Source organism: Bacillus cereus (assembly GCF_015071065.1).
Lineage (GTDB): Bacteria > Bacillota > Bacilli > Bacillales > Bacillaceae_G > Bacillus_A > Bacillus_A cereus_BA.
Genome location: NZ_VOVA01000001.1, coordinates 115,344 through 173,014 on the forward strand (window position 1 = coordinate 115,344; position 57,671 = coordinate 173,014).

Sequence of the window (57,671 nt, forward strand, 5' to 3'; positions counted from 1 at the left end):
ATCCAAAAATTCACAAAATTAAGCACACGAAAAATAAAATAGTTTTTATCTTCATTTTCTTTTACATTTAAATTTCCAACACTGGCAGTAATAGAATAAAATAAATAACCCAACAAAGTATTCAGCGTATTTAAAATCAATAGATAATTCGAATAAATACCAACCCAAGTAATCCCAATAAATTTAGAGATAACAATATTGTCAGTTCCATTAATTACTACACCGCTAATTTTGTACAACAATAGAGCATACAAATTTTCAAAGAAAAGCTTTCTGTCTTCTTTAGATAATTTTGCATTATTTTCCCCTTGTAGATACGGATATAGTTTATTTGCTTTATTTGCAATATATACATTTTCAATTACTCTTAATGCCAGTTGAACCATTAATACTACAATATAATTTCCGATAATTATTAATAAAATAATTTGTAAAGAGTGAGACATAATTGTGAATATACTGTGTATTTTAGAAATAATGTGATTACGCTGATCAGCAATAATAATAGATTGTTTATACACAAAATAATATGATGAAACCGAACTCAGTAAAAATAGCAGATAGATAATATTAATATTACTAATTGTCGTCTCGCCATTCATTAAGTGAGGAAGAAATGGTAATAACGATAATCCTATCAATAAAACGATTAACCCTATTAATCTATATGCCTTTTGATATAAGTTCATTAATGCCTGTATTTTACAACTATCATTCTCAGCTAAGGGCTTATATAAACTGTAAATTATAGCCGTATCAAAACCTAAATTAGCTAATGACAACATAGTTAATATACTTGTAAAAAGTCCATCCACACCTAGGTATTCTATACCTAGTGTATAAATAAAAACGGTTCTAACAATGAAACCCATACCAATACTAATTATTTGGCCCGACAAACCGAATAATATATTTTTCAGGGAATTTTGTATTCTCATAATAATACCTTCTATTTCTAATTGTTTTGTGCAAACATTCTACTTAATTTAGTACTAATCTTCCTCTTCAAAATAGGAAAGAACTTTATTACTCTATATTTAAGTAATGCTTTTCTTCGCTGTGCTTTGAAATCATAATCTAAAAACCAATCTAGTAAATCTTTATATAATATATTATTGTAATTTTCCTTCATTCGAATTTGGATTATATCCCAATAAATAACAATGAATGTATCTGTAAAAAACTTCACCTCATTATCCAAAGAAGTTTTAAGGTACTGGAAAAGATTATTTGGAATATTAAAGCCATAACCACAAGGATCTTGACCTTCAGCGATAATTCCCATAATAGTTCTTAAGCATTTTTCACATTTACAACAATTTTCTTCATTTTTAAAACATACTCTGATATTAACCAATTCCTTAATGGCCGAATAATGATCAACAACTACCTTAACCTTATCTTGCCTGTTGAGTTCATATCCATCGTGAAAAACCTCACCTGATGCATACCTTATTTCATTGTCCACTGTGGGATCAGATGCACAAGTAACTTCATATAAAGGAGAATTAGAGCTTGCAATGTATATACATTTTATCTTAAGTTTGAAAGCTATAGGGATAGCTGCAGATATTATTGCTAAGCCATGGTGTAATCCATGCCACCATGTATCCTCCAATTTATTCCTAAAGTCATGATCAATGTTTCCTGCACTTATAAAAGTACCATAATTAGATTGTATAAGGATGTTTTCTAATCCGTGACATTTTGCAAAATTTATAGCGTTTTCTTTGTCTGCCTCCCACACATCACTATCCTCTATATTGTCTTCATGCCATCCATATTCAGTAATTAATAATGGTTTTTTATCCTTTATTCTTATAAATGTAGTAAGTGCATCAAGACCTCCACTAAATAAAGATGCTGCTTCGAGTTCAGGAGTATAGGTATTATCAATAATTTTATCTACAACAATAGAACCCTTAAACCTGACACTAGGAAACATATTTTGATATGCAGTTTTTATATTATTGAGACATTCATAAAAAGATTCATCTAATTCATTTATCAATATTGTTGAATCAGTAATCCACACAAGAGGAATCACATTTGAAACAAATGGAATAGCTAAAATACTATTTGGAATATCAGATATATCATAGTTGTATTCGAGGAACATATGATTATTTATTTTAAAATATTTTTGTAAATTCCCTTTAATGCTAAAAAAGTAATCAACCCTGTTATTTTTTACAACGATTTTATCAAGAATTATAGTATTCATTTTAGCCTCCTAATAAGTTACCTTTCAAATTCTTGAGTATTCATTAACTTGAGAATTGTTTTAACCATTGATCTACCACTTCAAAATTCACCTTAACATTTGTTATAATTTTTGAGTTAATCATTTTTTCAAGATTATCAAAATCGGCTCTTTCGATTAAATTTAGATTATATGTCTCACTCATTCCTCTAGCTCTTTCGTCTATAGAGATAATGATTGTACGCTTTTTATGTCGCATTGCAAATATCCCACCGTGTAATCTTGTTCCAATATAATCAACATCTGTATTGAGCACTTTTTCATAAGCTTCTATATTAGGTGGAACAACTTTTATATTTTCTGTATTACTTAAATTTTCAAAATACAAAAAATCACTCGCATCCTGTATCCAAAAATAAATATTTTTATAATTTTTTCTCAGTACATCTATTAATAATTGATCTTTTACTAGATCTTTCGAATGATGAGTAAGTGTAAAAATAACTGAATCTGATTTTTTAGTTGGAATCTCTTTACAGAATTCAGGTGTAAGAGACCACAATGTTGCACAACCTGTATTTAAAGCCTTAAACCCCATTTCTTCTAAAAATTTTTTTGTTCTTTCGTCTCTAACACTATGTATATATTCATGTGATAAAACTTTTTTATATAACATTTTTGTATATGCGTTTATCTTATTACCTTTCCCTGCACCTACACCAACTAGAATACTACCTTTCAAAGGACCGTAATTGAACATATTAATATTCCACTGTGGGAAATGAGTAAGCATGTCCATTGTTAGTAAATTTGAACCACCTACAAATTTATATTTAGCATCACTATAAAGTTTTACCCTATGTGATCCTCTTGCTACTTGATACCAATGAAATGGTGAAACCTGAGTCGGTAGTGTTAAAATATATGCATTTTTAGTTATATCAGACAACTGATACCTTACACACTTCATTATTATGTCATCCCCCTTGTTAAGGGAACCGACCGACGTATCTAACACTAGAACATTATCCATGAAAACAATACCTCCAAGTATATTTTATGAACCAATAAAAGATTTTTAGTTTTATAACTTAAACTATTATCACTCAATTAGCCTATATATCTTTTCCACTTCTGCTTCATTACCATAATTCCGTTGACTAGCATTATTAACAATTTTATTTCTGAAATCGACATCATCAACCAGTTTTTTTATACCTCCGATAATCCCATCAATACCTGTTGGACAAATATACCCATCTACTCCATCCTCTAGCTGACTTTTAGCAGTTGGAAAATTAGTTATAAGTACAGGTTTCCCAAGAATTTGCGCCTCCCGAACTGTCACAGCCTTTCCTTCATACCTAGATGGTTGTACATATATATCACACGCTTTTATATAGGGATAAGGATTAGTCTTTTTGCCCAGTAGAAAGAATCTATCCTGAAGTTTTAGTTTATTTATCAATATATTAAGCTCAGTCTCTTGAGGACCATATCCTACAATATACCACTCAATATCGTATCCCTGATCCAATAATTTTCGAAAGGCATATATAGCATCATCAATCCCTTTAGCGTGTGAAAGTCTACCTACAGTTACAAGCTTTATCCGATTAGGAGTTAATGGCATTACATGCGTAACATCTTGATTAGATTGTTCACGTACAAACTCAGGAGATATAATATTTTCGATAATCTCTACTTTTTTATTAACATAAGGAAAGATACTAAGAAATGAATCCCTACAACTTTCAGAAACCGCTACGATATTATCCATTTCTCTCCACATTTGATACTCCATACGTTTATTCAGCGGTATGTTTAAGTAGTCTGTATGAATCCAACCAATCTTCCTTTTCGCTCGGACCTTATTTCCTATGAAATAATGAGGCCACAAAAAACTAATTGCAGCGTCATATTCTTCCTCTAATCTCGGAAGATATGACAGGGACATTTTCCATCCGTATTGAATAACTAAGTATCCAGGTTCTTCACTCTTTATACACTTACCATGTAAAGTACCCATCACTCTCGCTATCAATCTGATGATCCCAATAGATGTATTACCCTCTTGCAGTATTTGTCCAATAGATTTTCTAAAAGTAGTGTATTGAGGTATTTCCGGTAATAAATTTGGTTCTTTTGGTAATAAAGAGAAAAATTCTCCCTCGTGTTTAAATAACATTAAATCTACGTCATATCTGTTGTAATCAATTTTATTTAGTAATCCAATTAGACTTCGTTCTACACCACCGATTGCCATGTCAAAAGAAGTGATTAATATTTTTTTCTTTTTCATCATCAAATACCTCACAAAATCAATTGTCAACTTCTATCATCCCTTATGATAGCCCCCTATTTTCCCTTGCAAATATAATCAGGATTGGTTTATGCAAAATGGTGATGAAACAAAATTATCTTATATATTCCTTACACTCTATTCCATATAACGATAACCAATCAGGAATATTACTATTAATATCAAAACCTAATTTTGATATATTGTTAATTATCTTTGATCTTTCAGGTTTTTCTTTTAATAAAGCTTTATTAATTTCTCCGGACCATACCTCAAGCTTTTCGTCTAAACTAATAAATGACATTATTCCTAAGCCCATATCAGTATTTCTAGGTATCGTATCTGCAACAATACAAGGTGTACCTGAACATTGTGCTTCTAACGTTACAATACCGAAACCCTCGAATAAAGAAGGAAATAAGAAAACATCGAACGCTTTCAACAGTCTTGGTATATCCTTCCTCACGCCTAAAAATCTTATATTGTTGTTAATACCCAGTTCTTTTGCCTTCAATTCAATAGAGCTTTTTAACGGACCATCACCCACTAAAACAGCGATAAAATTTACATCTCTCTTTAAAATTTCTTTTAGAACTTGTAGGATAAAAATATGATTCTTTGATTCTGAAAAACGACCAATATGACCTATTATTTTCGCCTCATCTGGTATATTAAGCTCTTTTCTCACACTGGCAACATCCCTCATGTCCACATCAGTAAATTGGTTAATATCTATTCCATTTTTGATCAATTCTAGCCTATTATCGTTAATTATTCTTTTACCAAATAAAAAACGTGCAGCTTCAATACTGCACGCACAATAATCTGTTCCAGCATATTTAATAATAGATCGCAAAACCTTTAGAGTAATTTTCGCTTTAATTCCAACTCCTTGAGGCCAATTATTACTGTGAGAATGACAAACCCTTTTTTTTATACCTGCCATTTTCGCAGCCACCGCAGCAAAGCCACCTTGATAATCGGTATGTGCATGTACGGCTACATATCGATTATCAGACATTATCTTTGTAAGTTCTTTAATATACGCTAAAGGCCCTACTTGCCCTAGACTTGGAATTCTATAGACTTTACCACCTAATACTGCAATTTCTTCATCATAATCACACTTTTCAGTTCTGTGTGAAACAAAATCAAATTGAACTTGTGATTTGTCTATATTTCTATATATATTCATTAGTAGCGTTTCAGCACCACCTCGATTCATAGCACTGACAATGTGCAAAACTCTTGTGGTCTTTTTAGCCTTAACCATTGAAACCTACCCCAATCTTATAATCAATTCCATATATTGAACCTTTATTATCCCAAAAAGTGACTCTTATAAATAATCCGCAAAGTAATGACATGCTCATATACAAAGTAAACAAAGTAACATACTAAAATTGCATAATAGACAAACTTCTGATCCTTTTCAGTAAACAGCTTTACAACCCAAGAAATTAATATTAATTGGTATAATCCAAAATAAATAGCAAACCTTGCAAAAATCCAGTTTTGTGTTGAAATAAGCATAAAAACTGCACCCAGTAATGCCATATTTACAATATAATCACTCTTTGGAAACAATTCTCTAAGTCTTTCTCTACCAAAGAACGCAAGTATGAGTGGTGCACCCTCAACAGCAACCCTAAGTATATTGGCACCTCCTTCATGAAAATCTTTGTAATGACCATATTGAGTATCCCCTATCGCTGCAAAGAAAACCTCAGAAAATTGATTAAACCCTATAACGATAAGCACTGCTAAAAACAGAAGGATAAACGTTGTTGTTGACCAAGCTTTTCTGCGAATTAGAAAATATATTGGTATGAGAACAAGCGCACTCTGATGAAATGTTGATGCAAGCAGAACAATGAAAATGTATTTTTTCCAGTTACCATCAAGAATATATTTGGTCGCAGCAAAAACAATAGCAGCAGCTAAATATTGCCTAATCCCATTCATTGATGTTAAGTACATCCCAGACGTGATATAGACATATAAACTTAAGTCAATTAACCTTGAATACTTATATAGAATGAATACGATTAGTACATTTGTTATCAATGCTGTAATAAAAACCATGACCTGAGGATCCTCGGTATACTTTTGTAAAATCATTTGCAAAATATTAAATCCTATGTCTTTATTGTTTTTAATATATTCCCAAGTGAAATCAGTAACAGTATATCCATGCATATAAAAGTATGTATCTCCAATATTGTTTCGAAGGCCCGATACCAATACAAGAGATAGAACGGCCACCAAAGTCAAAAACTGATTCGGCTTTATCCATGCTGGCCCCGTGGTCAAAGGCATAGCAAAATATCTTGCCAAAAAAGAGAGCATAAATACTATAGCAAGATTCATCCAAAGTATAGTCATTTGTTATTTCCTTTCAACTTAATACTAAAATCCTATGTTACTTCTGATACTCTTGTTTTTGTTGTGATGTAACAATACAGCATAATCCCAAGTGGGATAGCAAAAAGTGTAAGAGTTTTACATGGTGTCTCACTCATGAACCTTCTATTTTTTGATATAAGACTGCTAGATACATAGTGGATAGCCTGTCTATATTTAAACGATTGGCTTACAAATGGCAATTTCATAAGCTCCTTCCGATAAAAAGCAAAACCTTTCGGGTTTCTACGATATTGATTTAGCATGTTCATTGATGAGCCATCAGGTAGATATTCAACACAGCAAAGGACTTCATTTATCAATAACATCTCATATTGCCAATCAAGCATATAATACTTATATGCCAAACCTACATACTTTTCATTTTTAAAAACTGGGTATGGATACTTCTTCGTCAATTCTGTACGATATACAAGCTTCTTATCACCAGTTACACCATGCGTATTATAGAGAGCAAACAGTGTAGACCGTTTTATATTCTCCGGTAACTTCGAGCCAATGATCTGTCCAGCTGTGTCCGAATCAAGTCCAATTATGCCACTGACTTCATCATTTCCATATTTCATCCAAAAAGAAAGGATTTTTTCTACAGCATCATCTGGCATATAATCATCAGAATCAATACAAACATTTAACTCCGTATCAATCATTTCATATGCTGTATTATGAGCACCATGCATACCTTGATTGTTTTGCCAATGATACCTAATTGTTATACATTCTTCATCAATCCAGCTATCCACCAATTCTTTTGTGTTATCACTAGATCCATCATCTATTATTAACCATACAAAATTCTTACATGTTTGACGTTTTAAACTCTCATAACAATTCGCAAGACAATACGCTCTATTATAGGTAGGGGTGAAAATCGTTAAATTCTCCAAATTACTCACCTCGAAAGTACGGAATAATAGTCTTGAGTTAATTCTGCCGTATGTTTTATATCGTATCCTTTCTCTAAAAATACTTGAACTGGTATTTCCCTCGAAAAATTACTAATTTCTATATTTTTCATTTTTTCTATCCAAGCCATTTTATCTGTTAGAGGAACATGTTCAACTAGATTCATTCCCAAATCCACTTCTTTCGTAATAGCATCCGATATAATACAAGGCAAACCAACTCCTTGCGCCTCTATGAGAGTAAGTGGCAATCCCTCATGTATGGATGGAAAAACAAATACATCAAATGCTTGAAGTATCCTTTCTATATCGGCTCGTATCCCAAGAAACCTTATATGCTTCTCCAAATTTAATTCCCTTACTTGATTTTCAATTTCCATACGAAGCGGCCCTTCGCCAGCTAATAATAGAATTGCATTCGGCCTAAATCGAGTTAACTGCACGAATAATTCTATAAGGTAAGTATGATTTTTTTGATGAGCAAATCTTCCAACATGGCCAATAACAAGAGCGTCTTGCCCAAGTTTTAATTCTTCTCTTACTTGTTTTCTCATTTCTGGACAGAACAAAAATCTATCACAATCAATTCCATTTTTTAAGATTTTGGCTACATCAGCTTTACCCGCAAATAGCCACCTGGCAGCTGCATTTGAACATGCTAGCAAATGTGTTGCACATGCGGCTATAGATTTTCCTGCATACCATTTATAGATTTTAGCCGCAGTACCACCTTCACTACTAGTATTATGACTATGCGCAATCCTAACTGGCACCCTTGCTTTTTCAGCTGAACGAAGGACAAATCCACTCATTTTGTCCATATGTGAATGAACGATTTTATATTGCGGATGAGAGCTAAAGAAGGTATCTAGCGCCTTTATATAGCCTCTATGACCAACGTCTGTAACATATGGAATTCTATGAATTTCCCCGCCTAACTTTACTATTTCTTCATCAAACACTCCTTCTTTACAAGTTAAAAAATCAAATTGTACTTTTGAGCGGTCTATATTACGATACAGATTCATAATTAAAGTTTCGGCTCCGCCTCTATTCATATTTACGACTACATGTAATACTCTCAATGGAGTGCCCAATTTAAATCCTCCATTTCATCCATATATGTTGTATAAATTTCTTGTTTCTCTTTCAACACTTCATTAACTGAATATTCACTTGTAATAATAGTACGTCCACACTGTCCAAACTGAGCTTTTAATTTAGTATTTTTAGAAATAGAATTTATTCTTTCAGACATCGTCTTTATATCATCACGATCTATAATCCAACCATTTTTATTACTAATAATTAACTCCCTATGTCCCCGATTGTCAGTAGCTACAACCGGAAGTCCACAAGCCATAGCTTCCATAATATTGACTGGTAACCCTTCCCGGTAACTCGATGCAACAGCTAAGTCACACATCTGCAACAAAGAGGCTATATCATTTCTATAACCAAGAAAGTGAACCATATTACTCACGCCTAGTTGAGTCGCTATTTTTTTGCACTCTTCCATTAACGGTCCTTCGCCAGCAAGCAACAGCTTTGCATGCGGAATTTCATTTTTCAACTGCGCCAATGATTGAATTAAGAAGCTTTGGTTTTTGTTCTTATTAAATTCGGCAGCATAAAACATTAAAAAATCTTTTGTCTTATAACCATTTTTAAGCCTTAATTGCTCTTTTCCACTTTCAGTAACAGGAACATATCGTTCTATATCTACCCCTACACCATGAACGAGTTTAATATCTTTCGCCTGAAACCGATGTCTTACCGCTAAATTGTAATCTTCTTGGTTAATTGTTATTAGGCAGTCCGTATTAATTGCTAAACTTCTTTCAATTGGATAATATAGAAGCCAATTTATGAATGGTGCTCCTTTACAAAAATGAAATCCATGTGCTGTATATACGACTTTCGTTCCTTGCTGCCTTACTTTTCGAGCAGCTAAACGAGCAATTACTCCTCCCATAGGCGTATGACAATGAATGATTTTATATTTATTTTGATGAATAATTGATTTTAGTTTTTTATATGCATGAAGGTTTTGTATGCTAAGAGGTGATCTTTGAATAGGAATATTATATTTTTGAGTTACATATGGAAGATGTATATCCCCATTCGCTGCAACATGTACTTCCCATCCTTGTTCTGAAAACCATTGCAAATACGGTAAATGAAAAGCCTTAAAATGATAATCCACAGTTGCACAAAACAGAACTTTTTTAGACACCATCCCACGCACCCGTCTTATATTAAATTTTTTCTATTAACCTGATACCGGTATTAATAGCTTTAAAGTTTTACGCTTATTCACTAAGTTTAACAATCGCTTTCTTAATTCTACTTCGTTTAAATCTGTATAATTTGAAATAAACTCTTCTATTTCTTCTATTCGAACATTCATTTCTTGTCCTACATAAATTCTTGGGTGAACTTGCTTCTCATTCATTTCATCTTCTTTTAGTAATTCTTCAAAAAGTTTCTCTCCTGGGCGTATACCAGTAAATTCTATTCCTATTTCATCCACAGAATTTCCGGATAATCGAATGAGATTTTTAGCGAGATCGACTATTTTTACTGGTTCTCCCATGTCCAGCACAAAAATTTCCCCACCTTCAGCTAACGCACCAGCTTGCACTACAAGTCTAGATGACTCTGGAATTGTCATAAAATACCTAATCATATCCGGATGAGTAACTGTAACTGGTCCACCGTTTTGAATTTGCTTCTTAAATAAAGGAATAACACTGCCTCTACTTCCTAAGACATTCCCAAATCGTACAGTAACAAACTTTGTATGACTTATTTTATCTTTATGTTGAATTACCATCTCAGCTAATTTCTTTGTTGCTCCCATAACACTCGTCGGGTTCACCGCTTTATCAGATGAAATCATAACAAACGTTCCTACTCCAGTTTCTCTCGCTGCCTCTGCTACATTCATAGTTCCAATCAAATTATTTTTAACAGCCTCTTCAGGATTATTCTCCATTAGTGGTACATGTTTATGTGCAGCTGCATGATATACAACATTCGGAAGATGTTTACTCATAATTAAATGCATCTTCTTAGCATCTTGTATATCTGCGATTTCAGGAATAAACGTGCCTTTCATATCTCCATACTTTTCGTTCAATTCCATTTCTATAGAATAAATACTGTTCTCCCCATGCCCTAGTAAAATCAACTTTTTCGGCTTGAATTTTGCAACTTGCCTACAAATTTCCGAACCAATTGAACCTCCTGCACCAGTAACTAAAATGACTTTGGCAGTTATATAATCTGAAATAATATCCATATTAAGTTCTACAGGATCACGCCCTAATAAATCTTCTACTTGAACATCCCTGAATTCATTCACCGAAACTTTACCTGTTACTAAGTCTTCTAACATCGGAAGAATTTGAGTTTTTATCTGTGTTTTCAAACATTCTTTTAAAATAATATTTCGATTCCCTTTGCTTAGTGAAGGAATTGCCAGAATAATAGTTTCAATATTCAGTTTTTTGACAACGTACTCAATTTGATTAATACCGCCAATTACTGGAATCCCCCAAATATCAAGATTATGTTTTTTTACATTATCATCAATAAATGCGACTGGCATTAATTCGGCATTACTATTCTTTAACAACTGCCTTGCAACCATTGTCCCCGCTGAACCAGCACCAACAATTAAGGTTCTTTTTTTATCACCCTTTTTTACATAATAAGCATCTCTATACATTCTCCAAATAAAACGTGAACCGCCAATTAATAAAATATGAATCATCCAAGTTACAACTAACAACCGAAAATACATTTTTGGCATTATTATTTGTTGCACAACTGCTGTAGTAATGATAGAAAATGTAACAACTTTGCATATAATGAGCAATTCTCCTATACTTGCATATTCCCAATCTTTTTTATACAACTTATAAAGAAAAGCAAACAAATGATGACTTACTAATAAGGTGATAGAACTAATAACTGATGATAAAGTGATAACACTGAAGCTAGCATTTACAAAGAAATAACTAAAAAAAATTGCACCTAATACAATCAGTGAATCCATTAAAAGCAATAGCGATATCCTCCGTCGATACGTCATATTACTTCCCCCTTTAATCAATTCCTTACATAACTCTTCCCAATTTATTTCAAAACTAAAGTTTGTAGCTATATTCTCTTTACTAAAAACACATAGCTACAAACTTTAATAAAAATGGGCATCTAACCCTCCCTCACATTACACTCTTGATGACTCGCATCTAAGGTTGTTTTCACAACCCACAGCATAATCGAGTGCCTCCATTGATAGCGGTAAGGAGACATCACCACATCACAGCTCTATTGAACTTTCTTTATAACGAACATTTCTATATACAAATCTTAAATTTATTTTTCTAAAGCTTATTTATATTGTTCATACCTTTCCATTCAAAACTGCACCCAATATCCTACTTTTTGTAAAGCTTAACGTCCTTTTCGTTTCAAGCGCATCTTCGTTCACAGTACGATTATAACGTATCACCAATAATACACCTTCACACTTATCAGCTAATACACTTGTATCTGTTACTTCCAGTACAGGAGAAGAATCAAATAATATGATGTCATACTGCTCCATCGCCTTTTGAACTAACATATCCATTGCATCTGAACTAAGTACTTCAGATGGATTGAATGGTACTGGTCCACTAGTTAATACATCAAGGCTTCTCATCTCTGTTTTTTTCACTGCGCCTTCTAAAGTTGTTTTTCCGTTCAGTATATCAGTTAACCCGATTGTATTTTCCACTCCAAACATTTCATGAATGATTGGTGTTCGTAAATTTGCATCTATTACCAATACTTTTTCACCTTTTTGTGCTATCGAAGCTGCTAAATTAACTGTAATGGTTGATTTCCCTTCACCATACCTCGGAGAAGTAATAACTATAGTTCTGCTTTTATGAATAGACGAAGATAATTGAAGGTTCGTTCGAATCGAACGATACTGCTCCGAAATTTTTGATCTTGGAGCGGTATAGGCAATTATACTTTCTCCTTTAACTTTATTTGTTTTTCGTCTATTTTTGTACTCCACTCCGTTTCCTCCCTCAATAACACAGTATTCTTTTCACCATATTTGTCTTTCTTATTTTTCTTATTCATTTTAGAAATTCCACCTAAAACAGGGATATCTAATAATTGCTCAATGCGTCGTTCCGTTTTGATTGTCTCATCAAGAGAATCCAATAAAAAAATAAAACCGATACTTAGTACCATACCTATAAAGAATGCAATTAGTATCGTCTTAAAGTGATTTACATTAATAGGCATAGAATATTTTTTAACTGGGTCATCTGGTAATATACTCACATTGTTAAAATTCAATATATTAGCTACTTCTTTCTTATAGACAGATGCAGTAGTATTTGCGATTTTATGCGCAAGTACGGGATCAGTATCTACCACATTAATCCTCATTATTTGGGATCCTTGTACACTTTCTGTACTTATTTGTCCACTTAATGCACTTGCGGATCTATTAATATTCAATTCAGCGACCACTTTTTCTAATACAACAGGTTCATTAACCATCGCTTTCAATGTATTCATGGTTTCAGCATTAGCTTGGATAATAACTCTTGCTGAGGATGCATACAATGGAGTTTTTAAATATATACTATACATCGCTCCTGCTACTGTTGTGAGAGTTGTAAATAATAGAAGTATCCAAATTCTTTTCCTTATAATAGTAAATAGATTTTTCAAATTTATTTCCTTATCCATAACTTTCCTCCTCATTTAAAATCAATGAGCTTGAAATTGACATTAAAAACTCAAGTAAAAACAATATTTTCATTCTTTTAAATATATAAACATTTCTAGTTAATGCCATTTTAGTTCTTTATACAGAACGAGTCAACACAAATTATTTTTACTAAATTACTTCTTGCTAACATTCCAAAATTTACGACAGCATTCGCGATATTTTGCTGTAGATAAATGACGAAAAAGCCCTGATACCGTAGTATCAAGGCTTTTTTCTCTCTTAGTATAGAGACATATATTGATCGCGTTCCCATTGGTGAACTTGTGTTCTGAAGATATCCCACTCAATCTCTTTCGCTTCGATAAAGTGCTCAAGTAAATGATCTCCTAGTGCACCACATACGATTTCATTAGATTGTAATGTAACTAATGCTTGCGCTAATGTTGCTGGTAAATCAACGATACCTGCTTCTTCGCGCTCTTCTTTTGTCATTACATAGATGTTACGGTCTACTGCAGCTGGTGGAGTTAATTTGTTTTTAATTCCATCAAGACCTGCTGCTAATAATGTTGCCATTACTAAATATGGATTTGCAGCTGGGTCCACACTACGTACTTCTACGCGTGTACTAATACCACGAGATGCAGGGATACGTACTAACGGACTACGGTTTTGTGCAGACCATGCTACGTAACATGGAGCTTCATATCCAGGTACTAAACGTTTGTACGAGTTTACAGTTGGGTTTGCTACCGCTGTAAATGCTGGTGCGTGTTTTAAAATACCTGCGATGAAGTGACGAGCATCATCACTTAATTGTAAATCACCGTTTTGATCAAAGAATACGTTCTCACCATTTTTAAATAATGATAAGTTACAGTGCATACCTGAACCGTTCACACCGTATAATGGTTTCGGCATAAATGTTGCATGTAAACCATGTTTACGAGCAATCGTTCTTACAACAAGCTTGAATGTTTGAATGTCATCACATGAGCGAATTGCATTTGCATATTTAAAGTCAATTTCATGTTGACCTGGTGCAACCTCATGGTGAGATGCTTCAATTTCAAAGCCCATTTCTTCAAGTTCAAGAACGATATCACGACGACAATTTTCCCCTAGATCCATCGGCGCAAGGTCGAAGTATCCACCGTTATCGTTTAATTCTAATGTTGGATTTCCTTTTTCATCAACTTTAAATAGGAAGAATTCTGGCTCAGGTCCAAGATTGAAATCTGAGAATCCTAATGCTTCCATTTCTTTTAACACACGCTTTAAGTTGTTACGTGGGTCGCCATCAAATGGAGTACCATCAGCATTGTAAATATCACAGATTAAACGAGCTACTTTACCTTTTTCAGCTGTCCAAGGGAAAATTACCCAAGTATCTAAATCCGGATATAAATACATATCAGATTCTTCAATACGTACGAAACCTTCAATAGAAGATCCATCAAACATCATTTTGTTATCAAGAGCTTTTGTTAATTGGCTCACTGGAATTTCTACGTTTTTAATTACCCCTAAAAGGTCCGTAAATTGCAGACGGATATACTTTACATTCTCTTCTTTCGCCAAACGGAAAATATCTTCTTTTGTGTACCTTGCCATTATAAATTCCTCCTTAGTCCCTCTAAACACCTTCAGAATCAGTTATCTTTAGTGAAAAAATCTTGAAATATCACCTTGTCGCAATGAAGTTCGATTAAATCTACCTGTATGTTGTAGTTCATCTCGAAGTATTTTGCGAAGCTCGGATTTTGAAATTTCTTTCGTTTCTTCTTTTACTTTCACTGCTTCTGTTTGATTTTCTTTCATTTGCAATACTTGTTTAATTCCGGCCATATTTAAGCCTTGATCTAACAAATCTTTAATCTCTAACAACTTATCTACATCGTTAAATGAAAATAATCTACGATTCCCTTTTGTACGGGTTGGAAAAATAAGATTATGCTCTTCATAGTAGCGAATTTGACGTGCAGATAATTGTGTTAAATCCATTACAATACCAATTGGAAACAGCGGAGCAGAACGTCTATCTTCTTTCATCACTTCAGTTCCTCCTTCGCCTTAACTGTCTCTCATTTTATATTATGTTATGTTTAGTGTCAATAGATGTTAGCTTTTCTTACATGATTTTTTTATTCTTTTTTCTAATAGCACAAATCATTACTTTCACATGAAAAAAGCTGTCGAAATCGACAGCTTCCCTTTAAGAAATTGTTAATAGATTTTTTTCAATTAACGCATCAATCGCAGAACAAATCGCAATCTTTACATGCGAATAAGTTAATCCACCTTGTACATAAGCGACATAAGGTGGACGAATTGGGCCATCAGCTGACAATTCAATACTTGCACCTTGAATAAACGTCCCCGCAGCCATAATTACATCATCTTCATAACCCGGCATATAGTTTGCATACGGAGTGAAATGAGAATTAATTGGAGATGCATATTGAATCGCTTGACAGAACGCAATCATACGATCTTTATCATCAAATTGAACAGATTGAATTAAGTCTGTTCTTGGCGCATTCCACGCCGGTGACGTGTTCATTCCTAACTTTTCTAAAAATGCCGCTGTAAAAATCGCACCTTTTAGCGCTTGCCCCGCAACATGCGGTGCCAAGAAGAAACCTTGATACATTTCTTGTAAACTATATAAGGATGCTCCCGCTTCTGCCCCAATCCCTGGAGATGTTAAACGATATGCACACGCTTCAACATACTGTTCTTTACCGACAATGTAACCACCCGTTTTAACAATTCCCCCGCCAGGATTCTTAATAAGAGAACCTGCCATTAAGTCCGCACCAACATGACATGGCTCTTTTTCTTCAATAAATTCGCCATAGCAATTATCTACGAATACAACAACATCCGGTTTAATCTCTTTCACAAACGCAATCATCTCTTTAATTTGTGAAACAGTAAACGACGGACGAGTAGCATATCCTTTTGAACGTTGAATACCAATCATCTTCGTGTTACTACGGATCGCAGCTGCAACAGCTTCAAAGTCCACAAATCCCTCTTCAGTTAACGGAACTGCATTATAACCAATATTATATTCTTTAAATGAACCTACACCTTTTCCGCGCACACCAACGATTTCTTCTAACGTATCATACGGTTTCCCCGTTATGTATAGTAACTCATCTCCCGGACGTAAAATACCGAATAAAGCTGTTGAAATTGCGTGAGTACCTGAAATAATTTGCGGACGAACAAGACCCGCTTCTGCCCCAAATACATCAGCATACACTTTCTCTAACGTGTCACGACCAATATCATCATAGCCATAACCTGTCGTCGGAATAAAATGCGAATCGCTAATTTTATGTTTACGAAAGCTTTCTAGCACACGAAATTGATTACTCTCAATCACTTCATCCACACGTTTATGTACTTCTGTAATTTGACTTTCCACTTCTTTTACGATCGGAGCCATTTTTTCTCCATTTTTCAAACGATCAAACATTATTATTTTCTCCTTCTTCCACTAAAAATCTCTTTAATTGTCCATTAAGCGATGAATGAGCAAATATATACCCTGTACAATCATATACAAATTCATCTTCTAAAAACTCCATTTTCATTAATAGCGTTTCTGTCTTCAAAAGTGTTAACAATCTACCTTCACTAGGAGGAATCATCACTTTATAAACTTCCATTTCTTCCTTCATCTTCGTTTCTATCGCTTCTTTTATACGTAATAGATCACTTTCTTCAAACGCACTAGTCATTAAGAAATCACTTTTCGGAAACGGAATAAAATTTTGATGCAATTTATCTTTTTTATTATATAACGTAATAATAGGAATATGATTAATTTCAAGGTCCGACAATAATTGTTTTACTGTCTGCTCATGCCCTACATAATTAGAATCTGCCGAATCAACAACATGTAAAATAACATCCGCTTCACCAGCTTCTTCTAACGTTGAACGAAAAGCAGCGATTAGTGACGTAGGTAAATCTTGTATAAAACCAACCGTATCAGTCAAAAGCACTGTATAACTAGAAGGTAATGGCATCTTCCTTGTTGTCGGATCTAACGTTGCAAACAATAGGTTTTCTTCAAACGTATCCGCTTCCGTTAATCTATTAAACAATGTAGATTTCCCTGCATTTGTATACCCAATTAACGAAACTTGAAATACTTTATTATCTTTCCTTCTCTCACGATATCTTTTTCGATGTTCCACAACAACCGCAAGCTGTCTCTTTATTTCATCAATACGAGATCGAATATGACGACGATCTGTCTCAAGCTTCGTCTCTCCTGGTCCCCTTGTACCAATTCCACCACCAAGACGTGATAAAGCAAGACCTTGTCCCATAAGGCGTGGCATTGTATATTGCAACTGAGCTAATTCTACTTGAAGCTTACCCTCTCTCGATTTCGCACGTTGCGCAAAAATATCTAGTATTAACTGCGTTCGGTCAATAACTCTCGCATCTAATACTGAAGATAAATTCCGAATTTGGCTTGGTGTTAACTCATTATTAAAAACAATAACAGCCGGTTCTAATTCTTCCGTCAACGCTGCAAGCTCTTCTAGTTTACCTTTTCCTATATAGGTCGCCGGATGAAACTTCGGGCGCTTTTGCGTCGTCGATACTAACACTTCCGCTCGCGCAGTCTTCGCTAGCGATGCAAGCTCTTTCATGGAATGCATAAATTTTTCATCATCATCTTGCGATAATTGACAGCCAACTAATATGACTTTTTCTTTTTCTTCCATCAAATATGTTCACTCATCCTTTTCGAAATTTAAACCTTCTAATATAATAGCAGAGGAAGCACATTTCATCTAGTTAGCGGGGGAGAAAATTCATGGCATGGGAGATTTTTAGCATCATCGGCACAATCGCTTTCGCACTTAGCGGAGCCATCGTTGCAATGGAAGAAGATTATGATATTTTCGGGGTATATATTTTAGGAATGGCAACCGCATTTGGGGGAGGTGCCCTTCGTAATTTATTAATCGGTTATCCAATCGTCGCATTTTGGCAACAAGACATGTTATTCCAAATCGCACTATTATCAATGACGATTATTTTTCTTTTTCCAAATAAATTAATTAGACATTGGAAAAAGTGGGAAAACATCACAGATGCCATCGGTTTATCAGCATTCGCTGTACAAGGAGCACTATATGCTCAAAAACTAGATTTACCAATTAGCGCTACAATCGTAGCTGCTGTTTTAACAGGCATCGGCGGCGGTATTATTCGTGATCTTTTAGCACGTAGAAAACCTCTCGTCCTTCGAGCTGATGTATATGCGTTTTGGACGATTTTAGCCGGTTTTTTGATTGGTGCTAAAATCATCGTTAGCGATTGGGCTCTATACACCTTATTCATTTTAATTGTTTGCTTCCGCATGGTTTCTATTCATTACAAATGGCATTTACCGCATAGACGTATCGATACAAAAGAGCGTTCAATGCATAAATAGCAATCTAACCTCTTTACATATCGTAAAGAGGTTTTTCTTTTCTAACGAGTTTTTCTTTACATAATGTTTATACTAATTTTTAAAGCGAGGTGAATACAAATGACAAACCATGTTAATAAAGGTGCTCAAAAAAGTTCAGTAGACCAAATTACACACGATCCTAATTCAGCACACGAAAAAAGCGCTAAAATGGAACGCTTCCATAAATCTTACCAAGAAAAAGCGAAAAAAGAGTAACGTACTTATACATCAAAAAAACAGACGCACAGTTTACGTACTGTGCGTCTCCTCTTCAAGCATCAAATCCATACTTGATATCCCAATTAAATCATATTTATCATACGTATCCTCTTGTAACAATCGCATAGCTTGTGTACGAATCGATTTTTCAACAATATTCCGTACGTATCGTCCATTACTAAACGATGTAATTTGCGACGAATACTTTGCCGCATGTAAATGATCTCTAAATTTCCATTCTGCTTCTTTCGATAACTGATATTCGCGCTCTTCATACATTCTCTTTCCAATTTCCAATAACTGATTTACCGAGTAATCCGCAAATTCAATAATAAACGGAAAACGAGATTGCAACCCTGGATTTAATGAAAGAAAATGATTCATCTCTCTTGAGTATCCAGCCAAAATTAATACAAAACCGTGTTGCTTATCTTCCATATGCTTCACAAGTGTATCAATTGCTTCCTTCCCAAAATCCTTCTCTCCACCTCGCGCTAATGAATACGCCTCATCAATAAACAAAATACCTCCCATAGCCTTCTTTATTAAATCTCTTGTCTTTTGCGCTGTATGACCAATATACTCTCCTACAAGATCAGCACGTTCAGCTTCGACTAAATGCCCTTTTGATAAAATATTCATCTCAAACAACAATTTCCCTATCATTCTAGCAACGGTTGTCTTCCCTGTACCAGGATTTCCTTTAAATAACATATGAAGCACTTGCTTCTCAGACTTCAACCCCATTTCCTGTCTTTTTTTATTCACATAAATCCAGGCATAAATTTCTTTTATTATCTTTTTTATTTCATCCATTCCAACAAGCTTTCCCATTTCCTCTTCAATTCTCAGCAACATCTCATGTTTAGTAGTGGTTTCACTTGAAATTACCGTTTTATTTTCTGATGCCGGTAACGAAATTTTCTTTCGATGATTTAACACAATATTAATTTGATTGTTATTTTTCTTACGCATTGATTGTTCCATACAATCACCTCATTTTATCCACTCACCAAATATTATTATTCCCGTCCCCCTTGCAAATGCCTATTTCCAGAAAAATTTGCTATAATATAAGAAATAATTAAGGTGGTGGGACTATGGAAACAAAGGAATTCCATGATACAATACAAGCCTTTTCTATTTTTTTATTAAATAAAGGCCGAAAGTCTTCAACTATTAAACGTTATGTTTATGACATTGAAGATTTCGGACATTGGTTAGAAAAAAACAAAAAGCTCCCTTCCAGTAATATATGGGCTACACTTTGTACAAAAGACTACGAAGATTACTTTTCCGACTTAAAAAAGAATCGACACTACTCAGAGAAAACGATGCATCGTATATTTATTGTACTAAATAGAATGTATCATTTTCTTAATATTCCTAATCCATTAAAGGCTATGGAGATTGTCATCCAACCAGACCGTACATTACGCAATGAAGATTTCATTTCCTCCGATGAGGAAAAAAGATTAAAGCATATAGTTACTTCATTAGAAGGACTCTCAGAAAAACAGCTTCCTGTTCGGCCATTATTAATGGATCGTAATATCGCTATTTTGCACCTACTGATTGACTACGGATTATCTTTACAAGAACTTACATCATTAACAATGAATCACGTTCACTTCGAAAATAATACATTATCTATTCCGGCAACCGCAGGAATACAAAGAACAATAACATTAACAAATGAAGATAAGAAACAACTGTACACGTATTATAAAAGCATCCCAGAACCAGTTCGTCCAAAATATCATAGCAATGATCCATTGTTTGTTGCATTTGATTTTAACCGAGGAACATACAGATGGGTTTATGAAAATGATGCACCAAAAGCATTAACAGAAATCGCCGTCCAAAAAATGATCCGACTTGAAGTAGCAAGAGCAAATTTACGTAAAGGCATTTCTGGACAACATTTCCGAAACACCTTTATTTTACGCCTAATAAAAAAACAAATCCCAGAGCCAGAAATCATAAAATTAATTGGCTTCAAATCAAAAATTTCACTAAAACGATATTACAAATATGTAGAAAATAGAAAAAACGCCTTATAATAAGGCGTTTTTTCTATTTTTTTCTCGAAACAATCAATTTTACTATGACCATTTAACTATTCTCTGCATCTACTATGATGAGTTTCGTTCACATTCTTATTAGAAAGGAGAGATTTAATGTCTCGCTTTAACGACAATCAAAATAAATACTCCAATCCATGCTTTCCAACTAGCGCTGGACGAATTCCAACTACCCCAACGATTCCAATTACTAAAGCGCAAATTAGAACATTCCGCGCAATCATTAACGATTTAATAAAAATAATCCCTAAACTTTTCGCCAATCCATCTCCCAAAAACATAGAGGATCTAATAGATACATTGCACCTACTAAGCAAATTCATCTGTTCACTAGACACTACTTCCGCTCTGAAAGCACAAGGATTAGCCATCATTAAAAACTTAATAACTATATTAAAAAATCCGACCTTCGTAGCAAGCGCTGTATTTGTTGAACTTCAAAGCTTAATTAATTATTTACTGTACATTACAAAACTATTCCGAATTGATCACTGTACACTCCAAGAGCTTCTTAAACTAATAGCAGAATTGCAATGCACCTTAGTTAATTCGGCTTCATTCGGCAGAGGACCTACTGGACCTACTGGACCTACTGGACCTCAGGGACCTCAAGGGAATACTGGCGCTCAAGGACCAGCAGGCGCTACTGGATCTCAGGGACCTCAAGGGAATACTGGTGCTCAAGGACCAGCAGGCGCTACTGGATCTCAGGGACCTCAGGGGAATACTGGTGCTCAAGGACCATCAGGTGCTACTGGATCTCAAGGACCTCAAGGGAATACTGGTGCTCAGGGACCAGCGGGTGCTACTGGGGCTCAAGGACCAGCGGGTGCTACTGGATCTCAAGGACCATCAGGTGCTACTGGGGCTCAAGGACCAGCGGGTGCTACTGGATCTCAAGGACCTCAAGGGAATACTGGGGCTCAAGGACCATCAGGTGCTACTGGATCTCAAGGACCTCAAGGGAATACTGGGGCTCAAGGACCTCAGGGTGCTACTGGATCTCAAGGACCTCAAGGGAATACTGGGGCTCAGGGACCAGCGGGTGCTACTGGATCTCAAGGACCTCAAGGGAATACTGGTGCTCAAGGACCATCAGGTGCTACTGGGGCTCAAGGACCATCAGGTGCTACTGGGGCTCAAGGACCATCAGGTGCTACTGGATCTCAAGGGAATACTGGTGCTCAGGGACCTCAAGGGAATACTGGCGCTCAAGGACCAGCAGGCGCTACTGGATCTCAAGGGCCATCAGGTGCTACTGGGGCTCAAGGACCATCAGGTGCTACTGGATCTCAAGGATCTCAAGGGAATACTGGTGCTCAGGGACCTCAAGGGAATACTGGCGCTCAAGGACCTCAGGGTGCTACTGGATCTCAAGGACCATCAGGGGCTCAAGGACCTCAGGGTGCTACTGGATCTCAAGGACCATCAGGTGCTACTGGGGCTCAAGGACCATCAGGCGCTACTGGATCTCAAGGGAATACTGGTGCTCAAGGACCAGCGGGTACTACTGGATCTCAAGGACCATCAGGTGCTACTGGGGCTCAAGGACCATCAGGTGCTACTGGCGCTCAAGGACCATCAGGTGCCACTGGATCTCAAGGACCTCAAGGGAATACTGGCGCTCAAGGACCAGCGGGTGCTACTGGATCTCAAGGACCATCAGGTGCTACTGGGGCTCAAGGACCAGCGGGTGCTACTGGCGCTCAAGGACCAGCAGGCGCTACTGGGGCTCAAGGACCTCAAGGGAATACTGGCGCTCAAGGACCAGCGGGTACTACTGGATCTCAAGGACCATCAGGTGCTACTGGGGCTCAAGGACCAGCGGGTACTACTGGATCTCAAGGACCATCAGGTGCCACTGGATCTCAAGGACCTCAAGGGAATACTGGCGCTCAAGGACCAGCGGGTGCTACTGGATCTCAAGGACCTCAAGGGAATACTGGATCTCAAGGGCCATCAGGTGCTACTGGTGCTCAAGGACCAGCAGGTGCTACTGGTGCTCAAGGACCAGCAGGTGCTACTGGATCTCAAGGACCTCAAGGGAATACTGGCGCTCAAGGACCAGCAGGCGCTACTGGATCTCAAGGACCTCAAGGGAATACTGGCGCTCAGGGACCTCAAGGGAATACTGGCGCTCAAGGACCAGCAGGCGCTACTGGATCTCAAGGACCTCAAGGGAATACTGGTGCTCAAGGACCATCAGGTGCTACTGGCGCTCAAGGACCATCAGGTGCCACTGGATCTCAAGGACCTCAAGGGAATACTGGCGCTCAAGGACCATCAGGTGCTACTGGATCTCAAGGACCTCAAGGGAATACTGGTGCTCAAGGACCATCAGGTGCTACTGGATCTCAGGGACCTCAAGGGAATACTGGTGCTCAAGGACCAGCAGGTGCTACTGGATCTCAAGGACCTCAAGGAAATACTGGTGCTCAAGGACCAGCAGGCGCTACTGGATCTCAAGGACCTCAAGGGAATACTGGATCTCAAGGACCAGCAGGTGCTACTGGATCTCAGGGATCTCAAGGAAATACTGGTGCTCAAGGACCAGCAGGCGCTACTGGATCTCAGGGACCTCAAGGGAATACTGGCGCTCAAGGACCTCAAGGGAATACTGGCGCTCAAGGACCAGCAGGCGCTACTGGATCTCAAGGACCTCAAGGGAATACCGGGGCTCAAGGACCTACAGGCATCGGGGTTACTGGACCTACAGGACCGGCGGGTGGTGCCACAGGTGCTACTGGACCTACAGGGCCGGCGGGTGGTGCCACAGGTGCTACTGGACCTCAAGGGAATACTGGTGCCCAAGGACCTCAGGGTGCTACTGGATCTCAAGGGAATACTGGTGCTCAAGGACCAGCAGGCGCTACTGGATCTCAGGGACCTCAAGGGAATACCGGGGCTCAAGGGAATACCGGGGCTCAAGGACCAGCGGGCGCTACTGGCGCTCAAGGACCAACCGGGGCTACAGGCATTGGCGTTACAGGACCAACTGGACCTACTGGAATTGGCTTCCCAGTAGCAACAATTGTTGTAACAAACAACATTCAACAAACTGTACTCCAATTTAACAACTTCATTTTTAATACAGTATTTAACGCAAACAATATTATCTTCAACGGCACAGATACAGTTACTGTTATCAACGCTGGTATTTATGTAATTGGCGTATCCATCTCTACAACTGCACCAGGATGCGCTCCGCTCGGAGTAGGAATTTCACTAAATGGAGCAGTAGCAACTGACAACTTCTCTTCAAATCTAATAGGCGACTCACTTTCATTTACTACAATTGAAACGTTAGCAGCTAGCACAAATATTTCTGTCAAATCTACCCTTAGTGAAATTACAATTCCCGAAACAGGCAACACTAACATCCGACTTACTGTATTTAGAATCGCTTAAATTTCACTATTTATTGTTTATGACAAATAAAAAAAGAGCGAGAAACTCGCTCTTTTTTTGTTATGTACAATAATTCATTACTACTCTAATTCAATTGAAACATTTTTTTGTGGTACAAATGTAGAAATTGCATGTTTATAAATAAGCTGTTGCTTACCTTCTGTTTCCAGCAGGACTGTAAAATTATCAAATCCTTTAATTAATCCACGAAGCTGGAAACCATTTAATAAGTACAGCGTAACGAACGTATTCTCTTTACGGAGTTGATTTAAAAACTGATCTTGAATATTGATTGATTGCTTCATGTCGAATCCTCCTCTTTTTCTCTACTTACTACTATTCGACTTTAGTTGTAGCTTTCCTTCTATGTATCGTAAAATTTCTGACGTTTTTTCACCATCAGTAACATCGAACCACGCGACATCCATCTTATTACGGAACCACGTTAATTGACGTTTTGCATAACGGCGTGAATTCGTCTTTAATTGTGATACCGCTTCTTCTAAAGATACACGATTCTCAAAATAATCATATATCTCTTTATAACCAATCGCTTGAATAGATTGACAATCTCGCACTCCTCTTTCATGTAGACCTTTTACTTCTTCTAATAAACCTTGTTCAATCATTAGGTTAACACGTAAGTTAATGCGATCGTATAGCATTTCTCGATCCATTGTCAACCCAATTAATGAAACATCGTACAGTAACTCATTTTCTTGTTTTTCGAGCTGGTTACTCATTTTTTCACCCGTCGTGTGAAAAATTTCTAACGCCCGAATAACACGCCTTACATTATTGGCATGAATACGCTCCGCACTTTCTGGATCTACTTCTTGCAACTTTTTATGTACATATTCCACACCGCGTTCTAACGCTAACTTTTCCATCTGTTCTCGGTATGTAGCGTCCCCAGCCTCATCTGTAAACTGGTAATCGAATAGAACAGATTGTATATAGAGACCGGTTCCACCAACAATAATTGGTAACTTCCCGCGCTCTGTAATTTCTCGAATGCACTTACGGACACGTTCTTGAAATTCCGCCACAGAAAATGAATCTTCCGGATCTTTTATATTAATCATATAATGCGGAATTCCGTCCATCTCATCTGTCGTCACCTTTGCAGTCCCGATATCCATCGTACGATAAATTTGCATGGAATCACCACTAATAATCTCACCATTCAACGCTTTTGCAAGATCGATACTTAATTTCGTCTTTCCGACAGCAGTTGGCCCAATGATGACAGCAACTTTTTCACGTTGCACTTCTCCCATATCATTCAACTCTCTTTATGTAATATACTCCATCTATTGATTATACCCAATCTTACCAATTTTAACGGCATGATTGCAAGTTCTTTGAATCCAGTACATGAAATTACACATAAAAAAGAGCATAGCTTGTCCAATTCTGCATATACATGATAAAAAATAGCTCAGAGAGGGTGCAATGACTATGAAACAAGCGACTATCGATTTTCCCTTATTAATAAAAGACCTTATTTTAGCTACTGCTACAAAAGAACAAAATTGTTCACAAGAAGAATTATACTTCGCACTAAATTGTTTACTACGTTCCTTTCATTCTACTCTTCAAGAAACAGCGTTACATCCAGAAAATAAAAATACAGAGTATATGCAAACTCAATTTTGCACCGCATATAAAATTATTACAGGTAAAACAATTTACCCTTTTCAATAATTCTTATATAAAAAAAGCGGCCGCTTAGACATTTTCAAGCAGCCGTTTTTATTTTAATAAATTATTTTATAACTTTCACTTTAACGGATTTACGACCCCAACTATCAGCAGTGCCATCTGAACCAACTAAAACATCAATACGGTTTCCTTTAATCGCACCACCAGTATCTCCAGCAATTGCTTCTCCATATCCTTCCACCCACACTTTTGATCCGAGAGGAATTACTTTCGGATCAACAGCAATAACTTTCATGTTTGGATTCGCTGTTAAATCATGACCCATTGCAGTTAACACTCGACCACCATATGTGCCATTTTCACCCGGATTAGCTGTGTAAGCTGTCGCTTCTACTGTTATTTCACGACCACCAGAAGGTTCACTTGTTTCAGTAGATTTCGCCACTGGCTTCGCTTGCGCTACTGGTTTACTTGATGCTCCACTTTTAACTGATTCTTTTCCGTTAACTGCCGTATCATTTTTAGCCGGAGTTTTCTTCTTAACTGATGTATCATTTTTAACCGCCGTTTTCACCTTAGTTGGCGCTTCATCTTGAGCTTGAACTTCTTTTCTTTCAATAACAGGTGCTGTACCTGTTAAAAATGGTACGTGAACATACGCCGCTTTCCCACCATATTCGAATTGTAACCATTCGTTTTGTACTTGATTTGTCGTTTCAATCAAGTCATCTTTTTTAAGCGTGCCAAGAATTTCTGAATCAGTATTCGCTCCAGCACGAATGTTTAATACGTTTGCTGTTACATAATAAGAATTTTTCGTAAACTCAGCACTTACAAACGCTTCTTTGCCATCTAATTTAATTTTGGACCATCCGTTTTCTGTATTTATAACATCTAATTTATTTCCACTTAACATTTTACCTACAAGCTTTGATTCTACAGTTGGGTTTTCTCTAACGTTTAATACATCTGTTGTTACAATCGTTTCCGCTTTAGCAGAACCTGCAAAAATCCCAAGACCAAAAACTGCTGCTGTTGCTATACCTAATAATTTTTTCATGAATAGCCTCCATTTGCTTTGTTTTCGTGTTCTCATTATAGCAACAGTTTTTTGCAGAATTTCGAAAATCACACAATTACAAAGCATTCGTAATAAACGATTAATGATTTGTAACATAAATTTCCATATTGAAGAATTGTATTTCCACCAAAATTAGCAATAGTTTTCATATATTTCTCACACATTGGTATAAGAATTTTTTTCCAAAAAAAATTACAGTATTACTTTTTTGTTACAAAAAAATCACTTTTCATTACATCTTTTACCAAAATCCATCATAATTCCATTATTAAATTACTTTTTGTAATGAAAAAGGAACAACTCCTATTAGCTGTCCCTTTTTATCTTTTATTTAACTTTCTTCTTCCAAACCCCTATCATAATAGCTGAAACAATCGTCCCAATTAATATAGAGACAATATATAGCAACGGTTTATTCACTAATGCGATAACAAACAATCCACCATGCGGTGCCGGCAATGTAATTTGGAATAACATAGATAAGGCACCCGCGATGCTTGAGCCAACAACACAACTTACAATTACACGTACCGGATCGGCAACGGCAAATGGAATAGCACCTTCTGTAATAAACGACGCTCCCATAATATAATTTGTTAAACCAGATTTACGTTCCGCTTCTGTAAATTTTGTTTTAAAGAATGTAGTTGCTAATGCAATCGCAAGTGGCGGTACCATACCACCAGCCATAACAGCTGAGTGCACACCAAAGTTCCCTGCTGAAATTGCAGCGATACCAAATGTAAATGCTGCTTTATTAATTGGACCACCCATATCAATTGCCATCATACCACCTAAAATTAAACCTAATAGTATAGCATTTGTGCCACCTAAACTATTTAACCAACTCGTTAACATTTCATTTAACGCAACTACAGGTGGATTAACTACTTTTAACATGATAACACCTGTAATTAATAACCCCAATACCGGATAAAGCAAGACCGGTTTAATCCCTTCTAACTGCGCCGGTAAACTAGAAAATAACTTTTTCAAACCAACAACAACATATCCTGCTAAGAATCCAGCAATTAATCCACCTAAAAATCCAGCATTCGCTTGTGCCGCTAAAAATCCTCCGACAACACCAGGCATAAAACCAGGTCGATCAGCAATAGAACTTGCAATAAATCCAGCTAGAATTGGTACAAGGAATAAGAAGGCTCCTTTTTCTCCACCGCCAATAGCCATTAATATTTCAGCAATAGGACCTTCCGCCTTAATTCCACCGAACATAAATGCTAACGCGATTAAAATTCCACCACCAACAACGAATGGAAGCATATTACTTACACCGCTCATTAAATGCTTATAAATTCCCAATCCTTTTTCTTTCTCTACACTTTCTGCCTTCCCATCCTCTTTTACACCTTTAAAGATTGGTGCATCTTGTTTTACAGCTCGATTAAGAAGGATTTCAGTTTTTCTAATCCCATCAGCGACTGGCACTTGAATGACATGTTTTCCAGCAAAACGGTTCATTTCTACTTGTTTATCTGCAGCTACAATAATTGCTGTTGCGCGTTCAATATCTTCTTGCGTTAAACCGTTCTTTACACCTGTTGATCCATTCGTTTCAACTTTAATCGCAATCCCTAACTCTGCCGCTTTCGCTTTCAAACTATCAGCAGCCATATATGTGTGAGCGATTCCAGTTGGACAAGCTGTAACAGCCAATACGTATGGTTCATCCCCTTCTGGCTTCGCTACTTCAACTTCTTCTTCTTTTTCATTCTCTTTTTCATCAAATAAACGAAGAAGTTCATCTTCATCCTTTGCTTCTAATAATTGCTTGCGAAACCCTTCATCCATTAATAATGTAGATAGACGAGACAACGTTTCTAAATGAGTATTATTCGCCCCTTCACTCGCAGCAATCATAAAGAATAAATGTGCAGGCTGTCCATCAAGTGATTCATAGTTGATACCGCTTACACTTCTACCAAAACAAATCGATGGTCGTTTAACAGCCTTCGTCTTCGCATGAGGTATAGCAATCCCTTCACCAATTCCAGTTGTACTTTGCGACTCCCGCTTTAAAATAGCTTCTTTAAATTCAGCTTTACTATTTAAACGATTTGCCCCGCTTAACTTCTCAACTAATTCATCTATGACAGCTTCTTTATTTAAAGCTGTCAAGTTCATAATGACTGTATCCCTTTTTAATAGTTCTGTAATTTTCATATGTTGCTTCCCCCTATCGCTTAACTACAATTACTTGCGACAATAATTCTTCTATTTCTTCCTTCTTACATAAATCTGCTGAAAATGCTGTTGCACTCCCTGTTGCAACGCCATATTGAAATGCCTTTTCAATATCTTTCGTCCGTTCATATATACCTACAAACCCTGCAACAAGAGAATCTCCAGCCCCAACCGAATTAATTACAACACCTTTTGGAACAGTTGCTTCATATATACCTTCTGCCGTAAATAATAAAGCTCCATCTCCTGCCATTGATACGATAACGTGCCCTACACCTTGTTCGATTAATTGTCTTCCGTACGGTAAAATGTCTTCTACTGTTGAAAGCTTCACTCCAAACAACTCACCAAGTTCATGATGATTTGGCTTAATTAAAAATGGCTTATTTTTAGTTACATGCTGCAGTGCACTTCCACTTGCATCTACTACTACACGAATACCTTTTTCGGCTCCAAACGCTGCGATTGATTCATAAAAGGTAGTTGGAATAGAAGAAGGTACACTTCCAGCTAGTACAACACAATCTCCAGATTGCATACTTTCGATTTTTTTCATCAATTGTTCAAATTGCTCATTTGTCACAATAGGACCTTGTCCATTTAGCTCTGTTTCTTCTTGCCCTTTTATTTTCACATTAATTCGAGAATCTCCATCTACTTGGACAAAGTTTGTTGTTACACCTTCGTCATGTAATACATCTTTAATAAATTGACCAGTAAATCCACCAGTAAATCCAAGTGCTACATTTTCAACACCTAAACGATGAAGAACACGAGAAACATTAATTCCTTTCCCTCCAGGAAACTTCATATCTTTCTCTGCTCGGTTTACTGTTCCTAAATCGAAAGAATTAACTTGTACTACATAATCAATAGATGGGTTTAAAGTAACTGTATAGATCATTGTTTATCAGCCTCAATTACATTGGTTTGTCTTTTATATTTTTCTAAATCAATTTCTAAATGGTTTGTAATAATATTTGCATCTTCAACATTTGCAATTTTCGCAAACGCAACTTCTGAAAACTTACTTTCATCAGTTAAGAAATATCCTTCGTTCGCTAATGTTAGTGCCATTTGTTTTAAGAGTGCCTCTTCTGGGTCTGGCGTTGTAAAACCAAGCTGTTCATGTACACCATTCGCTCCTAAAAAACATTTATCAAAGCGATATTTCTGCATACTTTCTTGCGCCATTGCACCAATTAAAGCTTTCGTCCTACTCTTCATCATCCCGCCTAGTAAATACGCACGAATATTATTTTCAACTAAAGCTTCAATATGCATAAGACCGTTCGTAACGACAGTAACATCTTTATTTATTAAAAATGGAATCATTTCAAATGTTGTACTTCCTGCATCTAAATAAACGCAATCCCCTTGTTCAACAATACTAGCCGCATACTTAGCAATTTGTTGTTTTATTTGAATGTTTTTGGATGATTTTTCAACCATCGTTGGCTCCTGTCCTTTTCCTGTTAAAACAGAGGCTCCGCCATGAACTCTTTTTAATAACCTTTGTTTTTCCAATTGTGCTAAATCACGACGTATTGTTGATTCAGAGCTTTCTGTTCTTTCAACTAATTGCTGTAATTTAACAACTTTCTGTTCTTTTACAAGTTGCAATATCATTTGATGACGTTCAGGAGTTAACATTTTATTCACCTCTCCTTTGATTACAGTATAATGAAAACGATCACAAAAATCAATCATAATCAGTCAAAAATAATCATTAACGATCATAATCGGTTATAAAAAAACAAAAAAGAAACCTATTTGATACAACAATCAAATAGGTTTCTTCTCTCGCTTCACTTATAAAGAAGCTTTATAAATTGCAAGAACATCATCTTTATTTAATTTTTTAAAGTTACCGAATTCACCATAAGCCATCGCTTTATCCGCCATTAAGTCAATTTCACTTTCTCTAATAGCGTAATCAGCTAATGTTACTGGCGCTTCAATCGAAGTCCAAAATTGACGTAACGCCTCAATTCCCTCTAATGCAACCTCTTTATCGGTCTTCCCATCTGTTTCTACATCGAATACACGAATAGCGAACTGTTTAAAACGACTTACATTTTCATCTACAACACACTTCATCCAGTTCGGGAATAAAATCGCAAGGCCACCCCCATGTGGTATATCATGAACAGCAGAAACTGCATGCTCAATATTATGAGTTGCCCAATCTCCTCTTACTCCCATTGCTAAAATACCGTTTAAAGCCATCGTTCCGCAATATAAAATTGTTTCCCTGTGCTCATAATTTTCTAAATCACTTAAAAGCTTAGGAGCTGTTTCAATTACTGTTTTTAAAACAGATTCACAATAACGATCTTGTAATTCTGTATTCATGCCGTGATGGAAATATTGCTCTAATACGTGCGACATAATATCTACCATACCATAAATTGTTTGATCTTTCGGTACAGACGCAGTATGAACTGGGTCTAAAATTGAAAACTGTGGGAAAGTAACTGGACTACCCCATCCGTACTTTTCATTCGTTTCCCAATTTGTAATTACAGACCCTGCATTCATTTCAGAACCTGTTGCTGCAAGAGTAAGTACAGTACCAAATGGTAACGCCTCGCTAGCAAATGCTTTTTTCGTTACAATATCCCATACATCACCATCATATTTACTACCTGCAGCAATTGCTTTCGTACAGTCGATTACACTTCCTCCGCCAACCGCTAAAATAAATTCGACTCCATTGTCTTTACAAATTTGAATCCCTTTCTTTACTGTTGATAAACGAGGATTCGGTTCAACACCTGTCAACTCAAACACTTCCGCATTTATATCCTTTAAAATAGAAATTACATTATCATAAATACCGTTTCTTTTAATACTTCCTCCACCATATACGAGAAGAACTTTTTTACCGAACTGTGGAATTTCAGTTTTTAACTGCTCTAATTGTCCTTTACCAAAAATAAGTTTTGTTGGATTACGAAATACAAAATTTTGCATATACCTTTACCATCCCTTCCATATGAAAAGCAACTATACCTTTGTATACCACACTTTTTAAATTTCACAAACAAATTTGCTTAACAAAAAATCTCAGCCTTAAAGGCTGAGATTTTTTATTGATAATAAGGCGAGATCATTAAGTAAACAATAACACCAGATAAACTTACATATAACCAAATCGGCATCGTCCAACGTACAATTTTACGGTGACGTGTTAATTGATTCGTAAAACCAAATACTAGTGCGAACAATGCAAGTGGTACAATAATCGCCGCAAGGATAATATGTGTAATTAAAATGATGAAATACACATATTTAATGAATCCTTCCCCGCCGAAATGTGTTGCCGGTGCCAAGTAATGGTACGATAAATATGACACACAAAATAATAAAGTCGTTGTAAATGCTGCAAGAATAAAACCACGGTGCATCTTTACATTCTTTTTAATAATAGAGAATAAAGCTGCTAATAAAAATACAAACGTAAAACTATTAAAAATTGCGTTTAACATTGGTAAGATAGTTACATCAAAATGTACTTCTCCTTCATAGCCAACAGGTCCAAAGAACAAAAACAAAATAATCGCATTTACAATTACAGAAAGCGTTATCACAATAGGAGCATAGCTTTTCTGATTTGTTGATTGATCCACCAATATGGTCACTCCCTCTTCCTTCAAATATGTATACATAACCTCACTATTTTAACATATTATTCACAGTGTAAATGTGACAATAGTTTGACACAGTAAGACGGAGCAAAGAAAAAAATCCTTCTTAATAAAACTTCTTAAGAAGGATTTTATCGCTTTATTATTTAAATAGCAATGCGATTAGTTTTTATTAAAAAACGTATTGCTATACGCTTGATATATTTCAGACACTTGATATCCCATTAATGAAATTGCTGTTAATGAAAAGAAACCAATCATAAGAAATCGAAACCACATATAAATCTCCTCCTTGTATTTAGCTTAAAAAACGTTAGCTATATTACAAGTTGAGTGGCACTCTTCTTCATCACTTGCTTTCTTCTTTACAATTGCTGTTATAAATCGAATCATAAAGAATATAACAAAAGGAAATTGTTCGTAATTCACCTTGGCATAGTTCAGCAACGGCTCGCGCTGCACATCGAACGGGGATGAGAAGGAATAGAACACACCTTGCTCTTCCATATATACGATTACAATTTTCATACAAAATACTATCCCAAGAAACGAAACAATATCTTGCCATTCTGTCGTATATAACAGATTATACAGTTCTAATACGTACTCTTCCATCGTCATCCCCCCTTCCTTTTTTATCATTTTGCTCTCCTTCATATAAAAAGTCAAGAAAAAAGTTTATTTTCACTATGCTAATAGTAATTACTTGTTTCTTTACTTATATATGAATCTTTCCTAGCAATGATTGGATGTGATTTTCTTTGTAAACAAGAGATTCGAATCAAAATGATTCTCCCTTCCTATTTCAAAAATCCTAACTGTATTATTTTTCTTTCTATTCTAATTACTATTTTTCTTCAATAAAAAAACTGAAAGTTCAGGTACACTCCAAAACCTGACAGGCATTCGAGTCGTTCCAATACCCCGATTTACATATAAATGTAATGGCTTACTCTTTCCATCTAATTCATACATTCCTTCAACATACTTCTCTGCTAATTTTGTGGTAATTAAAGGGCCTACAAAAGGAATCTGAACTTGTCCTCCGTGACTATGTCCCGAGATTTGAAAATCAACTGGATAACAAGCTACTTTGTCTACAACATCCGGCTCATGTACTAATAGCATATTGAAATCTTGTTGTCTTAAGTTTTTTAAAGTCGAATCTATTTGTGGTTTCCCTAATAAAAAATCATCCAAACCTGATATTGTAATATACTTGCCATTTTCCACTTTAATTTTCTGCACGTCATTTACTAAAACAGAAAAACCCGCGTCCTCCATGTACCTTTTATAGAATAAACTACCGCCCCCGCCTCTATCATGATTCCCAAACACAGCATACTTTCCGAGAGGAGCATGAATTTTTCTCAAAATTTCTTTTGCCTCTTCTCTTTCCTCATTATAAGATCCGAACTTATCTATTAAATCCCCTGTAAAAACTACTATATCTGGACGTAACTCATTCATTTTCTCCACCAAATTATCTAGTTGTTTCAGTGTAAACTCTGGCCCTAAATGTACATCTGAGAATTGCAATATTTTTTTATTGTTAAACTCTTTAGGAATCGTAGAAGCTTCTATTTCATTCCACGTGACCGATACTAATCTTCGTTCTATTTCTGTTGCATAGAAATACAAAATTATCGGAATTATTAATATAATTATTAAACTAATAATAAATTTCTTTAAGATTGATTTTTTTTTTTGCTCTCTTTTTACATGATGCGTATTCATATTTTCACCTCTAGAAGTACTTTAAAACTCTTTTGTTACACTGATGTGACAATATGAAAAAATGATACGAATTTCAATTTTTTTGTAAATATATCTGCGTACACTTGTTCTCTGAACTTTTATACGTTATAATAACAACTTAAATAGCATTATTTACATATGAGGTGAAAACATGAATAAAACAGAATTAATCAAAAACGTAGCGCAATCAGCTGAAATTTCTCAAAAAGAAGCTACTGTAGTTTTACAAACTGTAGTAGAATCAATCACTAACTCTTTAGCTGCTGGCGAAAAAGTACAACTTATCGGATTCGGTACATTTGAAGTTCGCGAAAGAGCTGCTCGTACAGGCCGTAACCCACAAACGGGTGAAGAAATGCAAATCGCAGCTTCTAAAGTACCTGCTTTTAAAGCTGGTAAAGAACTAAAAGAAGCTGTAAAATAATGAAAAATAGCCTTCTCATTTATGAGAAGGCTATTTTTTTCATTATATAATTAATAAAAATCTGACCATTATGCTGCTTATTTTGTTCCTTTATGCAAATATAACCTTTACTTTCAAAGAAAGGTTTTGCTGTAATACTTGCCTCTGTATATATATCCCTATGCTGCAAGTTCACTGCTTCTTGTTCTAACTTCTGTAGTATGTACGAAGCTATCCTTTTTCCTTGATAATCTTTATGCGTAAATAAGCGATCTATGTAATGATCATCATTATAATCCCCAAATCCCACTATCACACCTTTGCAATCAGCAACGTAACAAATATTCTTTTCTATAGACTGTAGCCATCTCTCTCTATCTAGTCGCTCTGGAGCCCACGCCTGTAGCTGTAACTCGTTATAATCTTTTGCATTAACCGTATGAACCGTTTCATAGAACAATTGTAATACTTGCTCTAAGTCCTCTTTCTGAAATGTTCTAATTTTAATATCTTTAAACATATGTAGAACTCCTTATCAAACTACCGCTTCTATTTCTGCTATATTATGTCTTTTTTCTTTCTATACGAACAAAAAACAATACTTATTCAAAGTATTGTTTTTTGTCTAAAAGCATATTCAATTATTCTATAAATTAAAAATTTTATTATTTTAATTTAACTCTTTGCAATCGTAATGCATTTAATACGACTGATACAGAGCTAAACGCCATCGCTGCACCTGCAACCCAAGGAGCTAGGAAACCAAGCGCCGCAATTGGAATTCCTAGGCCGTTATAAGCTAACGCCCAGAATAGATTTTGCTTAATATTTCTAATCGTCATTTTACTCATAAAGATCGCATCGGCAATACTATTTAAGTCACCACGGATTAACGTAATATCCGCTGCTTCCATTGCTACATCTGTTCCTGTTCCAATTGCCATTCCAATGTCTGCTGTAGCAAGAGCAGGAGCATCATTAATTCCATCTCCAACCATAGCCACTCTCTTACCGCTAGCTTGAAGTTTTTTCACTTCTTCTGCCTTTCCTTCTGGTAATACTTCTGCAATTACGTGATCAATACCAACTTGCTTAGCAATTGCCTGAGCAGTTTGTGTATTATCACCTGTAATCATAACGACATCGAGGCCCATTTTCTTAAGCCTTGCGATAGCTGCTTTTGAAGTATCTTTTACTGTATCTGCAACGGCCACTATACCCGCATATTCTTTATCGATCGCAATAAGCATTGCTGTTTTTCCTTCTCGTTCTAGTTCTTCCATCGATTTAGAAACTTCTGCAATATCAATATTGAATTTTTTCATTAATCGGCGTGTACCAATTAATAATTGTTTTCCTTCTACAACCGACTCAATACCAAATCCAGGAATTGCTTCAAACGTTTCTGAACTTGGGATATCAATTCCCTTTTCTTTAATTCCTTCTACAATCGCTTCTGCAAGCGGATGTTCAGAATTTCTTTCTGCTGCACCAACTAATTGTAATATTTCCTTCTCATCAAATCCATCTGCTACAATTACATCTGTTAATACCGGTTTTCCATTTGTTACTGTGCCCGTTTTATCCAGAATAACCGTATCTAATCGATGCGTCGCCTCTAAGTGCTCTCCACCTTTAAATAAAATACCATATTCAGCCGATCTTCCTGATCCGGCCATAATAGATGTAGGTGTTGCAAGACCTAACGCACATGGACATGCAATAACAAGTACTGCTATCATTTTCTCAAGTGCTCCTCCAAAATCACCAGGTGTAACAAATAACATCCACACAACAAATGTAATAATCGCAATTCCAACTACAACTGGTACGAAAATACCGGAAATTTGATCCGCTACCCTTTGAATAGGCGCTTTGGATCCTTGAGCTTCTTCTACTACTTTAATAATTTGAGCTAATGCAGTGTCTCTACCAACCTTAGTTGCTTTAACTTTTAAAAATCCATTTTTATTCATTGTAGAACCGATGACTACATCTCCAATTGTTTTATCAACTGGAATACTTTCACCAGTTAACATCGATTCATCAATCGCTGATTTTCCCTCTACAATTTCTCCATCAACTGGTATCTTTTCACCAGGTTTTACATAGACGATATCACCAGCTACCACTTCTTCGATTAATATCTTTATTTCTGTTCCATCTCGCATAACCGTAGCAGTTTTCGCTTGTAATCCCATCAACTTTTTAATAGCTTCTGATGATCGTCCTTTTGCTTTTGCTTCAAATAATTTCCCTAAAATAATTAATGTAATTAGGACCGCACTCGTTTCAAAATATAAATCTGTCATATGTTCTGATGAACCAATAGACTGAATACTTAAATATACACTATAGAAATAAGCTGCGGACGTTCCAAGTGCCACGAGAACATCCATATTCGCACTTTTATTGCGTAATGCTTTATAAGCTCCAATATAAAACTGGCCTCCAATGATAAACTGTACTGGAGTTGCAAGTGCTAGTTGTACCCATGGGTTCATAAGCATATCTGGTAAATAAATAAAAGATGTAAATGAGAAATGGCTCACCATTGCCCACAATAATGGGAATGATAAAATAAACGAAATAATAAACTTCTTCTTTTGTCGTTCAATTTCTTGTAAGCGATGATCTGTTGATCCATCTTGTTCATCTGATTTTACTTCTAATTTATACCCTAACTTTGTAATTGTACTCTTCATTTCACTTACATTAATTTCATCCGGATTAAAGTCTACCGTTGCCGACTCTAAAGCGAAGTTAACCGTCGCTTTGTTCACACCATCTAGCTTATTTAAACGCTTTTCCACTCTATTCGCACATGCTGCACATGTCATTCCTGACACAGTAAACTCAGCTTTATCACTTACAATGCCATATCCTAACGATTCAACTTTTTCTTTAAATTTTTGTGGATTCGTTTTCGCTGGATCGTACATGATTTTTGTTTTTTCAAGCGCAAAATTTACATTTGCCTCATGAACACCTTCTACTTTTTTTAGACCTTTTTCAATTCTATTTGCACATGCCGCACAAGTCATTCCTGATATTTGAAGACTGGCCTCTTTTTGTTCATTCATTCCTCTCACCTCTATATACCCTCATGAGGTATAATTATTAGCAAAATAAATCGCACTCCATATAAAGTACGATTTACTTCTATATTTTAAAATTATTATTGGACATCGTATCCTTGATCTTCGATTGCAACAACAATGTCTTTTAAAGTGACGATTGATGGATTAATAGTAACTTCAACAATTCCTTCTGCTAATTGAACTTTCACTTGTTCAACACCGTTTAATTCTTTTACACTTCCTTCAATAGAATTTACACAATGTCCACAAGACATACCCTCAACCTTTAATGTTAACTGTTCCATTTAAAATCCTCCTCTTGTTCATTCATTGTTCGTTAATCACAACCCTATTTTACCATACCCCCCTAAGGTAATCAATGGTTTTATATAATGATTTTTATATTTTTTTATAAATTCCTTGTTTTCTCTTATCCCACACAGCATTCTTTGAAATAAATCCATTCATTCTACGACAAAACATACACATACCCCTTATAGGTATATGATAGAAGTTTAATCAATCGAACTATTACGTACACTCTTAAATTCCCTAGCCTTCTTGCTGTCGCTAAGCTTTAAGATAAAGTTCTTAAATAAACAAAAGCCAAGCTAGTCAAATGCTAGCTTGGCTTTTACGCTTTTGAAAAACGTTCAAATACGGTCATTAATTCTTCAATCGCTTCGTCACCATTCCCGTCTTTAATAGCACCTGAAACACAATGACTTGTATGATTTTTTAGAACACCCATTCCTACTTTTTTCATTGCTGCATTGATCGCTGAAATTTGCACTAAAATATCAACACAATAACGATCATTTTCGATCATATTTTGAATACCACGGACTTGTCCTTCAATTCGCTTTAATCTATTTATAATTTGCTCTTTTTCCTTTTCTGATCTATGTGTAGTTGCTTCATGCTCTTTATGATCCATATTATCACCTTCTTAAAGTTTCTCTTCAACCAATAAAAATAAATATCTTTTTGAGTATATCAATTATAGCATTAAATATCTATGTATTGATACCCCATATGAGTATCTTATCTTTATATGATTATTCTTAACAAATACTTAGCTTCTCAATCCCAATTATCATTATACCCTGTCCCTTTTCCAAAAAACATTTAAGTGAAACTTTAATCAACGAAGTTTTTGTTCATCTCCCACTCATTATTCACCCGCAAATAGCTGGATAAATAAAAGCCTCAATCTTCACATATTTGAATTGAGGCTTTTTTCTTCCTATTATATATAAAGTTATTGTTGATCACATACTTTTGTGTCATTCACTACTGAAGTTCCTTCAACAGTTACCGTATGAAAACAGTCATTTACTCGAACAGTAACAACGTTATCTTGTCGATCAATAATATGATATTCATTAAATTCTTTATTTAGAGCACTACGAATTTGTTCTCCTTCATAAATTGGAATACCGTGTGATAAAACCCAAATAAGCCCAGCGATAGCAAGAATAGTTTTCATACGACCTACCTCCTTGAGAATAAAGTGAACTTTTAATCAGTGGTGTTTTCAGCCCTACTGACTATTTGTTGAATCAATCGGGCTATTATGCGGGATAAGTTCATTTCGTTTATAGTATGTTTATGCTAATTGTGACGGAATTGTGACAACTTTTTGTCTCTTTAGACGAAAAGTTGAAACAAAACTTTCAAAAAGGACAATTCTATTTACGTAAAACGAAGAGGCTATGGAGAAAATTCTCCATAGCCTCTTCGTTTCGATTTATTAAACAACCATTTCACTATGCTTACTCTTAAGAGTTTCAATTTGAATTGTATTATGTTCAATATAAAAATCATATTTTAACATATTAATAATATTTTAAAGCAATTCTTGATCATCCTGATTTTTATCAATCATTACATGGCAGCTTAAAGCATCTAATCCTGAGGTAATTGTCCAAATATGGAGATCGTGTATATCACGTACACCCTCTATTCCTTTAATAGCTTGCTTAACTGGTTCTATTTCAATTAAAACAGGTGTACCCTCCATAAGTATATGCATGGAATGTTTTGTTACTGCCCATGCACTAATTAAATTTGCTAATAAATCTTAATCCTTTACTTAAAGAAGTCGGTACAACCGATGCATGATTCTCCCCTTCAGCTTCATAAAACTTAAACCTAAACTTCTCATGTTTGAATTGAAGAAGACGCTCTGATAATGCATTTGCATCTACAACCATATGCTCTCGCTCCAATGACCCAACTGTAAGGAATACTTTCGTTTCAAACTTAGTATTGTTTAATTCATTTATAAGGTTCTCTTCTTTTTCAAGCACGGATTGGTTATTCCACCAAATAGATGGGCTACTAATAAAATAATTTTGAAAAGCATTTACATTTGTAAACAGTATATGTAAAGCAAATAGACCACCTAAAGAATGCCCAAATAACGTTTGCTTTCCTTTATCAATCTTAAAACTTTTTTCAATTTGTGGTTTCAATTCTTCTTCAATAAACGTAAAGAAGTTATGTGCTCCCCCTGTTTTAGGCCACGGTTTACCATCCGGTTTTAAAGGAGCATCTTTTGAAATTATAGAAGGTGTAAAATCATAACATCTTTCTTTTCCTGAAAATGCCCCTTCAATTGGATAACCAATACCAACTATAATGGCTGATGAAACACCTGTTTTTTCCGCTCTAACCGATTGTATTTTAACCGCTTCATGGAACGTTTGAAAAAAGGCATTGCCATCTAATACATATATGACCGGATATCCTGAATCTGGCGCTGGTTGCTTCGGCTTTGAAATATGGATTTGATATTCCTTGCCTTCTAATTTTGAATACATTTTCCACTGTTCTGTATTAGATGTAATAATCTGCTGTTTTTCGATAGTGGCATTCACCCTATATCCCCCTTTTTTAACTTGTTACATATATTTCTACTTTTTCATCTTGAGATACAACACTATCATAACCGAAACAAACAGGGGCCCCGTTATAAGGGTCAATCATGACACGTGCATCAATATGAAATACTTCTTTTAATACTTCATTCGTAATAATTTCTTTTGGGCTACCAGTTGTAACAATTTCCCCTTCTTTCATTGCAATAATTTCATCTGAAAATCTCGCTGCATGGTTAATATCATGCAGTACCATTACGACCGTACAATTATGTTCTTTATTTAATTTCTCCACGATTTGCAGTACATCTAATTGATGAGACATATCAAGATATATAGTTGGTTCATCTAGTAGTAACACTTCAGTCTCTTGTGCTAAGGCCATCGCTAGCCACACCTTTTGTCTTTGTCCACCTGATAAGTTTGCAATTTGTCTCGCTCGAAATGCAGATGTTTTCGTTATATCTAATGCCCAATCAATCATTTCTTTATCTTTTGCTGTTAGCTTATTTACGTTATTTCGATGTGGGTAGCGCCCATAAGAAACCAACTCTTCTACCTTAATCTCTCCCGGGGCAATTGGGTTTTGCGGAAGTAAAGCTAACTGTTTCGCGATTTCTTTCGTTGAAATCGTATTTAAATCTTGGCCTTGTAAATATACTTTACCGCTTTTTTGTTTTAAAATTCGTCCCATCGTTTTTAATAGTGTTGATTTCCCGCACCCATTTGGACCGATAATTGTCGTTACTTTTCCTTTTTGTATTTCCACATTTAAATCGCGAAACACTGTAAGTTTTTCATAATTTGCTTCTAAGTTTTTTGCACTTAAAATATTCACTTTTGTTTCCTCCTCTTACGCTTTCGCCTTATAAAGTAAATATAAGAAATACGGTACACCGACAATAGCAATAACAATCCCGACAGGCAATTCTGCAGGCATAAAAATTGTTTTTGCGATAAAATCTGAAGCAATTACAAGTAGCATCCCAATTACTCCGCATGTGGGAATTACATATTTATGTTGAATGCCAACAAGTCTTTTGGCTATATGCGGCGCCATTAGACCAATAAATCCAATACTCCCTGAAACAGCAACACATGCACTTACAAGTCCAATGCTGCTTAATAACAAAATAGACTTCTCTCTTTCTACTGAAACGCCTAAACTTGTAATACTCGTTTCTTCCAATTGAAATAAATCTAGCAAATAAGCTTTCTTTTTTATAATTGGAATTAATATAATAAGCCATGGCAACATTGCAATAATGTATTTCCAGTTTGCATTATATATGCTGCCTGAAACCCACACAGCTGCCATTTCAAAGTCAGTTGCTTTCATTTTCAATGATAAATACATAGAAAATGCTCCGAATCCTGATCCTATTGCGATCCCTGTTAGTAAAAGGCGCTGTGAATCTAACTTTCCATTTCGCCAAGAAAATATATAAATTAATACAGCCGCGCCTAACCCTCCAACTAAGCCAAACATCGGCATCATCATTATCGAAATCCAATCCGTACTCTTTATTTGTCCTTGGAAAAAGAACATAAAAATTACGATTGCAGTTCCTGCACCGGCATTTACTCCTAAAATACCCGGATCAGCTAAACCATTTCTCGTAATCCCTTGAATAACAGCACCAGCTATCCCTAGGCCTAATCCTACTAGGCCAGCGATTATGATTCGCGGCAGTCTAAAATCAAATATAACTAAATCATGTTCTGGGACTGGGTCAATCCGAAAAATTGTTCGAAAGACGTCCGTAATTGTAATATCAAATGTACCATTCGTTAAGCTAATATAAATGGTACATAAAATTAAAAGTATAATAGTCCCCATAGTCATTACAAAACGCTGACTTGAACCTTTAAGCATGTCTCTCTCCCCCTCTTGTACGAATTAAATAAAGGAAGAAAGGAATTCCAATTAGAGACGTAACAACGCCTATTGGTGTTTCAAATGGATAATTTACAAATCTACTTAATACATCACATAAAGCTAGAAAAACACCACCAATTACTCCAGCACAAGGCACAATCCATTTATAATCTACACCGATTAGAAAGCGAGTAATATGAGGAATAATTAGTCCTACAAAACCTATTTTCCCTACTAAAGCAACTGCTGTACCAGTCAGAAACACAACAGATAAAATTGCAGTCACTTTTATAATTTTCGTACGCTGTCCTAAGTTAATAGACACTTCTTCTCCCAATGAAAGGATTGTAATAGATTTCGAAATGAGAAGTGCTAAAATAATACCAACTATACCAAACGGAATTGCTAATTTAAGTATATTGGGATCTACTTGATCTAATTTCGCGTTGTACCAAAAACTAATATTTTGAGAGACTTGAAAATAAGAAGCAATTGCGGCAGAAAGACTACTTAAAAATGTCCCTATCACGGTTCCTATAATTGCTAATCTTACAGGTGACAATCCGTTTCTAAGCAGTGAACCAAATCCAAAAACAATTCCCGCGCCTAATGCTGAACCCAGCATAGAACATAAAATCATGTTGACTGAAGACATTCCCGGAAGGAATACCATACACATTGTAATAACAAAAGCAGAACCATCCGTCACACCCATAATAGAAGGGGATGCAAGATAATTCCTTGTCATCCCCTGCATAAGTGCTCCTGATATGGCTAGAAAAGCTCCAACTAAAAGAGCTCCAATTACCCTTGGTAAACGAGACGTAACAATAATATTATGATTTACATTACTCGAATCAAAATGAAACAATGCATTCCACGTCGTTTCAAAATCGATATTTTTTGTCCCATATAAGATAGATAGAATAACAGTAAGTAAAATACATATGGGTGCTAAGCATAAAATTATCATTGGAAGTGAATTTATTTTCCGCATATCATTCAACGCACCTTACTAATTTTATTATTTAGTCAAATTTTTCACTGCTTCTTTTAAAAATACTGTTTTACTCCAAGCAGTACCACCTTGTGCAATAGGATCTACAGTATTTACAAATACTTTCTTCTCTTTTACAGCATTTACACTTTGCCAAATTGGATTACTTTCTATTTCTTCTAGTACTTTTGGTTTATTATTTTCACTTGCTTCATATTGTAAAAATACGTAATCCGGATTTATTTGAGCCAGTTGTTCTAAAGAGATTTTCTCTTGCGCTTTTACATTTTTAAGTTGTTCTGGAGCCGTTAACCCAAGGTCTTTATAAATTACAGGGTTGAAGTATACTTCTTCTGGATAAACGAATAATGTATTTGCTCTTAATCTTATTACAAGTACCTTTTTATCTTTTAACTTATCTCCAATTTTTGCTTTCGCTTTTTCAGCGTCTGCTTTATAATCCTTAATAATTTTTTCTGCTTTGTCTTTTTTACCAGATAGTTCTCCCATTAATTTTAAGTTTTCTTCCCAATCTGTAGAAACATGTGATATCGGGATTGTTGGAGCCACCTTCGTAAATTTCTCAGCCGCTTCTGCTGGGAATTTCGTACTTGATGTAATAACATCAGGTTTTAATTGAAGTAATGTTTCAAAGTTTGGTTCCATTTTCTCACCTATAGATTTCGCACCTTCTAAATCTTTCGCAACGTTCCCTGGTAATTTCCCACCAATCGTAATTGCCCCCACTGGTTTAATACCAAGTACTGCAGCATCTTCCATTGACTCTAAACTAGCTGTCGCAATTTTATCTACTTTTGCTGGCACTGTATATTCTTTACCTAAATATGTAATTTTTCGTTTTTCATCTTTATTCGTTTCCGTAGCTTTTGTCTGTTGCTTTTGTTCTCCAGAAGTTTTGTCCGCACTATTACATGCTGCTAAACCTACACTTAAAACTGTAACCATCCCTAATGTAAATAACTTCTTGTTCATTTTTGTATATCTCCTCTCGAAACTTTTAAATATATTATTTCAACTATGAAACTTAATTACATGAAACATATTTCTCATCTATATTTCACATCATTAATAAATCTACTTAAAATGGAGAGCCATTCTCGTTCACTTCCCCTAGTATTAAATTCTTTACAACCCTCATCCGACGATAATCATTATCGGTGATAATGATTATCGTTATTAAGTATATATTTAATATCAGATTATTTCAAGAATGATTTGAAAAATTTTAACAAACTGAATCAAAAAAGAAGTATCTCCTTTTCTTCAAGAAGATACTTCTTTTTTTAGAAATCCATACTTAATTCAACTGGGCAATGGTCTGATCCCATCACTTCACTGTTAATTTTCGCATCTGTTATTTGATCCTTCATTCTTTCCGAGAGAACAAAGTAATCTAAACGCCATCCAATATTTTTCGCTCTTGCTCCCATACGATAAGACCACCACGAGTATGCTCCCTCCTGATCAGGATAAAGGTAACGATACGTATCAACAAATCCTTCTTCTAAAATGTGTGTAAACTTCTCCCTTTCCTCATCAGAAAAACCAGGATTTTTCCCATTACTTTTCGGGTTTTTCAAATCGATTTCTTTATGGGCAACATTTAGATCTCCACAAAAAATAACTGGTTTCTTTTCATCTAATCGCTTTATATAAGCCCTGAAATCATCTTCCCATTTCATTCTGTAATCTAAACGCTCTAATCCTCGTTTTGAGTTTGGCGTATATAACGTTATCATGTAAAAATCTTCGAATTCTAACGTAATGACTCTTCCTTCTTGATCATGCTCTTCAATTCCTAATCCGTATGTAACAGAAAGCGGTTCTTTTTTCGTAAAAATAGCTGTTCCCGAATACCCTTTTTTCACAGCGTAATTCCAATATGTATAATATCCCTCTAGATTTAAATCAATTTGCCCACTTTGCAATTTAATTTCCTGTAGACAGAATATATCTGCATTGGATTCTTCGAGATATTGTAAAAATCCACCCTTTGCAATAACTGCCCGCAAACCATTTACATTCCATGAAATCAACTTCATTTATGTTCCTCCTCTTGGTGTGCATTTTCAATTTTCATGCTAACACAAAATAGTAAAACTATCATATTTTCACCTTTGTAATCTTGCTCTTACATTCGTAATTGCGTACATATGTGCTTTATTCAGGTTATACTAATGCCAGAGGTGATGTTCTGTGCATAATGAAAAGTTCACAGTAACAAATGAGTATTGGCAAGCGATTATTCAGAATGATACCACATATGATGACAAATTCTTTTATGCTGTAAAATCCACCGGCATCTTTTGCCGGCCATCGTGCAAATCGAGAATACCGAATAAAAACAATGTACGAATTTTTCTTCATGCCGAGCAAGCAATGCATGAAAATTTTCGCCCTTGTAAACGTTGTAAACCAAATGGGATTACTTTGCCTAATGAAGAATGGATAGAGCAAATTAAAGACTATATCAAAAATCATTATAACGAAGCATTAACTCTCAGCCTACTCGCAGAAATGTGCCACGGCAGTCCCTATCATTTACAACGCACATTCAAAAGATTGACAGGAATAAGTCCAATAGAATATATACAGCAATTCAGAGTCGTTAAAGCGAAAGAATTCCTTTTAAATACGAACCAAACCGTTATAGAAATTAGTACTGCTGTCGGGATAGAAAACCCGGAATATTTCGCGACTTTATTTAAAAAGAAGACAGGATTTACCCCTACTGAATACCGAAAAAAGAACGAGATAAATGAGGAATGAAATAATGAAACCACATGAAAATAAAACTATATACTGGACATTGCTTGTTCATAAACATTGGCGTATGCATATTGCAGCCACTTCAAATGGATTATGCTTCATCGGATCGCAAAATGAAACTTTTGAAGAACTAAATACGTGGGGTAGAAAAAAACTACCACAACATACACTCATCCAAAATCCAGATTACTTGCAAACATTTACGAAAGAGCTCAGCGAGTATTTGGAAAACAAGCGAGAAACCTTTACATTTCCTATCGATGCTTACGGAACTGAATTTCAATTATCTGTATGGAATACGGTACGTGAAATTCCTTATGGAAAGACATATTCTTATTCAGAAATTGCGGAAAGAATACACAGCCCTAATGCAGTACGTGCTGTCGGTGCCGCTGTTGGAGCAAATCCTCTTCTTATTACAATTCCTTGTCACCGTGTTATAGGAAAAGACGGAAAACTTACTGGTTTTAGAGGTGGCTTGGAAATGAAGAAAGCTTTGCTCAAATTAGAAGCAATACGGGAGGAATAGATATGACAGAAGGTTGTAATGAAATATTATCTTTAGTCGTTCCTAAAGAATTTAGTTTTCAAGAAAACTTACGCTATCTTTCACGTTCTAAAAATGAATGTATGTTTCATGTTGAAAACAATAAAATCTATAAAGTTATTCCTATTCAAGAAGTAAATCCTTTCGTTGAAATTGGTTTAAATGCCGATGGTAATATTCAAATACGTTTTTTAGGAGAATCATATATCTCTGAAAAACGAGTCCGCGATGCTGTAGCTGACTATGTAAAAGAGTGGTTTGATTTAACTACTGATTTAGCTCCCTTTTATAAATTAGCAAAACATGATCCGCTCCTTCAAAAACCCCTTGAAAAGTATTATGGGCTTCGCACTTTAGGTATTCCAGATTTATTTGAAGCACTGTGCTGGGGGATTCTCGGTCAACAAATCAACCTCAGATATGCCTATACTCTAAAAAGAAGATTAGTCGAAAATTTTGGCGATTATGTAGAATGGAACGATAGAAAACATTGGATATTCCCCTCACCTGAAGTAATAGCAAATCTAAGTGTAGAAGATCTCGCAATATTAAAAATGACTACAAGAAAATGTGAATACTTAATTAACATCGCACAGCTCATTACAGAAGGTAAATTTTCAAAAGAATCTCTATTACAAATACAAGATATGAAGCAAGTTGAAAAACAACTAACTAGCATTCGCGGTATAGGGCCATGGACGGCTCACTATGTTTTAATGCGTTGCTTACGATTCCCTTCAGCCTTTCCAATTGATGATGTCGGCCTGCATAATGCTATCAAATTTTTAACAGGTTCCGAAAATAAACCGACTAAAAATGAAATAAAAGAATTTGCAGCACATTGGACAAATTGGGAGTCTTACGCGACTTTTTATTTGTGGCGGGTGCTATATTAAAATTTCCTAATAAAAAATAGATAGGCAAACCTATCTATTTTTTCACATGTAAAAACTTCACACATACTGGTTCTGGAACATTTATGCCCGTCTGTACAAGCGTTAACTTACCTGTCATTTCATCCCTAGCAAATAAAGTCAAAGTATTAGATCTTTCATTCGCTACAATTAAAAATCTTTCGGTCGGATCTAAAGAAAAGTCACGTGGCCAATCTCCTTCTGTCGATATTGTTTCAACAAAAGTTAGCTCCCCATTATGCTCGTTTACTCGAAAAACTACGATACTATTATGTCCTCTGTTTGCTGCGTAAACGAATTTTCCATCAGAAGAAATATAAATTGCACTTCCATAACTATCTTCACTATACTCTTCAGGTAATGTCGAAATGTATTGTTTTTCTTTAAAACCGCCACTCTGTGCATCATATTGCAGTACAATAATTTCTGAACTTAATTCTGTCATAACATATGCATACTGCGTATTTGGATGAAATACAAGATGCCTTGGGCCACTACCATGTTTTACAGATAAACGGGTAACTTCTATTAGTTCTCCATCACTTTCTTTATATGTAATTAACCTATCTATTCCTAAATCAACTGCTACTACATATTTTTCATCAGGAGTAAAATCCATATAATGAGCATGTGCCTTTTCTTGTCTTTCCTTATTTGGTCCTGACCCTTTATGTTCTACAATTAACGTAGCAGCCTTCACACTTCCGTTATCCTTTTTCACTAAATAGGACTCTACTGTTCCTTTATGATAATTCGCTGCTACTACTATACTATTCTCCCGATTCACACTTACATAGCACGGTGATGCTCCCTCTAAAAGAGTCATATTAATCAAATCTAGATTATTCAATTTATTACGAATGGAAAAACTAGCAATTCCACCTAATCCATTATCTTTCGCAACAGAATAAAGGTACTCGTTGTTATGACTAATCGTTACATATGTCGGACTTCCTATATGAGCTGCTAATTCAATCCCTTTAATTTCTCCGATGTTCGTATCAAGTATAAATTTATAAATCCCTTTACTATCCGCCTTTGTATATGTCCCTATATAACCATGATATTGATTTTCACTCATAACATTTCCTCCTTTTACACATGTCTTGTAAACAAGTTTCACCTTGTATTTTTTACTATAAAAAAGAACCAAGTAGTACTTCATTACTACTTGGTTCTCTTTTTAAGCTTGCTCTTCAAATCGTCTTGCGATTTCTACAATAACTTGAACAGCTTTTTCCATAGTATCTACCGAAACATATTCAAATTTGCCGTGATAGTTTTCACCACCAGTGAAAATATTTGGCGTTGGTAGTCCCATATATGATAATTGAGATCCATCTGTCCCGCCGCGAATTGGATGAATATTCGGTTCAATATTTAAACTTTTCATTGCCTCATACGCAATATCAACAATTTCTCTCACCGGTTCAATTTTTTCAAGCATATTATAATATTGATCATTCATCTCTAAAACGATTGCATCTTCGCCGTACTTTTCTTGCATATTTTTCACAATATCTTGGATGTTATTTTTACGCGTTTCAAAATGATTACGATCAAAATCTCGAATAATATAGTAAGCTTTACTTTGCTCAACATCACCATTTAAAGAAAGTAAATGATAAAACCCTTCATATCCCTCTGTATATTCTGGCGCTTCTTCTACTGGCAAGTACCTATCAAATTCCATAGCGAGTTTACTTGCGTTGCGCATTTTGTTTTTCGCTGTTCCAGGATGTGTATTTGTCCCTTTAAAAGTTAACTTAGCACTTGCAGCGTTAAAACTTTCATATTCTAAACCACCTAATGGACCTCCGTCCATCGTATAGGCAAAGGATGCACCAAACGTTTCTACATCAAAATGCGATGGTCCACGGCCAATCTCTTCATCTGGTGTGAATGCTACTCTTATTTTCCCGTGCTTAATTTGCGGATTATGTATTAAATAATTCATTGCCACCATGATTTCTGTAAGACCAGCTTTATCATCTGCCCCAAGAAGTGTTGTACCATCAGTTGTAATAATTGTATGTCCTTTATATGATGGTAGTTCTGGGAACTGTTCTGGCGTTAGCACAACGTTTAACTCTTTATTTAACGTAATTGCTTTCCCATCAAAATTTTCATGAATTTGTGGTTTTACGTTTTCCCCTGTAAAATCTGTTGCCGTATCTAAATGGGCTAAAAAGCCGATTACAGGAACATCTTTATCCGTATTTGCAGGAAGTGTCGCCATTACATAACCATTATCATCCATCGTCACTTCTGATAATCCAATCTCTTTTAACTCTTCTACTAATAACTTACCAAATTCAATCTGTCCTGGTGTTGTTGGCACTGTATGACTTTCTTCATTTGATTGTGTATCAATCTTCACATATCTCGTAAATCTTTCAATAAGTTCTTGTTTCAAATTCGTTCACTCCCTTTTCTATTTCTCTCTCTATTATAATCCTTATAACGAAATATTTTAACTTTTTCGACTGCAAAAGTGTATATTTTATTTACATTGTTAACAATTTTAAACGAATTATAAAAAGACATAATATTTGTACATTCACACCTTAACAGGTAACATACATAATTATAAAATATGGGAGGTTTTAAAGATGAGGCTAACTCTCTTTCGCTATTTTCTTTTTTTCTTAGGATTAATTTTCTTTGGCCTTGGAAATGCTCTTGCAGTCAAAGTTAAATTCCTCGGGTTACATCCTTGGGAAGTTTTAAATATGGCTCTCTATGAACGATTCGGATGGACACTTGGTACTTGGAGTGTTATATGCGGGTTATGCCTCGTACTTATTTCTTTACTAGTAGATCCAAAATATATAAACGTAGGCACATTTTTAAATGCAATGCTTATCGGCCCTATTATGGACTTTTTCTTACAATCAAACATCCTTCCAAACGCTACTGATTATTTATGGATAAATTTATTCATTTTGTTTTCTGGTATTGTAATTACAGGTATTGGGGGCGGTATGTACGTTGCGGCTGGAATTGGTGCTGGACCACGCGATGGATTCATGCTTACTATTTCTGACAAAACTGGACTGTCTATTAGCCGGGCTCGAATCATTGTAGAATGCGTTGTACTAGTTATTGGATATATGCTAGGAGGTCCTGTTTTCATCGTAACTTTTCTATACACTTTTATTCAAAGTCCAATTTTTCAGCAATCATTTAAAATATTTCAAACACTCTTACATACTTTACATAGCAAAAACAAAGAGCAAATTAATGAAAATATATAAAACATAACTTAATACCAATTACTCTTTTCATTAACTTTCTTACAAATAATTCACCCTATTTACAATTCCCACCGCAAATAGGGTGTTTCTTTTTTCATCCGATAATATATATTTAATTAAACATCAAGAGCATATACTACTCATTCACAATAAAAGTATATACATCATTATAAATACAACCATTTACTCTAATAACATACTTACCTGGTTTATTGAACTGAACTGTATAATTACTTAATTGTACCGCTTCTTTATCTCCTGAAAGAATATCAATACTTCTACCACTCAATAAATAAGATTCACTTTGATTCATCGCTACATTAATAGCATTGAACTTCTCCTCTTTCACTTGCATTGTTTCTGCAGCGCTTACACTTGGTTCTAAAAAAAGTAATCCACTTAATCCAATTGAACCCGCCAGAGCTACTCCTGCAAATTTTTTCATTTTTTTCATCACAATGACCTCCTTATAATTTTAGTGTAAAGGCGATGTCCCCCCTTACACCACAAAGCCTATATGTTAAGAAATGAAAAGTAAACGTGTACAGTAAGACAAAATTCTACATTTTTTTCTCCTATTGAATATAAATCCAGCGTTTGGAGTTTTGTCACATTTAAAATTGTTTCCCTAAACCAATTTTCCAATGAATTATTCAAAAGCTGAATAATTACTTATTAATTTAACATTCTAAAAATAGTTGATAAAAACTATTTCTCTTCAAAAAAAGAGTGTGTTTTAAAAGTCGTTTTTAAAACACACTCCATATAATCCATTTCATTTCTCTCTCCATAATCTCTCTACATTTATTAATTGCTCGTCTTTAAATTCTAACTTATATACGTCTGGTTTTGATGTATTCATTAAAAATTCAAGCCCATATTGGTTATCAAAATGGTTCATCATCAATGTCATTACAAGCCCATGTGTACCAACTACAATTTTATGTCCTTGAAAATCTATTAATATTTCTTTTAATACTTTCACTACTCTTCTCTGACAATCAACATACGATTCTCCTTCAGTTAGTGTGAAATCTGGATTAGAAAACATCTTCTTTACGAGTGGATACACTTCCTTATCTGATATAATCTTATCCTCACTTAAAAACCTACACTCTTTGAGATTTTCATATACTATTATTTCTTTTTTATGGAAATTAGCTGACTTTTCTATCGTTAACATAGCCCTCTTATACGGACTTGAAATGAAAGTATCAATCCCCTCTGTTTTTAATATCTCGCTTACTTTATGGGCATCTAAAGTTCCCTTCTCAGTTAATCCACGTGTTCTTTCATTTCCTTCTAATTTTGGTGATTCACCATGTCTAACCATATAGATGTATGTATTCATAATTCCTCCTTGAAAATATTTATAAGTTAATTACTTATATTAATCTCTGCCGTCCCAAAACTTGAGTACAAGCAAAATATTAATTAATTCTTCTTTTAAACTATTTTATGAACTTTGCTAAACTGTTCGTCTAATCCATTCCCAAACTAAACTCTCAAATAAATCCGGCTGTTCAATTTGCAAATTATGTCCCGCCATATCTAACACCGCTAATGTTGCTCTTGGGTAATCTTCAATCATTCGTGCAATATCTTGATAACCTACCGTTATATCTTGTCTTCCGGCTAATAAAAGAACGGGTTTCTCATATTTCTTACGATGAAAATCCATAGTAAGAGGATAATTCTTTTGCAATCTGTCAATAAACTCATAATTAGCAATATCTAGCCCCGGCTTAATCTCTTCTTTGAATCGCTTATATGTATATTCATTCGCTACCACTGCTAATTCGCAAAATTCTTCCCTTTCTGTTGAAGTGAGCGTTTTTAAAAATTCCTCATCTCTTACAATTACCTGTTTATCTGGTAGAAGTCTTTTTCCTGGTTGTGCTACAACAACAGGACATACTAATAATAATCCATTAACCCTCTCAAACATCTTTGAAAGTATCCCTCTAGCTAAATATCCCCCATATGATTCTCCTACCAATAAAAATTCTTCAGCAGAAATGATTTCCTCAATAAATGTGATAAGCACTTCTACTATACGATCTGAACTATTTATCCACCCTGGAGCATTCGATTTCCCCATGCCAGGTAAATCAATATAAATTCTCTGATAACCTTCATATTTCTGAAATACTGATTCCATACACCTCTTCATTAACCTATGGTCAGGAGCACAACCATGTATGATAAGGACTGGTTTACCTTCTCCTACAATTTCATAGTATATTTCTGCATCCTTAATCCGGCATATCATAAAATGTCCTCCTTTTTTTATATCCTTCTTTAGAGACAAAGCCATAAGAATATGCGTTCTTATTTTATAACATTCGATAACTTTTTTTCAAATGTAAATTTTCAGATTATAAACACAAAAAGGCTTCCCTTTAAGTTTCTACCCTTACTAAGGAGCCTTTTTATATTTTCTTTTATCCAAATTGAAAGTTGAAATCTCCTCCTTCTAACAGTTCCGTTACACCTCATCCTTCTATTTGCATCAACACAATTCTCCAACCATCTGGATCTTCTATAGTAATCCCTTTTTCTTTCCAATATGGATTTTCCGGTTCTACTTCATCGTATCCCATTGCATGCAGCCTTTTACTCACTTTTTTCATTTCACTATCTTCACGCATGTAAAATACAAGTAAATTGTCTTTTGTTGGAGCCGGACAAGGGCTCCCATCTATATGTCTTGTAAATTCTAAATGATACTCTTCATCTGGTAGACCGAACATGATTCCATCATAGCCTTCATGATCGTAGAATTCACCTATACGTTTTAAACCTAACCCTTTTTCATAGAATGCTATAATCTCTTCAAACTTATCTGTTGGACGTGCTATTCTAAACTTCACCCAATTTTTCATGCTCTTCCTCCCATACTAAAAGTTTTATGAATTGTTACTTATTATTGTATATACTTAACATCTTTCTGAAATCCCTCATTAGTACGAGAATAGCTACATACAAAGGTCTTACTTAATACTCTATAATAACGAAAAACTCCCCTCATCTAGAGAGAAGTTCCCATCATTTTATATGCACTTTTGCATCTTCACTTGCAAATTACTAAAAAACCTTTAAGATTTACAAGATGACTAAATATACAAATTCCATCTACATTCCTTATAAACTAAAATTTATTAACTACAACATTTTTTCAATTTTAAGAAGTATTACACTCTTCATTTTTTTCTTATAAGCATGCTTTTTATAAGGAAATCTGATACAATCCTTAAGTAATATTAATATGTATAGATATTACGAATATAGTTCATATTTTAAGAAGGTGATTTTATTGAAATTAAATAAAAATTTACAAATATGTATATTAATCACAACGTTAATATGCTATTCAATCTATTCTATGTTTTTCTTTCTGTTCCCTACTCATTTTTCAAATTTCAATGTACGCTTCGCTTCACTCATCGTTGAAGCCATTACATTTATATCACTAATTTGCTCTATATATTCTAAAAAAGTTAGTTCAAATCCTTTTTGGATATGTATCACAATAGCAATTGGTAGTTTTTTATTAGGAAAAATAGTATATACGTATCAAGATACCTTTTTCGAAATTCCAATACATCATTTTACTATTTCTGATGTATTTTACATGTTTTTTCTATTCTTCTGCCTTATCGCTTTCTGCTATAAAATCTTAAAAGAATGCAATAAATGGGAAAAGGCGTTCTTTATTTGTGATCTATGTATCGTACTCATTTCTATATTCACATTAGAATGGTATTTATTTAATCAGCCAGATTTAAATATATTTTCCCTTTCACTGGGAGATATTTTTCTTTCCTTTCTATATCCAGTTGCAGACCTATTATTTCTTCTACTAGGTGTTAGTCTCTTTTTCCGTCCAACTGTTTTTAATTCAAAACGGAAAATTTATATTTTTATTTTTGTATTAATAAGTTCTGCAACTTTTAACTATATTTATTTTTACTTACATAACCATTTATCAACTGAAACGATAACATCATTACGTCTTTTATATAGAATACCTATATTACTTATCGCAATAGCTGGGGCTATTTCAGAAAATTATAATAGTCATAAAAATCATTTCATTGTAAACCCTATACTAGGAAAAAAAGTATTAGTCGTATTTCCCTATCTTGCTGTTGCAATACTAATCTGGTTTACATTAAAAGAACAAACATCATCTTCAACTCTCATTACAGGAAATTGTATTACTTTTGTTTTCGTACTCATCCGTCATTCTATTGTACGTATGCAAAATAATTCCCTAACAAAACGTTTACAGGCATTTAATGCTCAACTAGAAGAAAAAGTTACTTTAAGAACCTCTGATTTAGTCCAAAAATCAGATGCTTTATCTCAAAAACAACAAAAATTCAAATCTTTATATGAGTATCACCCTGATCCTATTTTTACGATTGATTTAAATGGAATATTCTTAAATGTAAATAAAGCTGGGAGTATACTACTTGGAGCACCAACGAATGAGTTACTTGGTGAAACATGTTTTTCGATTATTTTAGAAGAAGATAAACATAAACTAGCATCTGCATTAGAAAAGGTTAAACAACAAGAATCAGCATCTTTACAACTTAGTTCTCAATATAAAGATGGCTTTACTTATTTTTTATACGTTACCATCGTTCCTATTATGATAGATGGACAAATTTCAGGAAGCTATATTATGGTAAAGGATATTACCGCATTTAAAAAACAACAAGAAGAAATAAAATATTTAGCATTCCACGATACTGTAACGAAAATCGGGAATCGAGCCTTTTTCCATAAGAAATTAAGAAAAGTTATAAAGAATGCTCAAACAACACAAAGTGAGTTTGCATTATTATATTTAGATTTAGATCGCTTTAAAGTAATTAACGATACACTTGGACATTCGTCAGGTGATTACATATTAGAAGAAGTAGCAAAACGTTTCCAATCATGTCTTCCATCACATACTCATGTGTCAAGAATCGGTGGCGATGAATTTACAATTTTAATCGAAAACTATATAGACCATGATTCCTTATTCCAGTTATGTAACAAACTATTTGAAAGCATGAAAAAACCGTTTGTCATACATGAGCATAAATTAGCTTTATCACTTAGTATCGGCATCGCTATTTATCCATCTTCTGGAATCGATACCGCTACTCTTCTAAAAAACGCTAATGTCGCAATGTATGACGCTAAAGAAAAAGAGCTTAACTCCGTCTCTATTTATGACGATGTAATCGCTAAAAAAATCGAAAGACGATTACAATTAGAAAAAGATTTACCAAACGCAATTCAAAATGAAGAATTGTTCCTTTTATATCAACCTCAAGTTGATAGTGAATCTAATAAAATTATCGGTGCTGAAGCTTTAATCAGATGGAATCATCCCGAATTAGGTGTTATTTCTCCATATGAATTTATCCCGATTGCCGAAGAAACACTACAAATTATTCCAATAGGAAAATGGACATTACAGCAAGCCTGTCAGCAAATGAAACGTTGGCACGCGCTCGGATATTCCCATTTAAAAATAGGAGTAAATTTATCTGCTAAAGAATTTGAACAAGAAGGTTTTGTAAAGTCTATTTCTTCTACTTTAGCAACAACAGGTTTACCAGCAAGTTCTCTCGATCTTGAATTAACAGAACGAATTGCAATGATGGATGAGCGAGAAACATTGATAAAACTGCGTACACTAAAAAATTTAGGGATTCACATTTCAATCGACGACTTTGGTACAGGCTATTCTTCGCTAGCCTACTTACCTTTATA

Annotated in this window: 55 protein-coding genes and 1 pseudogene (2 of these 56 cut by a window edge); 11 read left to right on the forward strand and 45 right to left on the reverse strand. The window is 35.1% G+C overall.

Annotated features, from left to right (window positions below; genetic code table 11):
* The 16 genes from FT637_RS00610 to hflX form a co-directional block, all read right to left on the reverse strand.
* A protein-coding gene (locus FT637_RS00610; protein WP_193644758.1) for a lipopolysaccharide biosynthesis protein crosses the window boundary here: on the reverse strand, positions 1 to 938 show its 5' portion. The gene continues 625 nt to the left of window position 1, outside the view; the window shows 938 of its 1,563 coding nt (coding positions 1-938); it begins with the start codon at positions 936 to 938; its stop codon lies off the left edge, out of view.
* A 17-nt stretch (positions 939 to 955) separates the two neighbouring features.
* Positions 956 to 2,224 (reverse strand): peptidase, encoded by a 1,269-nt coding sequence (locus FT637_RS00615; RefSeq protein ID WP_193644759.1) that lies wholly within the window; start codon positions 2,222 to 2,224, stop codon positions 956 to 958.
* A 43-nt stretch (positions 2,225 to 2,267) separates the two neighbouring features.
* Complete coding sequence (locus tag FT637_RS00620; protein ID WP_193644760.1) at positions 2,268 to 3,236, reverse strand: polysaccharide pyruvyl transferase family protein; 969 nt, start codon at positions 3,234 to 3,236, stop codon at positions 2,268 to 2,270.
* Positions 3,237 to 3,305: 69 nt separating this feature from the next.
* On the reverse strand, positions 3,306 to 4,505 hold the full coding sequence (locus FT637_RS00625) for a glycosyltransferase (RefSeq protein ID WP_193644761.1): 1,200 nt from the start codon (positions 4,503 to 4,505) through the stop codon (positions 3,306 to 3,308).
* Between the two features lie 115 nt (positions 4,506 to 4,620).
* On the reverse strand, positions 4,621 to 5,778 hold the full coding sequence (locus tag FT637_RS00630) for a glycosyltransferase family 1 protein (protein ID WP_193644762.1): 1,158 nt from the start codon (positions 5,776 to 5,778) through the stop codon (positions 4,621 to 4,623).
* Between the two features lie 47 nt (positions 5,779 to 5,825).
* Positions 5,826 to 6,890 (reverse strand): EpsG family protein, encoded by a 1,065-nt coding sequence (locus FT637_RS00635; protein WP_193644763.1) that lies wholly within the window; start codon positions 6,888 to 6,890, stop codon positions 5,826 to 5,828.
* Positions 6,891 to 6,922: 32 nt separating this feature from the next.
* Positions 6,923 to 7,816: a glycosyltransferase family 2 protein gene (locus FT637_RS00640; protein WP_193645502.1), complete on the reverse strand. Its 894-nt coding sequence runs from the start codon at positions 7,814 to 7,816 to the stop codon at positions 6,923 to 6,925.
* A gap of 5 nt (positions 7,817 to 7,821) precedes the next feature.
* The gene (locus tag FT637_RS00645) at positions 7,822 to 8,931 is read right to left on the reverse strand and encodes a glycosyltransferase family 1 protein (RefSeq protein ID WP_193644764.1); all 1,110 of its coding nucleotides are present in this window, start codon (positions 8,929 to 8,931) and stop codon (positions 7,822 to 7,824) included.
* Positions 8,916 to 10,073: a glycosyltransferase family 4 protein gene (locus tag FT637_RS00650; protein WP_193644765.1), complete on the reverse strand. Its 1,158-nt coding sequence runs from the start codon at positions 10,071 to 10,073 to the stop codon at positions 8,916 to 8,918. Before FT637_RS00650 ends, FT637_RS00645 begins: the two co-directional genes overlap by 16 nt.
* A gap of 33 nt (positions 10,074 to 10,106) precedes the next feature.
* Positions 10,107 to 11,933: a polysaccharide biosynthesis protein gene (locus FT637_RS00655; protein ID WP_193644766.1), complete on the reverse strand. Its 1,827-nt coding sequence runs from the start codon at positions 11,931 to 11,933 to the stop codon at positions 10,107 to 10,109.
* Between the two features lie 315 nt (positions 11,934 to 12,248).
* The gene (locus tag FT637_RS00660) at positions 12,249 to 12,911 is read right to left on the reverse strand and encodes a CpsD/CapB family tyrosine-protein kinase (protein ID WP_193644767.1); all 663 of its coding nucleotides are present in this window, start codon (positions 12,909 to 12,911) and stop codon (positions 12,249 to 12,251) included.
* Positions 12,860 to 13,600: a YveK family protein gene (locus FT637_RS00665; protein ID WP_193644768.1), complete on the reverse strand. Its 741-nt coding sequence runs from the start codon at positions 13,598 to 13,600 to the stop codon at positions 12,860 to 12,862. Before FT637_RS00665 ends, FT637_RS00660 begins: the two co-directional genes overlap by 52 nt.
* A gap of 262 nt (positions 13,601 to 13,862) precedes the next feature.
* Entirely contained in the window at positions 13,863 to 15,197 is a 1,335-nt protein-coding gene (glnA, locus tag FT637_RS00670) for a type I glutamate--ammonia ligase (RefSeq protein ID WP_002014472.1), read from the reverse strand.
* A gap of 48 nt (positions 15,198 to 15,245) precedes the next feature.
* Positions 15,246 to 15,635: a transcriptional repressor GlnR gene (gene glnR, locus FT637_RS00675; RefSeq protein WP_002014475.1), complete on the reverse strand. Its 390-nt coding sequence runs from the start codon at positions 15,633 to 15,635 to the stop codon at positions 15,246 to 15,248.
* 163 nt (positions 15,636 to 15,798) lie between these two features.
* Complete coding sequence (locus tag FT637_RS00680; RefSeq protein WP_193644769.1) at positions 15,799 to 17,070, reverse strand: aminotransferase class I/II-fold pyridoxal phosphate-dependent enzyme; 1,272 nt, start codon at positions 17,068 to 17,070, stop codon at positions 15,799 to 15,801.
* Positions 17,063 to 18,337: a GTPase HflX gene (gene hflX / locus FT637_RS00685; RefSeq protein ID WP_193645503.1), complete on the reverse strand. Its 1,275-nt coding sequence runs from the start codon at positions 18,335 to 18,337 to the stop codon at positions 17,063 to 17,065. The genes FT637_RS00680 and hflX overlap by 8 nt, the downstream gene beginning before the upstream one ends.
* Positions 18,338 to 18,429: 92 nt before the next feature.
* Between hflX and FT637_RS00690 the strand changes: the two genes are divergently transcribed.
* Both FT637_RS00690 and FT637_RS00695 read left to right on the forward strand, forming a co-directional pair.
* Positions 18,430 to 19,053 carry a trimeric intracellular cation channel family protein gene (locus FT637_RS00690; protein WP_193644770.1) on the forward strand — a complete coding sequence of 208 codons (624 nt, stop codon included), beginning with the start codon at positions 18,430 to 18,432 and terminating at the stop codon, positions 19,051 to 19,053.
* 99 nt (positions 19,054 to 19,152) lie between these two features.
* Entirely contained in the window at positions 19,153 to 19,290 is a 138-nt protein-coding gene (locus FT637_RS00695) for a hypothetical protein (protein WP_002111258.1), read from the forward strand.
* A gap of 33 nt (positions 19,291 to 19,323) precedes the next feature.
* Here the strand turns inward: FT637_RS00695 and spoVK are convergent, their stop codons facing one another.
* Positions 19,324 to 20,280 carry a stage V sporulation protein K gene (spoVK, locus tag FT637_RS00700; RefSeq protein WP_193644771.1) on the reverse strand — a complete coding sequence of 319 codons (957 nt, stop codon included), beginning with the start codon at positions 20,278 to 20,280 and terminating at the stop codon, positions 19,324 to 19,326.
* Positions 20,281 to 20,393: 113 nt separating this feature from the next.
* On the opposite strand from spoVK, the gene FT637_RS00705 reads away from it, so the two are divergent.
* Together FT637_RS00705 and FT637_RS00710 are read left to right on the forward strand one after the other, a co-directional pair.
* Complete coding sequence (locus tag FT637_RS00705) at positions 20,394 to 21,356, forward strand: tyrosine-type recombinase/integrase (RefSeq protein WP_193644772.1); 963 nt, start codon at positions 20,394 to 20,396, stop codon at positions 21,354 to 21,356.
* 117 nt (positions 21,357 to 21,473) lie between these two features.
* Positions 21,474 to 24,785, forward strand: coding sequence for a Gly-Xaa-Xaa repeat protein (locus FT637_RS00710; RefSeq protein ID WP_193644773.1), 3,312 nt, complete (start codon positions 21,474 to 21,476; stop codon positions 24,783 to 24,785).
* A gap of 80 nt (positions 24,786 to 24,865) precedes the next feature.
* Here FT637_RS00710 and hfq read toward each other — a convergent pair whose 3' ends face one another.
* Both hfq and miaA read right to left on the reverse strand, forming a co-directional pair.
* On the reverse strand, positions 24,866 to 25,090 hold the full coding sequence (gene hfq, locus FT637_RS00715) for an RNA chaperone Hfq (RefSeq protein WP_000813896.1): 225 nt from the start codon (positions 25,088 to 25,090) through the stop codon (positions 24,866 to 24,868).
* A 21-nt stretch (positions 25,091 to 25,111) separates the two neighbouring features.
* Positions 25,112 to 26,065, reverse strand: coding sequence for a tRNA (adenosine(37)-N6)-dimethylallyltransferase MiaA (gene miaA, locus FT637_RS00720; protein ID WP_193644774.1), 954 nt, complete (start codon positions 26,063 to 26,065; stop codon positions 25,112 to 25,114).
* A gap of 181 nt (positions 26,066 to 26,246) precedes the next feature.
* Between miaA and FT637_RS00725 the strand changes: the two genes are divergently transcribed.
* Entirely contained in the window at positions 26,247 to 26,492 is a 246-nt protein-coding gene (locus tag FT637_RS00725; RefSeq protein WP_002199601.1) for a hypothetical protein, read from the forward strand.
* Positions 26,493 to 26,553: 61 nt separating this feature from the next.
* On the opposite strand, the gene FT637_RS00730 is transcribed toward FT637_RS00725, so the two are convergent.
* The 8 genes from FT637_RS00730 to FT637_RS00765 all read right to left on the reverse strand — a co-directional run bounded on the left by FT637_RS00730 (position 26,554) and on the right by FT637_RS00765 (position 35,123).
* Positions 26,554 to 27,510, reverse strand: coding sequence for an SH3 domain-containing protein (locus FT637_RS00730; RefSeq protein WP_193644775.1), 957 nt, complete (start codon positions 27,508 to 27,510; stop codon positions 26,554 to 26,556).
* Positions 27,511 to 27,858: 348 nt separating this feature from the next.
* Entirely contained in the window at positions 27,859 to 29,715 is a 1,857-nt protein-coding gene (locus FT637_RS00735; protein WP_193644776.1) for a fructose-specific PTS transporter subunit EIIC, read from the reverse strand.
* Between the two features lie 13 nt (positions 29,716 to 29,728).
* Positions 29,729 to 30,640: a 1-phosphofructokinase gene (gene pfkB / locus FT637_RS00740; protein WP_193644777.1), complete on the reverse strand. Its 912-nt coding sequence runs from the start codon at positions 30,638 to 30,640 to the stop codon at positions 29,729 to 29,731.
* Positions 30,637 to 31,389, reverse strand: a complete 753-nt coding sequence (locus FT637_RS00745; protein WP_193644778.1) for a DeoR/GlpR family DNA-binding transcription regulator — start codon at positions 31,387 to 31,389, stop codon at positions 30,637 to 30,639. Before FT637_RS00745 ends, pfkB begins: the two co-directional genes overlap by 4 nt.
* A 159-nt stretch (positions 31,390 to 31,548) precedes the next feature.
* On the reverse strand, positions 31,549 to 32,712 hold the full coding sequence (locus FT637_RS00750; RefSeq protein ID WP_193644779.1) for an iron-containing alcohol dehydrogenase: 1,164 nt from the start codon (positions 32,710 to 32,712) through the stop codon (positions 31,549 to 31,551).
* A 116-nt stretch (positions 32,713 to 32,828) separates the two neighbouring features.
* Positions 32,829 to 33,371, reverse strand: a complete 543-nt coding sequence (locus FT637_RS00755; protein WP_000228315.1) for a DUF420 domain-containing protein — start codon at positions 33,369 to 33,371, stop codon at positions 32,829 to 32,831.
* A 318-nt stretch (positions 33,372 to 33,689) separates the two neighbouring features.
* A complete protein-coding gene (locus FT637_RS00760; protein ID WP_193644780.1) occupies positions 33,690 to 34,028 on the reverse strand; it encodes a hypothetical protein in 339 nt (112 codons plus the stop codon).
* A 198-nt stretch (positions 34,029 to 34,226) separates the two neighbouring features.
* On the reverse strand, positions 34,227 to 35,123 hold the full coding sequence (locus tag FT637_RS00765; protein ID WP_193644781.1) for a metallophosphoesterase: 897 nt from the start codon (positions 35,121 to 35,123) through the stop codon (positions 34,227 to 34,229).
* Between the two features lie 172 nt (positions 35,124 to 35,295).
* On the opposite strand from FT637_RS00765, the gene FT637_RS00770 reads away from it, so the two are divergent.
* Complete coding sequence (locus FT637_RS00770) at positions 35,296 to 35,568, forward strand: HU family DNA-binding protein (protein ID WP_002111275.1); 273 nt, start codon at positions 35,296 to 35,298, stop codon at positions 35,566 to 35,568.
* Between the two features lie 19 nt (positions 35,569 to 35,587).
* On the opposite strand, the gene FT637_RS00775 is transcribed toward FT637_RS00770, so the two are convergent.
* The 12 genes and pseudogenes from FT637_RS00775 to FT637_RS00830 form a co-directional block, all read right to left on the reverse strand.
* Positions 35,588 to 36,067, reverse strand: a complete 480-nt coding sequence (locus FT637_RS00775) for a GNAT family N-acetyltransferase (RefSeq protein WP_193644782.1) — start codon at positions 36,065 to 36,067, stop codon at positions 35,588 to 35,590.
* Positions 36,068 to 36,212: 145 nt separating this feature from the next.
* Positions 36,213 to 38,630 (reverse strand): heavy metal translocating P-type ATPase, encoded by a 2,418-nt coding sequence (locus FT637_RS00780; RefSeq protein ID WP_193644783.1) that lies wholly within the window; start codon positions 38,628 to 38,630, stop codon positions 36,213 to 36,215.
* A gap of 95 nt (positions 38,631 to 38,725) precedes the next feature.
* Positions 38,726 to 38,932, reverse strand: a complete 207-nt coding sequence (gene copZ / locus FT637_RS00785; protein WP_105585372.1) for a copper chaperone CopZ — start codon at positions 38,930 to 38,932, stop codon at positions 38,726 to 38,728.
* Between the two features lie 329 nt (positions 38,933 to 39,261).
* Entirely contained in the window at positions 39,262 to 39,564 is a 303-nt protein-coding gene (locus tag FT637_RS00790; RefSeq protein WP_070144516.1) for a metal-sensing transcriptional repressor, read from the reverse strand.
* 324 nt (positions 39,565 to 39,888) lie between these two features.
* Entirely contained in the window at positions 39,889 to 40,116 is a 228-nt protein-coding gene (locus FT637_RS00795; protein ID WP_070144517.1) for a hypothetical protein, read from the reverse strand.
* Between the two features lie 264 nt (positions 40,117 to 40,380).
* Positions 40,381 to 40,695 (reverse strand): annotated as a pseudogene (locus FT637_RS00800) (cation transporter); the annotation flags it as partial.
* Positions 40,688 to 41,509, reverse strand: a complete 822-nt coding sequence (locus FT637_RS00805; RefSeq protein ID WP_193644784.1) for an alpha/beta hydrolase — start codon at positions 41,507 to 41,509, stop codon at positions 40,688 to 40,690. The pseudogene FT637_RS00800 and the gene FT637_RS00805, both read right to left, overlap by 8 nt.
* A 16-nt stretch (positions 41,510 to 41,525) precedes the next feature.
* Positions 41,526 to 42,347, reverse strand: coding sequence for an ABC transporter ATP-binding protein (locus tag FT637_RS00810; protein WP_193644785.1), 822 nt, complete (start codon positions 42,345 to 42,347; stop codon positions 41,526 to 41,528).
* A gap of 15 nt (positions 42,348 to 42,362) precedes the next feature.
* Positions 42,363 to 43,385 carry a FecCD family ABC transporter permease gene (locus FT637_RS00815; protein ID WP_193644786.1) on the reverse strand — a complete coding sequence of 341 codons (1,023 nt, stop codon included), beginning with the start codon at positions 43,383 to 43,385 and terminating at the stop codon, positions 42,363 to 42,365.
* Positions 43,378 to 44,385 carry a FecCD family ABC transporter permease gene (locus FT637_RS00820; protein WP_002087983.1) on the reverse strand — a complete coding sequence of 336 codons (1,008 nt, stop codon included), beginning with the start codon at positions 44,383 to 44,385 and terminating at the stop codon, positions 43,378 to 43,380. The genes FT637_RS00815 and FT637_RS00820 overlap by 8 nt, the downstream gene beginning before the upstream one ends.
* A gap of 27 nt (positions 44,386 to 44,412) precedes the next feature.
* Entirely contained in the window at positions 44,413 to 45,378 is a 966-nt protein-coding gene (locus tag FT637_RS00825) for an iron-hydroxamate ABC transporter substrate-binding protein (protein WP_105585378.1), read from the reverse strand.
* Between the two features lie 311 nt (positions 45,379 to 45,689).
* A complete protein-coding gene (locus tag FT637_RS00830) occupies positions 45,690 to 46,448 on the reverse strand; it encodes an exodeoxyribonuclease III (RefSeq protein ID WP_193644787.1) in 759 nt (252 codons plus the stop codon).
* Positions 46,449 to 46,602: 154 nt separating this feature from the next.
* Here FT637_RS00830 and FT637_RS00835 point away from each other — a divergent pair, with 154 nt between their 5' ends.
* From FT637_RS00835 to FT637_RS00845, 3 genes are read left to right on the forward strand one after another with little or no spacing between them, the layout of a single operon-like run.
* Positions 46,603 to 47,175, forward strand: coding sequence for a bifunctional transcriptional activator/DNA repair enzyme AdaA (locus FT637_RS00835; RefSeq protein WP_193644788.1), 573 nt, complete (start codon positions 46,603 to 46,605; stop codon positions 47,173 to 47,175).
* A gap of 4 nt (positions 47,176 to 47,179) precedes the next feature.
* Positions 47,180 to 47,704 carry a methylated-DNA--[protein]-cysteine S-methyltransferase gene (locus FT637_RS00840; RefSeq protein ID WP_193644789.1) on the forward strand — a complete coding sequence of 175 codons (525 nt, stop codon included), beginning with the start codon at positions 47,180 to 47,182 and terminating at the stop codon, positions 47,702 to 47,704.
* Between the two features lie 2 nt (positions 47,705 to 47,706).
* Positions 47,707 to 48,618, forward strand: a complete 912-nt coding sequence (locus FT637_RS00845) for a DNA-3-methyladenine glycosylase family protein (protein ID WP_193644790.1) — start codon at positions 47,707 to 47,709, stop codon at positions 48,616 to 48,618.
* Between the two features lie 34 nt (positions 48,619 to 48,652).
* On the opposite strand, the gene FT637_RS00850 is transcribed toward FT637_RS00845, so the two are convergent.
* Both FT637_RS00850 and pepT read right to left on the reverse strand, forming a co-directional pair.
* The gene (locus tag FT637_RS00850; RefSeq protein ID WP_193644791.1) at positions 48,653 to 49,717 is read right to left on the reverse strand and encodes a lactonase family protein; all 1,065 of its coding nucleotides are present in this window, start codon (positions 49,715 to 49,717) and stop codon (positions 48,653 to 48,655) included.
* Between the two features lie 102 nt (positions 49,718 to 49,819).
* Positions 49,820 to 51,052 (reverse strand): peptidase T, encoded by a 1,233-nt coding sequence (gene pepT / locus FT637_RS00855; RefSeq protein WP_193644792.1) that lies wholly within the window; start codon positions 51,050 to 51,052, stop codon positions 49,820 to 49,822.
* A 196-nt stretch (positions 51,053 to 51,248) separates the two neighbouring features.
* On the opposite strand from pepT, the gene FT637_RS00860 reads away from it, so the two are divergent.
* A complete protein-coding gene (locus FT637_RS00860; RefSeq protein WP_193644793.1) occupies positions 51,249 to 51,893 on the forward strand; it encodes a YczE/YyaS/YitT family protein in 645 nt (214 codons plus the stop codon).
* 136 nt (positions 51,894 to 52,029) lie between these two features.
* On the opposite strand, the gene FT637_RS00865 is transcribed toward FT637_RS00860, so the two are convergent.
* The 4 genes from FT637_RS00865 to FT637_RS00880 form a co-directional block, all read right to left on the reverse strand.
* Positions 52,030 to 52,347, reverse strand: coding sequence for a hypothetical protein (locus FT637_RS00865; protein WP_002146163.1), 318 nt, complete (start codon positions 52,345 to 52,347; stop codon positions 52,030 to 52,032).
* A gap of 321 nt (positions 52,348 to 52,668) precedes the next feature.
* Positions 52,669 to 53,244: a histidine phosphatase family protein gene (locus tag FT637_RS00870; protein ID WP_193644794.1), complete on the reverse strand. Its 576-nt coding sequence runs from the start codon at positions 53,242 to 53,244 to the stop codon at positions 52,669 to 52,671.
* Between the two features lie 117 nt (positions 53,245 to 53,361).
* Positions 53,362 to 54,165 carry an alpha/beta fold hydrolase gene (locus FT637_RS00875; protein WP_193644795.1) on the reverse strand — a complete coding sequence of 268 codons (804 nt, stop codon included), beginning with the start codon at positions 54,163 to 54,165 and terminating at the stop codon, positions 53,362 to 53,364.
* Between the two features lie 223 nt (positions 54,166 to 54,388).
* Entirely contained in the window at positions 54,389 to 54,778 is a 390-nt protein-coding gene (locus tag FT637_RS00880) for a VOC family protein (protein WP_193644796.1), read from the reverse strand.
* Positions 54,779 to 55,209: 431 nt separating this feature from the next.
* Between FT637_RS00880 and FT637_RS00885 the strand changes: the two genes are divergently transcribed.
* Positions 55,210 to 57,671 carry the 5' portion of an EAL domain-containing protein gene (locus FT637_RS00885; protein WP_193644797.1) on the forward strand. 262 nt of this gene lie beyond the right edge of the window, so only the first 2,462 of its 2,724 coding nucleotides appear in the window; its start codon is at positions 55,210 to 55,212; its stop codon lies beyond the right edge, outside the window.

Excerpts from the sequence above, each read along its gene's own strand:
- FT637_RS00770 (WP_002111275.1), top strand. The coding sequence starts at position 35,296 with ATGAATAAAACAGAATTAATCAAAAACGTAGCGCAATCAGCTGAAATT.
- FT637_RS00760 (WP_193644780.1), bottom strand. The coding sequence starts at position 34,028 with ATGATAAAAAAGGAAGGGGGGATGACGATGGAAGAGTACGTATTAGAA.
- FT637_RS00620 (WP_193644760.1), bottom strand. The coding sequence starts at position 3,236 with ATGGATAATGTTCTAGTGTTAGATACGTCGGTCGGTTCCCTTAACAAG.
- FT637_RS00690 (WP_193644770.1), top strand. The coding sequence starts at position 18,430 with ATGGCATGGGAGATTTTTAGCATCATCGGCACAATCGCTTTCGCACTT.
- FT637_RS00820 (WP_002087983.1), bottom strand. The coding sequence starts at position 44,385 with ATGCGGAAAATAAATTCACTTCCAATGATAATTTTATGCTTAGCACCC.
- FT637_RS00630 (WP_193644762.1), bottom strand. The coding sequence starts at position 5,778 with ATGGTTAAGGCTAAAAAGACCACAAGAGTTTTGCACATTGTCAGTGCT.
- FT637_RS00845 (WP_193644790.1), top strand. The coding sequence starts at position 47,707 with ATGACAGAAGGTTGTAATGAAATATTATCTTTAGTCGTTCCTAAAGAA.
- FT637_RS00705 (WP_193644772.1), top strand. The coding sequence starts at position 20,394 with ATGGAAACAAAGGAATTCCATGATACAATACAAGCCTTTTCTATTTTT.
- FT637_RS00815 (WP_193644786.1), bottom strand. The coding sequence starts at position 43,385 with ATGCTTAAAGGTTCAAGTCAGCGTTTTGTAATGACTATGGGGACTATT.
- hflX (WP_193645503.1), bottom strand. The coding sequence starts at position 18,337 with ATGGAAGAAAAAGAAAAAGTCATATTAGTTGGCTGTCAATTATCGCAA.
- FT637_RS00730 (WP_193644775.1), bottom strand. The coding sequence starts at position 27,510 with ATGAAAAAATTATTAGGTATAGCAACAGCAGCAGTTTTTGGTCTTGGG.
- FT637_RS00745 (WP_193644778.1), bottom strand. The coding sequence starts at position 31,389 with ATGTTAACTCCTGAACGTCATCAAATGATATTGCAACTTGTAAAAGAA.
- copZ (WP_105585372.1), bottom strand. The coding sequence starts at position 38,932 with ATGGAACAGTTAACATTAAAGGTTGAGGGTATGTCTTGTGGACATTGT.
- pfkB (WP_193644777.1), bottom strand. The coding sequence starts at position 30,640 with ATGATCTATACAGTTACTTTAAACCCATCTATTGATTATGTAGTACAA.
- FT637_RS00840 (WP_193644789.1), top strand. The coding sequence starts at position 47,180 with ATGAAACCACATGAAAATAAAACTATATACTGGACATTGCTTGTTCAT.
- FT637_RS00735 (WP_193644776.1), bottom strand. The coding sequence starts at position 29,715 with ATGAAAATTACAGAACTATTAAAAAGGGATACAGTCATTATGAACTTG.
- FT637_RS00710 (WP_193644773.1), top strand. The coding sequence starts at position 21,474 with ATGTCTCGCTTTAACGACAATCAAAATAAATACTCCAATCCATGCTTT.
- FT637_RS00680 (WP_193644769.1), bottom strand. The coding sequence starts at position 17,070 with ATGTTTGATCGTTTGAAAAATGGAGAAAAAATGGCTCCGATCGTAAAA.
- FT637_RS00775 (WP_193644782.1), bottom strand. The coding sequence starts at position 36,067 with ATGTTTAAAGATATTAAAATTAGAACATTTCAGAAAGAGGACTTAGAG.
- FT637_RS00615 (WP_193644759.1), bottom strand. The coding sequence starts at position 2,224 with ATGAATACTATAATTCTTGATAAAATCGTTGTAAAAAATAACAGGGTT.
- FT637_RS00880 (WP_193644796.1), bottom strand. The coding sequence starts at position 54,778 with ATGAAAAATTGGGTGAAGTTTAGAATAGCACGTCCAACAGATAAGTTT.
- spoVK (WP_193644771.1), bottom strand. The coding sequence starts at position 20,280 with ATGGAACAATCAATGCGTAAGAAAAATAACAATCAAATTAATATTGTG.
- FT637_RS00875 (WP_193644795.1), bottom strand. The coding sequence starts at position 54,165 with ATGATATGCCGGATTAAGGATGCAGAAATATACTATGAAATTGTAGGA.
- FT637_RS00750 (WP_193644779.1), bottom strand. The coding sequence starts at position 32,712 with ATGCAAAATTTTGTATTTCGTAATCCAACAAAACTTATTTTTGGTAAA.
- FT637_RS00790 (WP_070144516.1), bottom strand. The coding sequence starts at position 39,564 with ATGGATCATAAAGAGCATGAAGCAACTACACATAGATCAGAAAAGGAA.
- glnR (WP_002014475.1), bottom strand. The coding sequence starts at position 15,635 with ATGAAAGAAGATAGACGTTCTGCTCCGCTGTTTCCAATTGGTATTGTA.
- FT637_RS00695 (WP_002111258.1), top strand. The coding sequence starts at position 19,153 with ATGACAAACCATGTTAATAAAGGTGCTCAAAAAAGTTCAGTAGACCAA.
- FT637_RS00795 (WP_070144517.1), bottom strand. The coding sequence starts at position 40,116 with ATGAAAACTATTCTTGCTATCGCTGGGCTTATTTGGGTTTTATCACAC.
- FT637_RS00625 (WP_193644761.1), bottom strand. The coding sequence starts at position 4,505 with ATGAAAAAGAAAAAAATATTAATCACTTCTTTTGACATGGCAATCGGT.
- hfq (WP_000813896.1), bottom strand. The coding sequence starts at position 25,090 with ATGAAGCAATCAATCAATATTCAAGATCAGTTTTTAAATCAACTCCGT.
- FT637_RS00865 (WP_002146163.1), bottom strand. The coding sequence starts at position 52,347 with ATGAAAAAAATGAAAAAATTTGCAGGAGTAGCTCTGGCGGGTTCAATT.
- FT637_RS00635 (WP_193644763.1), bottom strand. The coding sequence starts at position 6,890 with ATGACTATACTTTGGATGAATCTTGCTATAGTATTTATGCTCTCTTTT.
- FT637_RS00765 (WP_193644781.1), bottom strand. The coding sequence starts at position 35,123 with ATGAATACGCATCATGTAAAAAGAGAGCAAAAAAAAAAATCAATCTTA.
- FT637_RS00830 (WP_193644787.1), bottom strand. The coding sequence starts at position 46,448 with ATGAAGTTGATTTCATGGAATGTAAATGGTTTGCGGGCAGTTATTGCA.
- FT637_RS00725 (WP_002199601.1), top strand. The coding sequence starts at position 26,247 with ATGAAACAAGCGACTATCGATTTTCCCTTATTAATAAAAGACCTTATT.
- FT637_RS00650 (WP_193644765.1), bottom strand. The coding sequence starts at position 10,073 with ATGGTGTCTAAAAAAGTTCTGTTTTGTGCAACTGTGGATTATCATTTT.
- miaA (WP_193644774.1), bottom strand. The coding sequence starts at position 26,065 with ATGGGAGAAGTGCAACGTGAAAAAGTTGCTGTCATCATTGGGCCAACT.
- FT637_RS00655 (WP_193644766.1), bottom strand. The coding sequence starts at position 11,933 with ATGACGTATCGACGGAGGATATCGCTATTGCTTTTAATGGATTCACTG.
- FT637_RS00850 (WP_193644791.1), bottom strand. The coding sequence starts at position 49,717 with ATGAGTGAAAATCAATATCATGGTTATATAGGGACATATACAAAGGCG.
- FT637_RS00665 (WP_193644768.1), bottom strand. The coding sequence starts at position 13,600 with ATGGATAAGGAAATAAATTTGAAAAATCTATTTACTATTATAAGGAAA.
- FT637_RS00780 (WP_193644783.1), bottom strand. The coding sequence starts at position 38,630 with ATGAATGAACAAAAAGAGGCCAGTCTTCAAATATCAGGAATGACTTGT.
- glnA (WP_002014472.1), bottom strand. The coding sequence starts at position 15,197 with ATGGCAAGGTACACAAAAGAAGATATTTTCCGTTTGGCGAAAGAAGAG.
- FT637_RS00825 (WP_105585378.1), bottom strand. The coding sequence starts at position 45,378 with ATGAACAAGAAGTTATTTACATTAGGGATGGTTACAGTTTTAAGTGTA.
- FT637_RS00870 (WP_193644794.1), bottom strand. The coding sequence starts at position 53,244 with ATGAATACATACATCTATATGGTTAGACATGGTGAATCACCAAAATTA.
- FT637_RS00860 (WP_193644793.1), top strand. The coding sequence starts at position 51,249 with ATGAGGCTAACTCTCTTTCGCTATTTTCTTTTTTTCTTAGGATTAATT.